General features: G+C 72.9%; 49 protein-coding genes and 1 pseudogene (2 of these 50 cut by a window edge). 33 read left to right on the forward strand and 17 right to left on the reverse strand.

Annotated elements, in window-relative coordinates:
• Nucleotides 1-87: the beginning of a hypothetical protein gene (locus AB0B39_RS30185; RefSeq protein WP_357576001.1), read on the reverse strand. Its footprint begins 729 nt before the window's first position; 87 of the gene's 816 nt are visible here — the first part of the coding sequence; its start codon is at nt 85-87; its stop codon lies beyond the left edge, outside the window.
• A gap of 279 nt (nt 88-366) precedes the next feature.
• On the opposite strand from AB0B39_RS30185, the gene AB0B39_RS30190 reads away from it, so the two are divergent.
• A complete protein-coding gene (locus AB0B39_RS30190) occupies nt 367-1386 on the forward strand; it encodes a hypothetical protein (RefSeq protein WP_234582436.1) in 1020 nt (339 codons plus the stop codon).
• A gap of 41 nt (nt 1387-1427) precedes the next feature.
• Nucleotides 1428-2369 carry a threonine/serine dehydratase gene (locus tag AB0B39_RS30195; protein WP_357576002.1) on the forward strand — a complete coding sequence of 314 codons (942 nt, stop codon included), beginning with the start codon at nt 1428-1430 and terminating at the stop codon, nt 2367-2369.
• 93 nt (nt 2370-2462) lie between these two features.
• Here AB0B39_RS30195 and AB0B39_RS30200 read toward each other — a convergent pair whose 3' ends face one another.
• A complete protein-coding gene (locus AB0B39_RS30200) occupies nt 2463-4883 on the reverse strand; it encodes a M28 family peptidase (protein ID WP_357576003.1) in 2421 nt (806 codons plus the stop codon).
• A 283-nt stretch (nt 4884-5166) separates the two neighbouring features.
• On the opposite strand from AB0B39_RS30200, the gene AB0B39_RS30205 reads away from it, so the two are divergent.
• The 7 genes from AB0B39_RS30205 (at nt 5167) to AB0B39_RS30235 (ending at nt 13910) form a co-directional block, all read left to right on the forward strand.
• Entirely contained in the window at nt 5167-6411 is a 1245-nt protein-coding gene (locus tag AB0B39_RS30205) for a fused response regulator/phosphatase (protein ID WP_357576004.1), read from the forward strand.
• Nucleotides 6408-8141, forward strand: coding sequence for an ATP-binding protein (locus AB0B39_RS30210; RefSeq protein WP_357576005.1), 1734 nt, complete (start codon nt 6408-6410; stop codon nt 8139-8141). The genes AB0B39_RS30205 and AB0B39_RS30210 overlap by 4 nt, the downstream gene beginning before the upstream one ends.
• Nucleotides 8138-8590 carry a response regulator gene (locus AB0B39_RS30215; RefSeq protein ID WP_234582416.1) on the forward strand — a complete coding sequence of 151 codons (453 nt, stop codon included), beginning with the start codon at nt 8138-8140 and terminating at the stop codon, nt 8588-8590. The genes AB0B39_RS30210 and AB0B39_RS30215 overlap by 4 nt, the downstream gene beginning before the upstream one ends.
• Nucleotides 8583-9392, forward strand: a complete 810-nt coding sequence (locus AB0B39_RS30220) for an inositol monophosphatase (RefSeq protein ID WP_357576006.1) — start codon at nt 8583-8585, stop codon at nt 9390-9392. Before AB0B39_RS30215 ends, AB0B39_RS30220 begins: the two co-directional genes overlap by 8 nt.
• 190 nt (nt 9393-9582) lie before the next feature.
• Nucleotides 9583-10596, forward strand: coding sequence for a hypothetical protein (locus tag AB0B39_RS30225; protein WP_357576007.1), 1014 nt, complete (start codon nt 9583-9585; stop codon nt 10594-10596).
• 36 nt (nt 10597-10632) lie between these two features.
• Complete coding sequence (locus tag AB0B39_RS30230; protein ID WP_357576008.1) at nt 10633-12195, forward strand: fused MFS/spermidine synthase; 1563 nt, start codon at nt 10633-10635, stop codon at nt 12193-12195.
• Nucleotides 12196-12266: 71 nt separating this feature from the next.
• Nucleotides 12267-13910, forward strand: coding sequence for a serine/threonine-protein kinase (locus AB0B39_RS30235; RefSeq protein WP_357576009.1), 1644 nt, complete (start codon nt 12267-12269; stop codon nt 13908-13910).
• Between the two features lie 39 nt (nt 13911-13949).
• Here the strand turns inward: AB0B39_RS30235 and AB0B39_RS30240 are convergent, their stop codons facing one another.
• Together AB0B39_RS30240 and AB0B39_RS30245 are read right to left on the reverse strand one after the other, a co-directional pair.
• Nucleotides 13950-14618 (reverse strand): TrkA family potassium uptake protein, encoded by a 669-nt coding sequence (locus tag AB0B39_RS30240; RefSeq protein ID WP_357494600.1) that lies wholly within the window; start codon nt 14616-14618, stop codon nt 13950-13952.
• 17 nt (nt 14619-14635) lie between these two features.
• Nucleotides 14636-15970, reverse strand: coding sequence for a potassium transporter TrkG (locus tag AB0B39_RS30245; RefSeq protein WP_357576010.1), 1335 nt, complete (start codon nt 15968-15970; stop codon nt 14636-14638).
• A 142-nt stretch (nt 15971-16112) separates the two neighbouring features.
• Between AB0B39_RS30245 and AB0B39_RS30250 the strand changes: the two genes are divergently transcribed.
• From AB0B39_RS30250 to AB0B39_RS30280, 7 genes are all read left to right on the forward strand, one after another.
• On the forward strand, nt 16113-17225 hold the full coding sequence (locus tag AB0B39_RS30250) for a glycerophosphodiester phosphodiesterase (protein WP_357494596.1): 1113 nt from the start codon (nt 16113-16115) through the stop codon (nt 17223-17225).
• Between the two features lie 468 nt (nt 17226-17693).
• Entirely contained in the window at nt 17694-18893 is a 1200-nt protein-coding gene (locus AB0B39_RS30255; protein ID WP_234582424.1) for a substrate-binding domain-containing protein, read from the forward strand.
• Nucleotides 18894-18896: 3 nt separating this feature from the next.
• Nucleotides 18897-19640: an ABC transporter ATP-binding protein gene (locus AB0B39_RS30260; RefSeq protein WP_139586386.1), complete on the forward strand. Its 744-nt coding sequence runs from the start codon at nt 18897-18899 to the stop codon at nt 19638-19640.
• A 56-nt stretch (nt 19641-19696) separates the two neighbouring features.
• On the forward strand, nt 19697-20419 hold the full coding sequence (locus tag AB0B39_RS30265; protein ID WP_234582437.1) for an ABC transporter ATP-binding protein: 723 nt from the start codon (nt 19697-19699) through the stop codon (nt 20417-20419).
• Nucleotides 20416-21306, forward strand: coding sequence for a branched-chain amino acid ABC transporter permease (locus AB0B39_RS30270; RefSeq protein WP_234582425.1), 891 nt, complete (start codon nt 20416-20418; stop codon nt 21304-21306). The genes AB0B39_RS30265 and AB0B39_RS30270 overlap by 4 nt, the downstream gene beginning before the upstream one ends.
• Nucleotides 21303-22412 carry a branched-chain amino acid ABC transporter permease gene (locus AB0B39_RS30275; protein WP_357576011.1) on the forward strand — a complete coding sequence of 370 codons (1110 nt, stop codon included), beginning with the start codon at nt 21303-21305 and terminating at the stop codon, nt 22410-22412. The genes AB0B39_RS30270 and AB0B39_RS30275 overlap by 4 nt, the downstream gene beginning before the upstream one ends.
• A gap of 98 nt (nt 22413-22510) precedes the next feature.
• Nucleotides 22511-23257: an SDR family oxidoreductase gene (locus AB0B39_RS30280; protein ID WP_357494591.1), complete on the forward strand. Its 747-nt coding sequence runs from the start codon at nt 22511-22513 to the stop codon at nt 23255-23257.
• Between the two features lie 99 nt (nt 23258-23356).
• Here the strand turns inward: AB0B39_RS30280 and AB0B39_RS30285 are convergent, their stop codons facing one another.
• A complete protein-coding gene (locus tag AB0B39_RS30285; protein ID WP_357494589.1) occupies nt 23357-24175 on the reverse strand; it encodes a hypothetical protein in 819 nt (272 codons plus the stop codon).
• A gap of 142 nt (nt 24176-24317) precedes the next feature.
• On the opposite strand from AB0B39_RS30285, the gene AB0B39_RS30290 reads away from it, so the two are divergent.
• The 4 genes from AB0B39_RS30290 to AB0B39_RS30305 all read left to right on the forward strand — a co-directional run bounded on the left by AB0B39_RS30290 (nt 24318) and on the right by AB0B39_RS30305 (nt 29529).
• Nucleotides 24318-26051 carry a BTAD domain-containing putative transcriptional regulator gene (locus AB0B39_RS30290; protein ID WP_357576012.1) on the forward strand — a complete coding sequence of 578 codons (1734 nt, stop codon included), beginning with the start codon at nt 24318-24320 and terminating at the stop codon, nt 26049-26051.
• Nucleotides 26052-26107: 56 nt separating this feature from the next.
• Nucleotides 26108-28237 carry a DEAD/DEAH box helicase gene (locus AB0B39_RS30295; RefSeq protein ID WP_357576013.1) on the forward strand — a complete coding sequence of 710 codons (2130 nt, stop codon included), beginning with the start codon at nt 26108-26110 and terminating at the stop codon, nt 28235-28237.
• A gap of 133 nt (nt 28238-28370) precedes the next feature.
• Entirely contained in the window at nt 28371-28601 is a 231-nt protein-coding gene (locus AB0B39_RS30300) for a heavy metal-associated domain-containing protein (RefSeq protein WP_234591564.1), read from the forward strand.
• Nucleotides 28594-29529, forward strand: a complete 936-nt coding sequence (locus AB0B39_RS30305) for a hypothetical protein (protein WP_357576014.1) — start codon at nt 28594-28596, stop codon at nt 29527-29529. Before AB0B39_RS30300 ends, AB0B39_RS30305 begins: the two co-directional genes overlap by 8 nt.
• A gap of 141 nt (nt 29530-29670) precedes the next feature.
• Here AB0B39_RS30305 and AB0B39_RS30310 read toward each other — a convergent pair whose 3' ends face one another.
• Nucleotides 29671-30087: a helix-turn-helix domain-containing protein gene (locus tag AB0B39_RS30310; protein WP_357494581.1), complete on the reverse strand. Its 417-nt coding sequence runs from the start codon at nt 30085-30087 to the stop codon at nt 29671-29673.
• Between the two features lie 240 nt (nt 30088-30327).
• On the opposite strand from AB0B39_RS30310, the gene AB0B39_RS30315 reads away from it, so the two are divergent.
• Nucleotides 30328-30768 (forward strand): hypothetical protein, encoded by a 441-nt coding sequence (locus AB0B39_RS30315; protein WP_234591561.1) that lies wholly within the window; start codon nt 30328-30330, stop codon nt 30766-30768.
• A gap of 137 nt (nt 30769-30905) precedes the next feature.
• Here AB0B39_RS30315 and AB0B39_RS30320 read toward each other — a convergent pair whose 3' ends face one another.
• Together AB0B39_RS30320 and AB0B39_RS30325 are read right to left on the reverse strand one after the other, a co-directional pair.
• Nucleotides 30906-32060, reverse strand: coding sequence for an SAM-dependent methyltransferase (locus AB0B39_RS30320; RefSeq protein WP_357576015.1), 1155 nt, complete (start codon nt 32058-32060; stop codon nt 30906-30908).
• Between the two features lie 90 nt (nt 32061-32150).
• Nucleotides 32151-33836, reverse strand: coding sequence for a DEAD/DEAH box helicase (locus AB0B39_RS30325; RefSeq protein WP_357576016.1), 1686 nt, complete (start codon nt 33834-33836; stop codon nt 32151-32153).
• A 317-nt stretch (nt 33837-34153) separates the two neighbouring features.
• Between AB0B39_RS30325 and AB0B39_RS30330 the strand changes: the two genes are divergently transcribed.
• Nucleotides 34154-34804, forward strand: coding sequence for a ferritin-like fold-containing protein (locus AB0B39_RS30330; RefSeq protein WP_357576017.1), 651 nt, complete (start codon nt 34154-34156; stop codon nt 34802-34804).
• A 76-nt stretch (nt 34805-34880) separates the two neighbouring features.
• On the opposite strand, the gene AB0B39_RS30335 is transcribed toward AB0B39_RS30330, so the two are convergent.
• Both AB0B39_RS30335 and AB0B39_RS30340 read right to left on the reverse strand, forming a co-directional pair.
• Complete coding sequence (locus AB0B39_RS30335; protein WP_030329796.1) at nt 34881-35108, reverse strand: DUF3107 domain-containing protein; 228 nt, start codon at nt 35106-35108, stop codon at nt 34881-34883.
• Nucleotides 35109-35170: 62 nt separating this feature from the next.
• On the reverse strand, nt 35171-35809 hold the full coding sequence (locus tag AB0B39_RS30340) for a TetR/AcrR family transcriptional regulator (RefSeq protein ID WP_039909051.1): 639 nt from the start codon (nt 35807-35809) through the stop codon (nt 35171-35173).
• Between the two features lie 1527 nt (nt 35810-37336).
• Here AB0B39_RS30340 and AB0B39_RS30345 point away from each other — a divergent pair.
• The 6 genes and pseudogenes from AB0B39_RS30345 (at nt 37337) to AB0B39_RS30370 (ending at nt 44730) form a co-directional block, all read left to right on the forward strand.
• Nucleotides 37337-39619 (forward strand): hypothetical protein, encoded by a 2283-nt coding sequence (locus AB0B39_RS30345; protein ID WP_357576025.1) that lies wholly within the window; start codon nt 37337-37339, stop codon nt 39617-39619.
• 23 nt (nt 39620-39642) lie between these two features.
• Nucleotides 39643-40617: an alpha/beta hydrolase gene (locus AB0B39_RS30350; protein WP_357494573.1), complete on the forward strand. Its 975-nt coding sequence runs from the start codon at nt 39643-39645 to the stop codon at nt 40615-40617.
• A 5-nt stretch (nt 40618-40622) separates the two neighbouring features.
• The gene (locus AB0B39_RS30355) at nt 40623-41474 is read left to right on the forward strand and encodes a DUF3152 domain-containing protein (RefSeq protein ID WP_357576018.1); all 852 of its coding nucleotides are present in this window, start codon (nt 40623-40625) and stop codon (nt 41472-41474) included.
• Between the two features lie 172 nt (nt 41475-41646).
• Nucleotides 41647-42387: a DUF3152 domain-containing protein gene (locus AB0B39_RS30360; protein WP_357494569.1), complete on the forward strand. Its 741-nt coding sequence runs from the start codon at nt 41647-41649 to the stop codon at nt 42385-42387.
• A 53-nt stretch (nt 42388-42440) separates the two neighbouring features.
• Nucleotides 42441-43689 (forward strand): annotated as a pseudogene (gene moeZ, locus AB0B39_RS30365) (adenylyltransferase/sulfurtransferase MoeZ).
• A 135-nt stretch (nt 43690-43824) separates the two neighbouring features.
• Nucleotides 43825-44730: a prenyltransferase/squalene oxidase repeat-containing protein gene (locus AB0B39_RS30370; RefSeq protein WP_357494958.1), complete on the forward strand. Its 906-nt coding sequence runs from the start codon at nt 43825-43827 to the stop codon at nt 44728-44730.
• Nucleotides 44731-44753: 23 nt separating this feature from the next.
• Here the strand turns inward: AB0B39_RS30370 and AB0B39_RS30375 are convergent, their stop codons facing one another.
• Both AB0B39_RS30375 and proB read right to left on the reverse strand, forming a co-directional pair.
• Nucleotides 44754-45995 (reverse strand): glutamate-5-semialdehyde dehydrogenase, encoded by a 1242-nt coding sequence (locus AB0B39_RS30375; RefSeq protein WP_234590239.1) that lies wholly within the window; start codon nt 45993-45995, stop codon nt 44754-44756.
• 107 nt (nt 45996-46102) lie between these two features.
• Nucleotides 46103-47260: a glutamate 5-kinase gene (gene proB, locus AB0B39_RS30380; RefSeq protein WP_357494565.1), complete on the reverse strand. Its 1158-nt coding sequence runs from the start codon at nt 47258-47260 to the stop codon at nt 46103-46105.
• Nucleotides 47261-47273: 13 nt separating this feature from the next.
• Between proB and AB0B39_RS30385 the strand changes: the two genes are divergently transcribed.
• From AB0B39_RS30385 to AB0B39_RS30395, 3 genes are read left to right on the forward strand one after another with little or no spacing between them, the layout of a single operon-like run.
• A complete protein-coding gene (locus tag AB0B39_RS30385) occupies nt 47274-47588 on the forward strand; it encodes an MGMT family protein (protein WP_357494563.1) in 315 nt (104 codons plus the stop codon).
• Nucleotides 47589-47620: 32 nt separating this feature from the next.
• The gene (locus AB0B39_RS30390) at nt 47621-49066 is read left to right on the forward strand and encodes an MFS transporter (protein ID WP_357576019.1); all 1446 of its coding nucleotides are present in this window, start codon (nt 47621-47623) and stop codon (nt 49064-49066) included.
• Between the two features lie 21 nt (nt 49067-49087).
• A complete protein-coding gene (locus AB0B39_RS30395; RefSeq protein WP_357576020.1) occupies nt 49088-50602 on the forward strand; it encodes an aminotransferase class V-fold PLP-dependent enzyme in 1515 nt (504 codons plus the stop codon).
• 45 nt (nt 50603-50647) lie between these two features.
• Here AB0B39_RS30395 and AB0B39_RS30400 read toward each other — a convergent pair whose 3' ends face one another.
• From AB0B39_RS30400 to AB0B39_RS30415, 4 genes are all read right to left on the reverse strand, one after another.
• Nucleotides 50648-51856 carry a hypothetical protein gene (locus AB0B39_RS30400; RefSeq protein WP_357576021.1) on the reverse strand — a complete coding sequence of 403 codons (1209 nt, stop codon included), beginning with the start codon at nt 51854-51856 and terminating at the stop codon, nt 50648-50650.
• Nucleotides 51849-52412 (reverse strand): SigE family RNA polymerase sigma factor, encoded by a 564-nt coding sequence (locus tag AB0B39_RS30405; protein ID WP_234590253.1) that lies wholly within the window; start codon nt 52410-52412, stop codon nt 51849-51851. The genes AB0B39_RS30400 and AB0B39_RS30405 overlap by 8 nt, the downstream gene beginning before the upstream one ends.
• 179 nt (nt 52413-52591) lie before the next feature.
• Nucleotides 52592-53797 (reverse strand): hypothetical protein, encoded by a 1206-nt coding sequence (locus AB0B39_RS30410; RefSeq protein ID WP_357576022.1) that lies wholly within the window; start codon nt 53795-53797, stop codon nt 52592-52594.
• A complete protein-coding gene (locus tag AB0B39_RS30415) occupies nt 53790-54326 on the reverse strand; it encodes a SigE family RNA polymerase sigma factor (RefSeq protein ID WP_357576023.1) in 537 nt (178 codons plus the stop codon). Before AB0B39_RS30415 ends, AB0B39_RS30410 begins: the two co-directional genes overlap by 8 nt.
• A 177-nt stretch (nt 54327-54503) precedes the next feature.
• On the opposite strand from AB0B39_RS30415, the gene AB0B39_RS30420 reads away from it, so the two are divergent.
• Together AB0B39_RS30420 and AB0B39_RS30425 are read left to right on the forward strand one after the other, a co-directional pair.
• On the forward strand, nt 54504-55085 hold the full coding sequence (locus AB0B39_RS30420) for an NADH-quinone oxidoreductase subunit B family protein (RefSeq protein WP_357494550.1): 582 nt from the start codon (nt 54504-54506) through the stop codon (nt 55083-55085).
• Between the two features lie 35 nt (nt 55086-55120).
• Nucleotides 55121-56437, forward strand: coding sequence for a DUF2252 domain-containing protein (locus AB0B39_RS30425; protein ID WP_357494548.1), 1317 nt, complete (start codon nt 55121-55123; stop codon nt 56435-56437).
• Nucleotides 56438-56442: 5 nt separating this feature from the next.
• Here the strand turns inward: AB0B39_RS30425 and AB0B39_RS30430 are convergent, their stop codons facing one another.
• On the reverse strand, nt 56443-57183 hold the 3' portion of the coding sequence (locus tag AB0B39_RS30430) for a glucose 1-dehydrogenase (RefSeq protein WP_357576024.1). The gene runs 306 nt beyond the window's last position; only the last 741 of its 1047 coding nucleotides appear in the window; its start codon lies off the right edge, out of view; the stop codon is at nt 56443-56445.

The following is a 57183-nucleotide window of genomic DNA, read 5'->3' on the forward strand; positions in this document are numbered from 1 at the left end:
TCCGGGCCGTGTCTGCGGCGTCGCGCAGGCAGCCACTCCCGGCACCACAGCAGTCAGCAGGCAGAGAACGGTCGCAAGCCGGCGCATGGGTGGCATTCTGCCCGGCCGTGCCACGTCCCGCTGCCCCGGTTGAGCGATCGACTCCAGGTCGGCGAGCTGGCGCCGATCACCTCGTGACGAGGAGGGCGCACGCGGCCAGCGGCGCCACCGCGGACAGCGTGCCCACGACGAGGGACGAACGGATCCGTGCTGGCATCGCCGGCTCGACCGGACCACGTCCGCACGGAGTGGGTGGCTACTAGGTTTCGAAACATGTCATCTGGACCTTCGCGCCACCGCCCCGGAGTTGGTTGGCTGGTCCGCCGGCTGCCGACCCGGGCGGTCGAGGCGGCGTCCCACCTCCAGGCCTTCGTGCTCTCCGGTGTGGTCACCGTGCTGGCCCTGCGGGCGTACCTGGAGGCCACCGACTATCCGCAGCTCGGCGGCGGCGGGCTGCACATCGCGCATGTGCTCTGGGGCGGCCTGCTGCTCGCGGTCGGCCTGGGAATCCCGCTGATCTTCCTGGGCGAAGGGCCACGCACGGCTGGGGCGATCGTCGGCGGCGTCGGGTTCGGCCTGTTCATCGACGAGGTGGGCAAGTTCGTCACCACCGGCACCGACTACTTCTACGCCCCGGCTGCCGCCATCATCTACGTCGCGTTCGCCCTGCTCGTCCTGCTCACCCAGGCGGTACGTGGGCGTACCGGTCGATCCGAGTTGACCCCGGCCGAGCGTACGGCCAACGCGCTGGACGTGGTGCTCAGCGGTCAGCCCGGCGGGCTGACCGACCGGCGCCGATCGGACGTGCGGCGTCTCGTGCGGGGCGCCGGGCCGGCCGCCGAGGCGGCCGTGGAGCAGTTGCTGGACACGATGCCCCGACGTGAGCCGCCGCCGGTCCGGTTCTGGCAGCGGGCTGCGGACCGGGCCCGGCGTCTCGCCACCTGGGCGACCCGGCAGCGTTGGCTGGTCTGGCTGGTGGTGGTCTACCTGGTGGTGGAGCCGGTGCTGGTCGTGGTGGCGGTGCTGCTGGACGGTGTGACCGGAGAACTGGACCAGGAGCGCGAGTGGGGCGCGGTAGTAGGTGTCACCGCCACCGCGCTGGTCACGGCGGTGCTCAGTCTGCGGGCGGCGTGGCTGCTGCGCTCGAACCGGATCGAGGCGTTCCGGTTCTTCAAGCTCGCGCTGCTGGTCAACCTGCTGTTCGGGCAGGTCTTCAACTTCACGGTCAACCAGTTCAACGCGGTAGCCGTGGTCGCGATCGACCTGGCCCTGCTGGGGGTGGTGACCGCCGAGCACCGCCGGTTGCGGCGCGCAGCCGACAGGGGCGACCCCGTTGACGCTCCATAGGATGGCTCACCGACCACGGTCCCAGTGAGAGGGCGTTTCCGATGGTGAACAGAAGCGACGTCGAGGCCGCTGCCGCGCTGGTTGCCGGGCGGGTCCGCGAAACTCCGGTCATCGCTGTCGACGGTGCTGACCTGGGCGTGCCCGGCCAGCTCAGCCTCAAGTTGGAGCTGCACCAGCACACCGGCTCGTTCAAGCCGCGTGGCGCGTTCAACCGGATGCTCCAGGGGCCGCTGCCGTCGGCCGGGGTGATCGCCGCCTCCGGTGGCAACCACGGGCTCGCGGTGGCGTACGCGGCCCGGTCGCTGGGCGTGACGGCGGAGGTTTTCGTGCCGGTGACCTCGTCGCCGGTGAAGGTGCAGCGACTGGCCGGGCTGGGCGCGCAGGTGCGGCAGGTGGGCCAGCACTACGCCGAGGCCCTGGCGGCGAGCACCGAGCGGGCGCGGGAGACCGGCGCGTTGGTCGTGCACGCGTACGACCAACCGGAGGTGGTGGCCGGTCAGGGCACCGTCGGGCGGGAGTTGGAGGCGCAGCTCGACGGGGTCGACACGGTGCTGGTGGCGGTCGGCGGTGGTGGACTGGTGTCCGGCATTGCGAGCTGGTTCGACGGGTCGGTGCGGATAGTCGCCGTCGAACCCGAGCAGATCCCCACCCTGCACTCCGCGCTCAAGGCGGGCCGGCCGGTGGACATCGAGGTCGGCGGCGTCGCCACGGACTCGCTGGGCGCCCGCCGGATCGGCGACATCGCGTTCGACACCGCCCGCCGGACCGGTGTGGTCTCCGTGCTGGTCAGCGACGAGGACCTGGTGCGGGCGCGTCGACTGCTCTGGTCGGAGCTGCGGGTCGCCGCCGAGTTCGGTGGTGCCGCGGCGCTGGCCGCGCTGGTCGGTGGCGCGTACGTGCCGCAGGCGGGGGAGCGGGTGGCGGTGATCGTCTGCGGCGGCAACACCGACCCGAGTGACCTGGGTCCGGCCGCGCCGCACTGACCGGGCACCGTAGGTGGGTGGTGCGTCCGCGGGTGCAGAGCAAGGGCCGCGGGTCCGGCGGGGAGCACCCCCGCCGGACCATGACCCGTCTCGTCAGAGGGGATACGTGCGGGCGACCGCCAGCATCTCGGAGCTGTGCGATCCGACGACGCCGACGGCCGGTGGCCGGGGCCGGAAGCCGGGCAGCGCGTCCAGCCCGTCACTGGCGTCCATCGCCCGCAGCGCCACCTGCGCGGCGATCGGCCGCAGCGTCAACGTGACCTCGACGCCCTCCGCCGGCGGGGCGTGGAAGACAAGTCCGAAGCCCCACCTGCCCGCGCGGGGCTCCACCGGCACCTGACGGCCGGCCACCTCGGCGCGCAACACGGTGGCGGTCGCCGTGTCGACGTGCAGGGTGGCGAGCCGGACCGCCCGCTGCGGGGTGAGCCGCAGCCGCAGCGTGCGCTCACCGCCGGCGCTGGTGTCGGCGAGCACATCGAGCTTCGGCGCCGGCAGGTTCGCCGCCTGCGCCGGGCCGGCCCGCAGCTCACCGTCGCCCAGGCCGGGGAAGTCGTCCGCAACGCTGGCCACCCCGTCCACGTAGCCGTCCGTCCACGGCTGCGGGTCGCTCTCGCGGCTCAGCCAGCGGGCCTGCCCGGTTCCCGCGTCCAGGGCGTACATCAGGTGGGTGGGCGCGGGGTGGGCGGCGTCGAAGCGGTCCACGGCCAGCCCGACCCCGGCGAGCACCACCGCCGCCAGGGCGGCGGCCCCGGCCGGCAGCACCGCGAGTCGTCGGGCCCGCAGTGCCACCAGGCCGCGCTGCCCGCCGGCCTGCGGGTGCAGCAGGTCGACCACCGGCAGCGCGGTCAGGCCGAGCAGCACCGCGACCAGCGCGGCCACCCCACCCATCGCCATGCCCAACGCGGGGAAGAGCAGCACCACCGTCGGCAGCAGGATCACCACGCCGACCGCGGCGGCGGCCGTCACCGCCACCACCGGCCACGGCCCGGTCTGCCGGGTCCGCAGCGCGACCAGCCCGCCGAGGGCGCCGGCCAGGGCCGGCAGAGTGGTGAGGTACGCCCCGCCGGGCACCGCCACGGCGAGCAGCACCCCGAGCAGCGCCAGCCAGGCCAGCCCGCCGACGGCGAGCGCGGCCGGACCGATCCGGCGGCGGACGAGCGCGTACCAGGTGAACAGGATGGCGGCGGCGAGCGCCAGCACGGCCAACCGGTACCAGATCGGCCGGTACGGGTCGAGCAGTTCCGCGTACCCCGGACGGATCGCCGTGATCGCCAGCCAGAGCAGTTGGGCGGCGACGGGCGCGACCACGATCGGCACGAGAGCCAGGCCGAAACCGGCGGCCAACCGTCCGGTGCTGGCCCGGCCGCTGCGGCGGGTCAGCCAGCCCAGCGCCGCGACCGCGAGCACCGCGAGCACTGCCAGCGGCAGGACGAGCCAGCCGGGGTAGCGGACCAGCCCGCCCGGAACGGGAAAGTAGGTGGCGTCGTACCCGGAGCGCAGGTCGGTGAGGTCGGTGCGGCCGAACTCCCGGGCCAGGCCCAGCGCGTTGTCCCCGTGCTGCTGAAGGCTGCTCCGGTCCATCGCGGCCGGGGTGTCCAGCGGCGTGTGGTAGATCGCGCCGCCGTCGATGTAAGCCGAGTTCAGCCCGACGAACTTCTGGTCCAGAAAGGCGGTGAAGTCGGTGTCGTTGGGCAGCGCCCGGTAGATCTCCACCGCGAACGAGGTGCCGACCGGGTGCGGGGCGGCCCGGCCGAAGACGTCCACCAGCTTCGCGTTGTTCTTCGACGTCTCGAACATGATCACCGGACCGGTGGAGCCACGCGCCTCGAGGTTGAGCACCACGCCGCCGTCGGCGGCGAGCGGGTGGCTCGCGGCGAACGCCGCCGCGCCGCAGAGACACGCCTCCTCGGCGTCGGTCAGCACGAAGACGATGTCGTTGCGGGGTCGGGGGCCGGTGCTCAGCGCGCGGGCCACCTCCAGGATGGCCGAGGTGCCGGCCGCGTCGTCGTTGCCGCCGGGCCCGGTCTGCACCGAGTCGTAGTGGGCGACCAGGAACACCCGTCCCGTCGGGTCGGTGCCGGGCAGTCGGGCCACGACGTTGCGCACCCGGGCCACCGTCGCCCCGCCGGCCGCCCCACTGAGCTGACCGGCCTCCGGCGCGACCGTGTCCTGCACCGCCGTCTCCAGGCCCAGGCCGCGCAACTGCTGCTCGACGTGCGCGCGAACCTGGTCGTTGGCCGGGCTCCCGGCGACGTGCGACCGGGCCGCGATCACCTGGACGTCCTCGTACGCCCGGGTGGCGCTGAACTCGCCGGCCGGCGCGTCCGCCGGCCTCGGCGTCGGGGTGCGCAGGTCGAGCAGACTGCCGGCGCCGACGGCCGCCAGCGCGACAAGCGCCGCCGCGGCGGCCAGCAGCCGCCGGCGCGGTCGGGTCAGCGCACGGCCGGCCGGGGGTACGCCCGGATTCGGCCGGAGCGGTACGCCCGCCGTGACGGGGGTGGGGGGTGCGCCCATCCGAACTCCTCGAAGGTGGTGGGGCCTGGGGTGGCACTATCCTGCCCTCCGGTGGCCGGGGACGGGATGGCCGGGCGTCCACCGATCTCCCGCCCGTCGGCGGGGTCGCTCGGCCACCCGGGCACCGACCGGCTGCCCGGTTTGTCCCACGGCGGGCAGTGATCCGGCCCATCCCCGCCCGTGCCGCGCCCATCGTGTTGTGTGCGACCGTTGTCTAATACAGGATCAGCAGGGCACTCGGAAGGAGCCCGACATCACCAGCGAACTCCCGCGTCTCGCGGCGGTGACCCGGCCGCACCGGGGAGGCGGCCTGGCCGCGTCCCCCGTTGTGCCGTACCCGCACGGTGGCCTGTCGCGGCACGGCAACGTGCCGCCCGGCGAGCGGTTGCGGGTGCTGCTGGTGGAGGACGACGAAGGCGACGCCTTCCTGGTCGGTGAGCTGCTCGCCGAGACGAACTCGATGATCGACCTGGTGGTCGCGACCAGCCTCAGCGAGGCGCGGCAGCGGATCACCGGCGTGGACTGCGTGCTGCTCGACCTGGGTCTGCCCGACGCGCAGGGGCTCGACGGGCTGCGCCAGGTGCTGGAGATGTCCAGTGGGGCCGCCGTCTGCGTGCTGACCGGCCGCTCGGACGAGCACCTGGGCATCGTGGCGGTCGCCGAGGGCGCACAGGACTACCTGGTCAAGGGTCAGGTCGACGGGGTGCTGCTGACGCGGGCCCTGCGTTACGCGGTCGAGCGTAAGCGCGCCGACGTGAACGCCCGCCGGCTCCGTGAGGTCGAGTTGCGCCAGGCCGAGTCGGCGCGACTCGAACGCGGCCTGCTGCCCCAACCGCTGATGACCACCGACCAGGTGGCGGTGCACACCTTCTACCGGCCGGGTCGGCACGCCGCGCTGATCGGCGGGGACTTCTTCGACGTGGTGCAGACCCGTCCGGACCGTCTCGACCTGATCGTCGGGGACGTCTGCGGGCACGGGGTGGACGAGGCCGCGCTCGGTGTGGAACTGCGGGTGGCGTGGCGGGCCCTGGTGCTCGCCGGGGTGCCGGACGACGAGGTGCTGCCCGCACTGGAGCAGGTGCTGATGAGTGAGCGCCGACTTCAGGAGATCTTCGCGACGGTGGCCACCACCCGACTCGACCTGGACGCCAATCGGGCCACCGTCCGACTCGCCGGGCATCCGCCGCCGCTGCTGCTCTCCGGTGGCCGGGTCGTCCCGGTGCCCGCGCCCGGCGGCCTGCTGCTGGGCGTACGACCTCGCCGGCCGATCGCTTACGACCTGGAGTTCGACACCGATGACTGGTCCCTGTTGATGTACACCGATGGCCTGATCGAGGGGCGGGTGGGCGCCGGCAACGAACGGCTCGACGTGCCGGGCCTGAGTGGGCTGCTCGACGAGCCGGCCAACCGGGAGGTGTCGCTGCCCGAGCTGCCGGCCTGGCTGGTCGGTCGGGCCGAGCAGATCAACGGCGGCCCGCTCGCCGACGACGTGGCCATGCTGCTGGTCAGCCGGGGTGGTGGCCGGTGAAGCCGGTGAGCGGCGGCTGGAGTCTGCGCCGCCGGGTCATCACGCTGCTCACCATCGTGGGCGTGCTGCTGATCGGCCTGGCCACCGCGGAGGCGGCGATGGCCGCCCGCAACCGCACCCAGATCGACGCCATCCTGAACCAGACCGGCCCGCTGCGGGTGCAGTCGCAGGAACTGCTGAACGCGGTGCTCGACCAGGAGACGGCGGTTCGCGGGTACGCGGTCAGCGGTGACCCGGCCGACCTGGGTCCGTACCAGGCGGGGCTCGACCAGGAGAAGGCCACCATCGCCGCGATGCGAGGGCTGCTCGACGACTACCCGCAGATCGGCCAGGAGCTGCGGGTCGTCGAGGAGACGGCCGAGCAGTGGCGCGAGAGCGTGGCCGAGCCGGTCATCGCCACTACCGAACAGGATGGCACCCGCGCCGGCCAGGCGTTGGTCACCGAGCAGGCACGGCAGCGGTTCGACGAGGTGCGTTCGGCGGTCGGCGACCTCCAGGAGGAGATCCTGGCCGCCCGCGAGAAGTCCGCCGCGAACGTCCGCAACAGCAGCAACCTGCTGGTCCTCCTGCTGATCATCGCGGCCCTGGTGGTGGTCGTGGCCGGCGCGGTGCTGCTGCTCTCGCTGGACCGGATGGTGATCCGGCCGCTGACCGGGCTGGCCACCCAGGTCCGCGAGGTCGCCGAGGGTGACTACCAGCACCGCATCGCCACCGTCGGCCCACCGGAGTTCATCCGGCTCGGCGACGACGTGGACGCGATGCGCCAGAAGATCGCCTCCGACCTGGCCGAGGTGCGCGAGGCCCGCGAGCGCATCGAGTGGGTCAACAGCCAGCTCCAGAAGCAGGCCGAGGAGCTCACCCGGTCCAACCGTGACCTGGAGCAGTTCGCGTACGTGGCCTCGCACGACCTGCAGGAGCCGCTGCGCAAGGTGGCCAGCTTCTGCCAGCTGCTCCAGCGCCGCTACGCCGGGCAGCTCGACGAGCGGGCCGACCAGTACATCGCCTTCGCGGTGGACGGCGCGCAGCGGATGCAGCGCCTGATCAACGACCTGCTCGCGTTCTCCCGGATCGGCCGGCTCACCACAGGCTTCGTCGACGTCGACCTCAACAAGGTGATGGGCGACGTGGCCGGCCAGACCGAGGCGGCCCGGCAGTACGCCGACGCCGAGCTGACCTGGACCGAGCTGCCGGTGATCCGTGGCGAGGAGCCGCTGCTCACCAACCTGCTGGCCAACCTGGTCAGCAACTCGATCAAGTTCCGCCGTCCCGACGCGCCGGCGAAGGTGCACATCTCGGCTCGGCTGGTCGGGGCCGAGTGGGAGATCAGCTGCCAGGACAACGGCATCGGCATCGAGCCGGAGTTCGCCGACAAGATCTTCGTGATCTTCCAGCGGTTGCACTCGAAGGACGCGTACCCGGGCACCGGCATCGGGTTGGCGATCGTCAAGAAGATCGTGGAATATCACGGCGGCCGGGTCTGGGTGGACACCGACGTACCGGAGGGCACTGCCATCCGGTTCACCCTCCCGGCACGCCCCGAGGACGTGGAGGCGGCTGCCGCCGCCGACCCCGCCGAGCAGCCGCAGCCGGCGACGGCGGAGGGCACGACGCCCGCGGACGAGGCGTCGTCCGCGCTGCCGGAGCATTCCGCCGGGGCGGACCAGCCGGACCGGGCCGACGGGCCGCCGGAAAGCGGTAGAACGGGTGACATGAGGGAGACGGTGGGATGACCGCGCCGGCGGATGGCAAGAGCCCGATCGAGGTCCTGCTCGTGGAGGACGATCCGGGTGACGTGTTGATGACCCAGGAGGCGTTCGAGGAGCACAAGCTGCGCAACCGGCTGACCGTCGTCTCCGACGGCGCCGAGGCGCTCGCCTACCTGCGCCGGGAGGGGCAGTACGCCGACGCGGTGGCGCCCGACCTGATCCTGCTCGACCTCAACCTGCCCCGCCGCGACGGCCGGGAGGTGCTTGAGGAGATCAAGAAGGACGACGAGCTGCGCCGGATCCCGGTGGTCGTGCTCACCACCTCCCAGGCCGACGAGGACATCCTGCGCAGTTACCAGCTGCACGCCAACGCCTACGTGACCAAGCCGGTGGACTTCGAGCGCTTCATCTCCGTGGTCCGGCAGATCGACGAGTTCTTCGTCAGCGTGGTCAAGCTGCCGCCTCGTGGCTGACACCCTGCTCGACGACGTCGGTGACCTGCTCGCGGAGGCCGCCGACCAGGTCGTGCTGCCGCTGTTCCGCAAGCTCGACGACGCCGACGTGTCGGAGAAGGCGCCCGGCGAGGTGGTCACCGTCGCCGACCGCCGCGCCGAAGAGTTGATCTCCGCCGGGTTGCGCAGGCTGCGGCCGGGCTCGACTGTCGTGGGTGAGGAGGGCGTCGCCGACGATCCGGGGCTGCTGCGGCACCTGCGCGACAGCGGGGACGTGTGGCTGGTCGACCCGGTCGACGGCACCGCCAACTTCGCCGCCGGCCGCAGGCCGTTCGCCCTGATGGTGGCACTGCTGACCGACGGCCGCCCGACCGCCGGGTGGATTCTCGACCCGCTGGCCGGGACGCTGGCCGCCGGTCGGGTCGACGAGGGCACCCTGCTCAACGGCCAGCCGGTCGACGCCGCCGACGCGGTGCCGCCACTGGGCGAGCTGCGCGGCGCGGCGATGACGCGGTTCCTGCCGGCGGAGGCCCGCGACCGGGTCCGCGCCGGCGGTCGGCGGCTCGGCGAGCTGCTGCCCGGCCAGCACTGTGCCGGCCGGGAATACCTGGACATCCTCACCGGCGAGCAGCAGTTCACCCTCTTCTGGCGCACCCTGCCGTGGGACCACGCGCCGGGCGTCCTGCTGGTCCGCGCCGCGGGTGGTGTGGCCCGCCGGTTCGACGGCGTCGACTACCACCCGGCCGACGAGGGCCGAGGGCTGCTCGTCGCTGCCAACGAACAGGTCTGGACCGAGGTGCACGACGCCCTGCTCGGCTCCTGATCCGCCCTGCGCTACGAGGGCAGCACGCTGCGTCGACACTGGGGCCGGCGGGCGGTCACGGGGCTGGTCACCGGCGCGCGTTCCGGTATCGTGACCGGCGGTCTCCGCCAGCAGGCCGCCGACCGGCGCCGGCGGGGACGCCGCCGCGCAGAGTTCACCGGGGGCCGGCGGTCGACGGAAGGACGCTGTCGTGCCCAGGACCAGGCTCAGTCAGCGGCGCGTTCGCCGCGTACTGCTCCCTCTGCTCGCCGCCGTGGCGCTGGTGCTCGCGGGCGGGTTGCCCGCGTACGCGGAGCCCGGTGAGGGCGGCACCAAGAAGTTGCAGGACGCGCTGGAGCTGACCGCCAAGGGCCACATCGAGGCCAAGGCCAAGCTGGACAACTCCAAGCGCCGGCAGACGGCGTTGACCGGCGAGCTGAAGGCCGTCGAGGTTCGGCTGGTCGGGCTCACCGCCCAGGTCGGCGAGGTGGCCGCGCAGTCGTACCGGGCGGGTCGGCTCACCCCGACGGCGATGCTGCTCAACACCGCCACGCCGCAGGCGTTCCTGCAACGCGCCGCCGACCTCGACCTGATGGCCCAGCGGGACAGCAAGCGGCTGCGTGATCTCACCGAGGCGAAGCAGCAGGCCCAGCAGGCCAAGATCGCCATCGACACCGAGGTCCGCGAGCAGCAGAAGCAGCTCGCCGTGATGGCGAAGAAGAAGAAGGAGGCCGAGACGGCGCTCGCCGAGGTCAGCTCGGGCAGCAGCAACGGTTTCAGCGGCGGCAGCTCCACGTCGGCGAAGCCCGCGCCGCGCAACTCCGACGGGTCCTGGCCGTCGGAGTCCTGCTCGGTGAAGGACCCGACGACCTCGGGTTGCATCACCCCGCGCACCCTCAACGCCCTGAAGCAGACCCAGGCCGCCGGCTACAAGCGGTACGTCTCCTGCAAGCGTGAGGGCGGCGGCGGCGAACACCCGAAGGGGCGGGCCTGCGACTTCTCGGCCGCCGCGGGCGGCTTCCAGGACAAGAACGCGACAGGCGGCGACAAGGCGTACGGGGACAGCCTGGCCGCCTGGCACGTGCGCAACGCCGACCGACTGGGTGTGCTCTACGTGATCTGGTATCGGCAGATCTGGCATCCGGGCACCGGGTGGCGGTCGTACAGCGGTAGCGGCAGCCCGGCCGCCAGCCACACGAACCATGTTCATCTCTCGATGTACTGACCCGGGACGCCCGCTTCGCTGCGTACCATCGCGACGATGAGCTCCCCATCGTCCGACGTCGCGACCACGCCGGTTTCCTCGGACCCGTCCGTGCCGGTCACCGGCCGGGCGCTGCCGGGCGGCCTGGCCGCCTTCCTGGTCTTCTTCGCAAGCGGCGCCGTTCTGGTGCTGGAGACTGTCGCGCTGCGACTGGTCGGCCCGTACGTCGGGGTGACCCTCCAGGTGACCAGCTCGGTCATCGGCATCGCGCTGGCCGCGATCGCGTACGGGGCGTGGGCCGGCGGCTGGCTCGCCGACCGGCGTGACCCGCGCGGACTGCTGGCGCCCGCGCTGGTGCTGGCCGGCATCGCCACCGCCGTGACCCTGCCCGTGGTGCGCTACGCCGGGGAGGTCCTGCGGGGCGGGGCGGCCAGCGCCATCCTGCTGCTGGTGGCGCTCGCCGTGTTCGTGCCGGCGGCGCTGTTGGCCGCGGTCACCCCGCTGGTGGTCAAGCTCCAACTCGCCGACCTGCGTCGTACCGGTCAGGTGGTCGGCCGGCTCTCCGGCATCGGCACCCTGGGCGGCATCACCGCCACCCTGCTCACCGGGTTCGTGCTGGTCGCCGCCCTGCCCAGCACTGTCATCCTGCTGTCGTTGGCGGTGGCGCTCGGGCTGGCCGGCATCGGCCTGGGGTGGTATCTGCGGCGGCAGGCGGGCACCGACCTGCCCGGTCCGGCCCGTACCCGGGCCGCGCTGGCCGTGCTCGGCCTGCTCGGGGCGGGGCTGTCCACCGTCGCGCCGAACCCGTGCGACATCGAGACCGCGTACCACTGCGCCCGGGTCACCACGGACCCGCACCGGCCCAGCGGACGGACGCTGCTGCTCAACTCGGCCCAGCACTCGTACGTCGACCTGGCCGACCCGAAGCACCTGGAGTACGCGTACACCAAGTGGATCGGCTCGGTCGCCGACGTGGTCGCGCCGGCCGGGCAGCGGTTGGACGCGCTGCACCTGGGCGGCGGCGGGTTCACCGTGCCGACGTACCTGAGCGCCACCCGACCGGGCACCGACAACGTGGTGTTCGAGATCGACGGCGGGCTCGTCGAGCTGGGCGAGCGGGAACTGGGCGTACGCCCGGGGCCGGGCCTGCGGACGGTGGTGGGCGACGCCCGGATGCTTGTCGCCGGCGAACCGGCGGACAGCCGCGACCTGGTCGTCGGCGACGCGTTCGGCCACCTGGTGGTGCCCTGGCACCTGTCGACCCGGGAGATGGCCGCCGAGATCCGGCGGGTGACCCGCCCCGGCGGCGTGTACGTGCAGAACGTCATCGACTACCCGCCGCTGCGGTTCATCCGCGCCGAACTGGCCACGGTGGCCGCCGAGTTCACCCACGTCGCGTTGATCGCCCCGCCGGAGGCGCTCGCCGAGGAGCGGGGCAGCAACTTCCTCATCGTCGGCTCCGACGCGCCACTGCCGCTGGCCGCCGTCCGCGCCCGCCTCGACGAGGTCGACCCGAGCGTCAGCCTGCTCTCCGGCACGGACCTCACGGATTTCGTCGGCGAGGCGATGGTGCTGACCGACGACTACGCCCCGGTGGACCAACTGCTGGCGACCGCCTGAACGGGTGATATTCCTGACCGATTCCGATCCTTCAGGTGTAGCCCGTTCTCCTGCGGGCAACATCGGCCACCATGGGCGGTGGGGACCGGAACGGTGCGCAACTCCTCGATGAGCGGTACCGGCTCATCGAGCAGCTCGGCGCGGGCGGCATGTCCGTGGTCTGGCGCGGTTACGACGAGGTGCTGGGTCGCCAGGTCGCGGTGAAGGTGCTGGCCTCGCGGCTGGCCAGCGACCGGGCCTTCCGGCACCGGATCCGCGTCGAGGCGCAGGCCGCCGCGCGGCTCTGCCACCCCAACATCACCAACGTGTACGACTACGGCGAGTCCCACCAGGTCGGCCTCACCGTGCCGTACGTGGTGATGGAGCTTGTCGACGGCGGTTCGCTGGCCGGCCGACTGGGTCGGGAGATGCGGCTGCCGTGGCGGGAGGCGGTGACCATCGGCGCGGAGGTCAGCTCGGCGCTGGCCACCGCGCACGCTCGTGGGGTCGTGCACCGCGACGTCACCCCGGGCAACGTCATGCTCACCTCGACCGGGGTGAAGGTGGTCGACTTCGGTATCTCCGCGCTGGTCGGGGAGAGTGAGAAGGGGCCGGACGGCGCGCTCCTCGGCACGCCCGCCTACCTCGCGCCGGAGCGGCTGGACAACGGCCAGGTCTCCCCGGCCACCGACGTGTACGCCGTGGGGCTGCTGCTCTACCGGATGCTCACCGGCCGGCTGCCGTGGGAGGCGAACACGACCACGCAGATGCTGCGTGCGCACATGTACAGCGACCCGGACCCGATGCCGGCGGTGCCCGGGCTGCCCGACGCGGTGACCGACCTGGTGCGGCGCTGCCTGGCCAAGCGCCCCGCCGACCGGCCGAGCACCGCCGAGCTGGCCCGCACCCTGGCCGAGGCGGCCGGCATGCTGGCGGCGGTGCCGGTGTCACCGGCCGGTGGTCCGCTGGATCCCGCCGCGCTGGCCAACGCCGGCACCACGATCCTGCCCTGGTCGGCCGAGACGGACGCGCTGCCGCTGTCGCGTACCCGGCGCAGCCGCAACCGACGGGTGAGCCGGCGGCGGCGGGTGGAGGCCGGGGTGGCAGCCGTCGGGCTCATCGCGGTCACCGGGGCGATGTGGGGGTTCACCTCCCGCAGCCCGGCCAGCGGCGAGGACCGACCCACCACCGAGGCGCGGATGGGCCTGCCCGAGCCGGCGCCCTGCGAGGTGGCGTACGCGCTGCGCACCGACTCCGGCAAGGACTTCACCGCCGAGCTGACCCTGACCAACACCGGTGACCACGAGCTGCGGGACTGGACGATGAACTTCACGTTCCCCGGGCAGCAGACGGTGACGAAGGCGGAGCCCGCCCCGGTGCAGCAGCAGGGCGGCACTGTGCAGATCCGACCCGCGGCACAACGGACGACTCTGGCGCCGGGCGCGGCCGAGAAGCTCACCCTCGCCGGGACGTACAGCGGGGCCAATCCGCTGCCGGTGGAGTTCCGGCTCGGTGACGCCACCTGCGGCGTCCGCGTCTCCGGGGTGGCCGGGACGACCCCGTCCACGGCCCCGCCGGCCAAGCCGGCCCCGACGAAGGCGCCGACCAGGAAGACGACGAAGACCACCACGAAGGTCGCTCCCAAGGCGCCGGCGCCGAAGGCACCGGAGAAGGAGAAGGCGAAGCCGCCGAAGCCCGCGACCGCGAAGGGGCCGGGTGGTCCGGGAAAAGGGTGAAGGTGCCTAAGGGGCACGCTCGTCACCCGCGGTGAGGCGTCAGCGTCGCCCCGCGAACCGCTGCACCTGGTCGATCCCACCCTCCACGACCAGCACCCCGCCCTGCGGCAGTTCGGTGTCGTCCGAGGCGTACCGGAAGCGTTCACCCGGCACCTTCGCGCCGATCACCCGGACCCCGTAGCGCTCCTCCGGGCGCAGGTCGAGCAGGGTGCGACCGGCCAGCGACTGCGGCACGCGGACGGTGGCGATCGCGAAGTCGTCGTCGAACTCGATGAAGTCGAGCAGCCGGCTGACGATCAGGTGGGCCACCCGGTCCCCGGTCTCGGCCTCCGGAAAGATCACGTGGTGCGCGCCCACCGACGACAGGATCTTGGCGTGCTTCTGCGAGGTGGCGCGGGCCCAGATCTGCGGCAGACCCAGCTCGACCAGCGCCAGCACGGTGAGCACGCTCGCCTCCACCGAGGCCCCGATGGCCACCACGGCCCGGTCGAAGCTGGTGACGCCGAGCTGCCGCAGGGCGCCCTCCTCGGTCGCGTCCGCCTGGACCACCCGGTCAAGTTGGGTCGAGAAGCGCTGCACCTGATCCGGGTCGCGGTCGATGGCCAGCACCTCACGGTCCATCCGGGTGAGAGCGCCGGCCAGGTGGCACCCGAACCGGCCCAGCCCGATCACCACGATGCCGCTGCCGTCCGATCGTCTCGCCGACACCTCGACCCTCCTTCTCGTCAGCCGACAATTGGTTGTTCCTGGGGATAGCGGTAGAGCCTGCGGCGGGTGTTCAGCGCGATCGCCGACCCGAGGGTGAGCGGCCCGACTCGGCCGATGAACATCAGCACCGTCAACACCACCTGGCCGCTGGCCGGCAGCTCGCTGGCCAGGCCGATGGTCAGCCCGGTGGTGCTGAACGCGGAGGTGACCTCGAACAGGGCGGCGATGAACCGCACGCCCTCGGTGAGCAGCAACAGCAGCATCGTTCCGGCGGTGACCAGCGCGACGCTGATCAGGGCCACGGTGACGGCCTGCCGCTGGCTGGCGGTGGCCACCCGGCGGTGCCCGACCGTCACGTCGGGCTCGCCGCGCAGCTCCGCCCAGATGGTGAACGCCAGCAGGAAGAACGTGGACACCTTGATGCCACCGGCCGTGCTGGCGCTACCGCCGCCGATGAACATCAACACGATCAGCAGCGGGTAGCTCTCCTCCTGCAGGTCCTGGATGTTCAGCACGCTGAAACCACCGGTGCGGCTCAACGCGATCTGGGTGAACGACGCGAGCACCTTGCCCTCGGCGTCGTACAGGCCGATGGTGCTGACGTTGGTCCACTCGGCGGCGAGCAGGCCGGCGAAGCCGAGCAGCAGCAGTGCCACGCTGCCCCAGATGGTCAGCTTGGTGGCCACCGCCCAGCGCGTCGGCCGGCGCCACTCGCGTACGGCCTCGAACAGGGCCGGGAACCCGAGCCCGCCGACGATGGCACCGAACGCCAGCGGCAGCGACACCCACGGATCGCGGTCGAACGCCAGCAGCCCGTCCGAGTAGAGCGCGAATCCGCCGTTGTTGAACGCCTGAATGGCATGGAACACGCCGGACCAGAGGGCCCGACCGGGTGTGTAGTCGTACGCCCACCAGAGCCGGCCGGCGACCAGCGCGGTCATCACCGCCTCACACGCGAAGACGGTCACCGCGATCCGGCGCAGCAGCCGGGCCACGTCACCGACCCCGAACTCCGCCGTCTCGGCCTGCACCAGCAGCCGGTTGCGCAGCCCGAGCTGGCGCGAGACGACGAGGATGACAAGCGCCGCGACGGTGAGGATGCCCAGGCCGCCGAGCTGGGTGAGCAGGGTGATCACCACCAGACCCCCGCCGGACCAGTAGTTGGGGGTGTCGGTGACGGCCATGCCGGTGACGGACACCGCCGAGGTGGCGGTGAACAGGGCGGTGACCAGGGGCGGACGTTGGTGCTGGACGGTCGACCAGCGCGTCAGCAGCAGCGCGGTGCCGAGCAGGATCGGCACCAGGAACCCCAGCGGCACCAGCCGCACGGGGTTGCGGAGTAACCGGCGCACCAGACAATCTTCCTTTTCCGGGTGGCCGCCCGAGTGGGAACGCCCATTCCGGAGATTCACCTGCCGGCCAGTCATCGACCAACTCCCGGTCAATCGCGGGCGGTCTGCTGTCTGCGACAACCCTCGATGACAGGAGACGGCGTTGCGACGTACCCTCTCGATCTTCGGCGTGGCCGGCGCGCTGCTCGCCGCCGCCGTGGCCGTGCCCACCATGGCCGCCGCCGACCCCTCGACCGGGGCGGACCGCGTTCGAGGCACCGACCGGCCGATCGTCATCGGTCACCGGGGCGCCAGCGGCTACCGGCCGGAGCACACCCTGGAGGCGTACCGGCTGGCGATCCGGATGGGCGCCGACTACGTCGAGCCGGACCTGGTGTCCACCTCCGACGGTGTCCTGGTCGCCCGGCACGAGAACGAGATCTCCGGCACCACCGACGTGTCGACGCACCCGGAGTTCGCCGCCCGCAAGGCGACGAAGACCATCGACGGTGTCGCCGTGACCGGCTGGTTCACCGAGGACTTCACCCTGGCCGAGCTCAAGACGCTGCGGGCCAAGGAGCGGCTGCCGCAGGTCCGCGTGGCGAACACCGCCTTCGACGGCCGCTTCGAGGTGCCCACCCTCCAGGAGGTCATCGACCTCGCTCGCACCGAGGGGCGGGCACGGGGCCGCACCATCGGCATCTACCCGGAGACCAAGCACCCGAGCTACTTCACGTCGATCGGCCTGCCGCTGGAGGAGCCGCTGCTCGCGGTGCTGCGGCGGAACAAGCTGGACCGGAAGAACTCGCCGGTCTTCATCCAGTCGTTCGAGACGGCCAACCTGCGCCGGCTGAGCCGGATGACCGACGTGAAGCTCGTCCAGCTGCTCGACGCGACAGGCCGCCCGTACGACTTCACCGTCGCCGGCGACACCCGCAGCTACCAGGACCTCGCCACGGCGGCCGGCCTGAAGTGGATCGCCGGCTATGCCGACGGCATCGGGGCGAACAAGAACCTGATCGTGCCCCGCGACGCCGCCGGCAAGCTGCTCGCCCCGACGAACGTGGTGCGCGACGCGCACCGCGAGCGGCTGCTCGTGCACGCCTGGACGTTCCGCGCGGAGAACCAGTTCCTCCCCGTGGACTTCCGGATCGGCACCGACCCGAACGCGCGCGGCGACATCACGTCCGAGTACGAACTCTTCCTCGGCCTGGGTCTGGACGGCGTCTTCAGCGACCACCCGGACACCGCCGTCGCCGCCCGCGCCGGCCTCTGACCCAGTCCGAGCCGCGAGACCACCCGCAAGATCGTGCTGGATCCAGGAAGTAGTGGCCTCGCCGCGCCCCGGAGGCCACTACATCCATGATCGAGCACGATCTCGACGGGGCGAAGCGCGGCACGAGACGGCAACATCAGGGAAATTGCTGTCTCGGGGCCGGCGGAGGCAGCAACATCAGGGAAGTTGCGACGATCTTCGCCTGCTCGACCATCGAGGGGCGGCGGGTCGGCGGCGGACCACGACGGCCTGCGGCTGACGGCGGATGGCTCAGGGCGACACACCCGTCGATCCATCTGCGGCGCTTGCGGCCATCGGGAGGCCGGCGCGGAGGGTGGTAGTGCGGTCCGCTGTAACCCCGGGCCACCCCCTTCCGGTTACTTGTGTGTTTCCGCCACATAGCCCGTGGGTGACGTCACTTCTAGCGTGAGCCGACAACACAGCATCCTGTCCTCACCTGGAGTCGCGATGACGGTCCGGCACACGCGGCGGGCGTTCCTCTCCGCCGCCACGATGATGGCTGCGGCGCTCGCCGCAACGGCCTGCGGTAGCCCGCAGGACACCGCCACCGGCGGCGGCGACAACGCCGCCCCGGTCAAGGTCGGCCTGGTGTACTCCCAGTCGGGAGCCCTGGCCAGCTACGGAAAGCAGTACGTCGAGGGGTTCAAGGCGGGGCTGGACTTCGCCACCAAGGGCACCGGCAAGGTGGGTGACCGGAAGATCGAGCTGACCGAGGTCGACGACGCCGGTGACCCGGCCAAGGCGGTCTCCGCCGCGAAGGACCTGATCGGCAAGGGTACGAAGATCATTGCCGGCTCGACCGCGTCCGGTGTGGCGCTTCAGGTCGCGCCGATCGCGGCGCAGAACAAGGTTCTTTTCATCTCCGGCCCGGCCGCGACCGACGCGGTGACCGGGGCCAACAAGTACACGTTCCGTTCGGGCCGGCAGTCCTACCAGGACGTGGTGACCGCCAAGTCGTTCATCGGCGACCCGGCCGGCAAGAAGGTGGTGGTCTTCGCCCAGGACGGCGCGTTCGGCGACGCCAACGAGGCGGCCGTCAAGGCGGTCATCGGTAGCGCGGGCGCCACCGTCAGCAGCGTCCGGGCACCGGCCAGCGCCACCGAGTTCACGCCGTTCGCCAGCCAGATCAAGGCCGCCAAGCCGGACCTGCTCTTCGTGGCCTGGGCCGGCACGACCGCACCGGCCATGTGGCAGACGCTCGACCAGCAGGGAGTGCTCTCCTCCACCACTGTCGTCACCGGGCTGGACATCCGGGCCTCCTGGCCGACCTTCGGCGCGGCCGGCGCGAAGATCTCCTTCCTGTCGCACTACTTCGACGGTGCGTCCGACACCGAGGCCAGCAAGGCCCTCAAGGCGAAGGTCAGCACCATCGACCTGTTCCACCCGGACGGCTTCGCCGCCGCCCAGATGGTGGTCCGCGCCGCGCAGGAGGGTGGGGACGACGTCGACAAGATGGTCACCGCGCTGGAGGGCTGGAGCTTCGACGGGGTCAAGGGCAAGATGACCATCCGGGCCGCCGACCACGCGCTGCTCCAGCCGATGTTCCAGGCCAAGCTGACCGGCAGCGGCACCGCCTTCACGGCGACCGCGCAGAAGAGCCTCACCGGTGACGAGACCGCGCCGCCGGCCGTGGCGATGAAGGGCTGAGAAATGCTCGCCACCCGCGGTCTGACCTGGCGGATCGGTGAGGTCGCCATCGTCGACAGCGTCTACCTCGACCTGGCGCCCGGGGAGTTCCTGGGCGTGATCGGGCCGAACGGCGCCGGCAAGACGTCACTGTTCAACCTGATCACCGGCCTGCGCCGGGCCACTGAGGGTCGGATCACCCTGGACGGGCAGGACATCGGTGGGCTTGCGCCGCACCGGCGGGCCCGCCTCGGTTTGGGCCGTACCTTCCAGGCGTCGTCGGTCTTCGGCTCGCTCAGCGTGCGGGAGAACGTCCGGCTCGCCGTGCAGGCGCACCGCGGGGGCTCGATGGCGCTGTGGCGGCGGGCGGCGGCCGACCGGGAGGTCGCCGCCGCCGCCGACGCGGCGCTCGACCGGGTCGGCCTCGCCCACCGGGGTACGGCGCTGGCCGGCACCCTGGCGCACGGCGAGAAGCGCAAGCTGGAGATCGCTCTGCTGCTCGCCGGTGAACCGCGGGTGATGCTGCTCGACGAGCCGATGGCCGGGGTCAGCGCCGAGGACGTGCCCGAGCTGGTCGCCGTCATCAAGTCGTTGACCGGGGACAGCGGTCGGGCGGTGCTGATGGTCGAACACCACATGGACGTGATCCTGGAGCTGGCCGACCGGATCGCCGTCATGCACCACGGCGCGCTGCTGGCCTGCGACACCCCGGAGACGGTGATGGCGAACCCCACAGTGCAAGAGGCCTACCTGGGGGAGTCGCTGTGAGCGCGAGGAGTGAGCCGGGTTTGCGAGCCCCGCAGTCGCGAACGGAAGCGGCTCAGCTGGAACCGATTCTCACCGTGGAGGACCTGTCGGTCCGGATCTCCGGGCTGCACATCCTCCAGGGCGTGTCCTTCACCGTCGCCCCGACCGGGGTGACAGTCCTGCTCGGCCGCAACGGGGTCGGCAAGACCACCACGTTGCGCGCGATCGTCGGTCTCACCCCGCCCGCCGGCGAGGTCCGCGGCACGATCCGGATGGGCGCGCAGAGTCTGCTGGCCCGGCCCACGCACCGGCTGGTCCGCGGTGGGCTCGGCTACGTGCCCGAGGACCGCTGCGTGTTCGCCGGCCTCACCGTCGCCGAGAACCTGCGGCTCGCCGAGCGGCGGGGCACCACTCCGGCGTACGACAAGGTCTTCGCGCTCTTTCCGGAGCTGGACCGGCGCGGACGCCAACGGGCGGGTTCGCTCTCCGGCGGGCAGCAGCAGATGCTCGCGATCGGGCGGGTGCTGCTCAACGACAACCGGCTGCTGCTGGTCGACGAGCCGACCAAGGGGTTGGCGCCGAAGGTGGTGACCGAGGTGGCCGAGGTGTTGGAACGGGTCGCGGAGTCGGTGCCGGTGCTGCTCGTGGAGCAGAACCTGGCGGTCGTACGCCGGCTGGCCCGCGACGCGGTGGTGCTCTCCGCCGGCCGGGTCGCCTGGACCGGCAACGCGCAGGACCTGCTGCTGGAGACCGCGCTGACGAAGTCGCTGCTGGGTGTGGGCGCGGAGGTCAGGGCATGAGCACGGTGATCCTGTTGACGTTGACCGGGCTGGGCCTGGCGGCGCTGTACTTCCTGGTCGCGTCCGGCCTGTCCCTGGTCTTCGGCCTGGCCGACGTGCTCAACTTCGCGCACGGGCTGTTCCTGGGCGTCGGCGCGTACGGCACCTGGTGGGCGGCGGGCAACCTGCCGGGCGCCGGCCCGGACGGGTTCGGCTTCGTGTTCGCTGTCGCCTTCGGGGTGGCCGCCGGCACACTGGTGGCGATCCTGGTCGAGCTGGTGCTGATCCGCCCGCTCTACTCGCGCACCATCGAGCAGGTGCTGGTCACCGTCGGGCTGTCGCTGGCCGGGGTGGCGCTGCTCCAGGCCACCTGGGGTGCGGACGCCCGACCGTTCCCGCGCCCCGACTGGACCCGGCAGGTGACCGGGATCCTCGGCGCGCAGGTGCCCAACGGTGGCCTGCTGCTGATCGTCGCGGCGGTGCTGGTGCTCGGCGCGATCCTGGCGTTCCTGCGCTGGACCCGCTATGGCCTGGTGATCCGGGCCGGAGTGGAGAACCGGGAGATGGTCACCGCGCTCGGCATCGACGTGCGCAAGGCGTTCACCCTGGTCTTCGCGATCGGCGGGGCCGCTGCCGCGCTCGCCGGCGCGCTCGGCGGCGTCTACTTCGGCACCGTCTCGCCCGGACAGGGCGGCTCGCTGCTGATCTTCGCGTTCATCGTGGTGGTGATCGGCGGGATGGGCTCGGTGGTCGGCTCCGCGTACGCGGCGGTCGTGGTCGGGCTGGTGCAGCAGTTCGTCAACTACTACGGCACGTCCGGGCTGGGCGACATCTGCGTGGTCGGCCTGCTGGCCGTGGTGCTGCTGCTGCGCCCGCAGGGCATCGCCGGAAAGGTGGCAACGGCATGACGGTGATCGACGCGCCTCCCGCGCAGGTACCCGACGAACTGACCCCGCAGCGAGGGCGGTGGCACCGGGTCCTCCCGTTCCTGCCACTGGTCGCGCTGGTCGTGATGGCGATCCTGCCGTACTCGACGATCTCCCTGCCGGGGATCTTCGAGGGGCCGGTCAACTCGCCCGGCACCCTGCAACTGCTCGCCATCTGCCTGATCTTCGGCGGGCTGGCGGCCGGGTACGACCTGCTCTTCGGCCGGACCGGGATGCTCTCCTTCGGGCACGCGCTGTACTTCGCCGCAGGTGTCTACGGCACCGACATCCTCGTCACCCGGGCCGGACTGCCGCTGTGGCAGGCGGCGCTGCTGACCGTCACCGGCGGCACGATCCTCGCGGCGCTGCTCGGCGCTGTGGCGCTGCGGACCGTGGGCATCGCGTTCGCCATGGTCACCCTGGCCTTCGCGCAGGTCGGCGCGATCCTGGTGGCCCGGGACTTCGGTGGGCTGACCGGCGGCGAGGAGGGTCTGCCGCTGGACGTGTCCGGGCTGCCCGCCGGGCTGGTGGGGGTGACCAACACGGTCAACCTGTACTGGTTGGCGTTGGCGTACCTGACCCTTGTGGTGTTCGTCGTGCACCGGGTCAGCGGGTCGCCGACCGGGCGGGTGCTCGCCGGGCTGCGCGACGACGAGCGGCGGATCGGTGTGCTCGGGCTGGACCCGTACCGCTACAAGCTGGTGGCGTTCACCCTGGCCGGCGGGCTGGCCTCGGCGGGTGGGGTGGTCTACGTCCTGATCGTCGGCGGTGCGTCACCGCACATCACGTCCTCCGAGCTGACCCTGTCGCTGCTGGTCATGGTGGTGCTCGGTGGGCCGGGCACCCGGTGGGGGCCGGTGCTCGGCGGCGTCCTCTACATGTACCTGGACCACCGGCTCACCGCGTTCGGCACGAGCGACGCGGTCGACAACCTGCCGGCCGTCCTCAGCCACCCGCTGAGCCAGCCCCTGTTCGTCCTGGGCACGGTCTTCATCCTGGCCGTGTACTTCTTCCCCGGAGGCATGACCAGCCTCGCCCCCCGCCTCACCGCCCTGACCAGATCCCTCCGCCCGTCCCCCCGCAGGTGAACCCACCCCGTTGATCATGAAGTTATTGCCACGACACGCCGTCGCGGGTGGCGATAACTTCATGATCGACGGGGTTCTGCGGATGGGGAGGCAGTCAGGTGGGACAGCGGGTTGCGGTTGTCAGTGGGGGTGGGACCGGGATCGGGGCGGCCGTCGCGGGGGCGCTTGCCCGGGATGGGTACGACGTGCTGATCGTCGGGCGGCGGGTGGACGTGTTGACTGCTGCCGCCGACCGGATCTCCGCCGACTGCGGTCGGCCGGACGCCGTCACCGCCGTGACGGCGGACCTGACCGATCCTGGGCAGCTCGACGCGGTCCTCGCGGCGCTCGGTGACCGGCCGGTCGACGTGGTGGTCAACAACGCGGGCGGTTACCTGGCCGGGGACACCGACACGCTGGCCGGCACCGCCGCGCACTGGCGGGCCAACCTCGACGCCAACGTGCTCACCGCAGTGCTGCTGACCGAGGCGCTGCGGCCGGCGCTGCGTCGGCCCGGCGGTCGGGTGATCATGGTCAGTTCGATCGCCGCGCAGCGGGGCGGCGCTGACGCGTACGCGGCGGCGAAGGCGGCCCTGCACGGTTGGGCGTACACCCTGGCGGCGCAGCTCGGCCCGGAGCAGATCACGGTCAACGTGGTGAGCCCCGGCTACGTCGCCGAGACCGAGTTCTTCGGCGACCGGATGACACCCGAGGGGTACGCGAAGCGGGTCGCGGAGACCCTCGTCAAGCGTCCCGGACTGCCGGACGACATCGCCGAGGCGGTCCGCTATCTCGCCAGCCCGGCTGCCGGCTACGTGACCGGCCAGGTCCTCGGCGTCAACGGCGGCTCGGTCCTCGGCCGCTGAGCACGCCACGCCGATCCGCAGCGCACCGAGCACGCCACCGTCCGCGCACGACGACAGGGCGGCGGCCCCCCGTGTGGCCGCCGCCCTCTGTGTCGTTGATCAGCCGTTCAGCAGCTCGTACGCCCCCGCCGGCGCCTTCGTGGCGGCGGCGCCGGTCGGCGCGCTGATCTTCGGCGCGCTGCCGTAGTCGGCGTACTTCACGACGTAGTCGTACGCCTTCGCCTTGCCGGCTGCCGGCATCTTCAACGTCAGCGAGGCCAGGTGCTTGTCCGCGCCGACGACAGCGGTGAACGGCACCTTCTTGGCGGCCTCCCCGAGGGCCGCCGCCTCGCCCTCCTCCAGCGCCTTCGCCGCCTCCGTGTCGCTCACGTCGATGAACCCGGCGTACTGACCGGGGCTCTTCTCCTCGACCGAGGTGGCGGCCTGGATCAGCGGACCGGCGTTGCCCTGGTCCACGCCGTCGTACGTCGGGATGCTCGCGGCGTCGGTCAGCTTCGTGGGGTCGAGCTTCATCCACTTGTCGGGGAACTTCGGCAGTCCGGGACGGCCGCTGAACTTCGCCTTCACCCAGTTCTGGTCCTCGATCACCAGGAACGACATCTTCACCACGATGCCGTCGTCGGGCGGCATGACCATGTTGAGTTCGAATGCCTTCGCCGCCGGGTCGATCCGGCCGTCGATAGTGCTCGACGCGTCCTTGCCGCTGAACCGGAACGCCCCCTCGGTGCCGTCCGGGACGGCGTCGAGGAGCGCCTCCTTCGGGCTGACGCTCGGGCTGGCGGACGGGCTGCTCGGTGGCGCCGCGGCCGGTTCGCTCTTCGACCCGCAACCCGCGAGCAGGGTGGTCGAGGCCAGCACGGCGGCGGCCGTGAAGACCGTCCGTCGGATGGTGCCGGCGGTGCCCGTTGCCTGTGTCATCGCACTTCTCTTTCTCGCTGCCTGGCTTCTGCCGACGACGATGCTGCCGGCCGGCACGGCGGTTCGGCTGCCGATATGCTGCCGTCCGGCTGCCGGGCACTGCCGTCCGGCTGTCCCGGGGGTGTCAGGAGCGGAAACTCGCATGTCAGGCCAACTGCGTTTCGAGATTCTCGGGCCTCAGCGGGCCTGGTACGCCGACCGGGAGATCGACCTCGGTCCGGGCAAGCAGCGCGCGGTGCTCGCCGTACTGCTGCTCTCCGCCGGTCGCCCGGTGTCCACGGGGCAGATCGTCGACGCGGTCTGGCCGGAGGAGCCACCCGCGAACGGCCCCAACGTCGTGCAGAAGTACGTGGCCGGACTGCGTCGGGTGCTGGAACCGGACCGGTCGCCGCGTACGCCGGGACAGGTGCTCAGCCTGACCGACGCCGGCTATCTGCTGCGGGTGAACCCCGAGGCGGTGGACGCGGTCCGCTTCGAACGGGGCGTGCAGGCGGCCCGGCAGCGGCATGCGGCCGGGAGTACCGAGCAGGCGCTGAGTGAGCTGGCCACCGCCCTGGACCTGTGGCAGGGGGAGCCGTTCACCGGCTTCACCGGACCGATCTTCGAGGCGGCCCGGCAGCGGCTGGTGGAGTTGCGGGCCGTCGCGTTGGAGACCCGGGCTGAGCTGACGCTGGACCTCGGCCGGCACCGCGAGACGGTCGGCGAGCTGGTGGAGCTGGTGGCCGAGTTCCCGGTCCGGGAACGGCTGCGACACCAGCTCATGCTCGCGCTCTATCGCAGCGGGCGGCAGGCGGAGGCGCTCGCCGCCTACCGGGAGTTCGGCGACCTGCTCCGCGAGGAGTACGGCATCGAGCCGGGCGAGGTGTTGCAGGAACTCCACCGGCGCATCCTGCGCTCCGATCCGACCCTGTCGGTGGCGAAGCCCTCCACCGAACCGGAGACACCGCCGCCGGTGGCCGCCACGACGCCCGACCCGGAGACACCGCGGCCGGTGGTCGCCACGGCGCCCGAACCGGAGACACCGCGGCCGGTGGTCGCACCCGCCGGTCTCATCCCCACCCAACCGGGACCGGCGGCGCCGGCCGTCGTGTCAGCGCCGCCCCCGTTCTCGCCGCCGCCGCCCCTGCCGCCGCCTCCGTACTCGCCGCCCCCGGCGAGCGGCACGAAACCTCCGCGGCGGCAGGCGCCGCGCTGGGCGAGCAGGACCGTCACGATCCTCGGTACGGTGCTCGTCCTGCTCTCGTTCGGTTGCCTGACCTGGCTGGTGATCCTGGCCTACGCGGGTTGGCGCCGGAGCTGGCGCCTCGCGGTCGCGGGCGTGGGCTACCTCGCGCTGCTCGTCGTCGAGGTGACGATGCTCGACATCGAGAATCCGGACGCCGAGGTGCCCGGGCCGGAGGCGGTGACCTTCCTCGGCCTGGCCCTCATCACCTGGCTCGCCGGGGCGGTGCATGTGGTCCTGCTCAGCCGTGGACTCTGGGAGGCGATCACCGGCAGACCGGACAGCGCCCGGGGTCGCGCCGACGAGGAGCGGCGCATCCGGCGGGAGCACGCCCGCTACCTGCTCTACCACTACCCGGCCGCCCGGGCCGAGCTGGGACTTGGCCGGCCCGACCTACCCGGCACCTTCGACGACGGTGGACTGGTCGACGTCAACGCGGTCCCGGAGCAGGTGCTCACGGCCCTGCCCGGCCTGACGAGCGAGCAGGGCCGGCAGATCGTGGTGGACCGCTGGCTGCGCGGCCCGTACGCCTCGATGGAAGAGCTTGCGGCGCGCTGCCTGCTGCCTCCGAGTGCGACCGAGCCCCTGCGCGACCTGTTGCTCTTCCTGCCCCCGGCGTCCCGACCCGACGAGGCGCGAACGCGCGGATCGTGACCGGCGCCTCCCGCGCGGCCCGGGGTTCTGACGGACGGCGCTGGTAGAAATGCCGGATGGGCGACGAACGGGCGGCGGTACGGGAGCGGGCCGAGGCGGTGCTGCGCCGGCTGGCCGGTGAGCACGCCCGACTGCGCGAGGATCAGTGGCGGGCCATCGAGGCGTTGGTCGTCGACCGGCGGCGGGTGCTCTGCGTGCAGCGCACCGGTTGGGGCAAGTCCGCCGTCTACTTCGTGGCCACCGCCCTGCTGCGCGACAGTGGGCAGGGCGACCAGGCCGGCCCCACCGTCATCGTGTCGCCGCTGCTGGCGCTCATGCGCAACCAGGTGGAGGCCGCCGCGCGGGCCGGCATCCGGGCTCGCACGATCAACTCGGCCAACCTCGACGAGTGGGACGAGATCACCGCCGAGATCCAGGCCGGTGCCGTGGATGTGCTGTTGATCAGCCCGGAGCGGCTCAACAACCCGGACTTCCGCGACGGCGTGCTGCCGAAGCTGGCCGCGACCACCGGGCTGCTGGTGGTCGACGAGGCGCACTGCGTCTCCGACTGGGGGCACGACTTCCGGCCGGACTACCGGCGGCTGCGCACCTTCCTCGCCAACCTGCCGGAGCGCACGCCCGTGCTGGCCACCACCGCCACCGCCAACGCCCGGGTCACCCAGGACGTGGCCGAGCAGTTGGGTGACGCGCTCGTCCTGCGCGGCACGCTGGACCGCGAGTCGCTGCGGCTCGGCGTCCTCGATCTGCCCAGCCCGTCGCACCGGCTGGCCTGGCTCGCCGACCACCTGGACGAGCTGCCCGGGTCCGGCATCGTCTACACGCTCACCGTCGCGGCAGCGGGGGAGACGGCCGAGTTCCTGCGCTCCCGGGGCTATCCGGTCGCCTCGTACAGCGGGCAGTCCGACGACGCCGACCGGCGGGCCGCCGAACAGGACCTGCTCGACAACAAGATCAAGGCGTTGGTCGCCACCAGCGCCCTCGGCATGGGCTTCGACAAGCCCGACCTGGGCTTCGTCGTTCACCTCGGCGCACCACCCTCGCCGATCGCGTACTACCAGCAGGTCGGCCGCGCCGGCCGCGCCGTCGAGCACGCCGAGGTGCTGCTGCTGCCCGGCGTCGAGGACGCCGCGATCTGGCGGTACTTCGCCTCGTTGGCGTTCCCGCCCGACCAGCAGGTCCGGGCCGTGCTGGCCGCCCTGCACACCGACCGTCCGCTCTCCACCCAGGCCCTCGAACCCCTCGTCGACCTGCGCCGGGCCCGCCTGGAGTTGATGCTCAAGGTCCTCGACGTGGACGGCGCGGTCCGTCGGGTGCGCGGTGGCTGGCTCGCCACCGGCGAGCCGTGGGTCTATGACGAGGCCCGGTTGCGCCGCGTCGCCGAGGCGCGCACCGTCGAGCAACAGGCCATGCGGGAGTACGCGACCACGTCCGACTGCCGGATGCGGTATCTACGGGAACGCCTGGACGACACCGAGGCGACCGACTGCGGCCGGTGCGACAGGTGCGCTGACCCGCTCTTCGCCGCCGACGTGTCGACGGCGGCGCTCGCCGCAGCGCAGACCTTCCTGGGTCGCCCCGGCGTGGAGATCGCCCCGAAGAAGCTCTGGCCGACCGGGCTGGACGCGGTGGGCGTACCGCTCAAGGGCCGGATCGCCCCCGCGGAGCAGGCGCTGCCCGGCCGTGCCGTCGGGCGCCTCTCCGACCTGGGCTGGGGTGGCCGGCTGCGGGAGTTGGTCGGCCCGGAGGCGCCCGACGTGCCGGTGCCCGACGACGTCGCCGGCGCTGTGGTCGAGGTGCTCAAGGCGTGGGCGCACGGCGACGACCCGTGGCCCCGCCGCCCGGTCGGCGTGGTCGCGGTGGGCTCCCGCCGGCGGCCCCGGCTGGTCGGCTCGCTGGCCGAGCGGATCGCCGCCGTGGGCCGGCTGCCACTGCTCGGCGCGGTCACCCCGACCGGTCCGGACGGCCCCGGCGGGCCGCGTGGCAACAGCGCCCAGCGGGTACGCGCCCTGCACGACGCCTTCGCCGTGCCGGCCGACCTGGCCGACGCCCTGGCCGCGCTGGAGGGGCCGGTGCTGCTCGTCGACGACCTGGTCGACTCCGGTTGGACGATGACCATGGTGACCCGCGCGCTGCGGCGGGCCGGTGCTCCCGACGTGCTCCCGCTCGCTCTGGCCGTGGCCGGCTGAGCCGCCGTTCGCGATCGCGGAGGTCCGTGGACGGCTGCGGGGCGGAAAGTTCCCGGGTCGCGCGGATTGCGACGGTCGCCACGCCGCCCCGGCGTCGGCCAGGGCTGGCCGGGCGCGGCGGTACGGTGGCGGCATGACCGATCAGCAGCACGTGACCCGCGCGTACGCCGTCACCGGCATGACCTGCGAGCACTGCGTGCGTGCGGTCACCGACGAGCTGTCGGCGCTGCCCGGTGTGCGGCAGGTCCAGGTCGACCTGGCCTCCGGCACCGCCACGGTGACCAGCGACAGCCCGCTGCCCGACGAGTCGGTGCGGGCGGCCGTCGACGAGGCCGGTTACGTGCTGGACGCTGGCGGTGCCTGAGCAGGCCCCCGCCGCGCCGGACCGGAGCACGGTCCGGCTGGCGCTCGTGGTCGGCGGGCTGGTGCTCGCCGTGCTGCTCGGGTTCGGCCTCGGTCGCATGAACGGCACCGCCACCGCCACCGGTGGCGGCAGCCCCGCGGCGCTGACCGCCGACCACACCCACCCGCCGGGCACCGGGGCCCACGACCACGGGTCCATGACCGGCGCCGACCAGGGCGCGGCCGCCGAGCCCGGCGGTCTGTCGGTCAGCTCGGCCGGATACACGCTCGTCCCCCTGGCCACCGAGTTTCCGGCCGGCCGCCCCGGGCAGTTGCGCTTTCAGGTGCGCGACGCGCAACGCCGTCCGGTCACCCGCTTCGCCGTCGTGCACGACAAGCCGATGCACCTCATCGTGGTCCGTCGGGACCTGACGGGCTACCAGCACCTGCACCCGACCATGGCGGCGGACGGCACCTGGACGGTGCCGGTGACCCTCGCGCAGCCCGGCGTCTGGCGGGCGTATGCCGACTTCACCGTGGTTGCCGACAACGGCGGCCAGAGCGCGCTGACCCTCGGCGTGGACCTGGTCGTGCCGGGCACGTACGAGCCGCGTCCGCTGCCCGCCCCGGCGACCTCGACGACTGTGGACGGGTTCACCGTCGTCTACCAGGGCAGCCCGCAGGTCGGTGTCACGGTGCCGCTGACCTTCCGGATCGACGGTGTGGACGGCGACGCGGTGCTGGAGCGCTACCTCGGGGCGTACGGTCACCTGGTGGCGCTGCGCGAGGGCGACCTGGGCTACCTGCACGTGCACCCCGAACCGGAGCTGGCCGACGGCCAGGTGAAGTTCTGGCTGACCACCCCGGGCCCGGGCCGTTACCGCCTCTACCTCGACTTCCAGGTAGCCGACAAGGTCCACACCGCCGAGTTCACCGTAACGGTCCCCTGACCCCGGCCCGCGCCCCGGCCCGCGCCCCCCGGCCCCCACCCGGCCCGCCCACCCGGGTTGATCATGAAGTTATTGCCACTCGCGCGGGCGTGTCGCGGCAATAACTTCATGATCAACCCGTGGTTGGGGTTGGGGTTGGGGTTAGCCGGCTCGGCGGGTTGGGCGGCGGGCCAGGTAGCGGAGGAGGTCGCGGATGTGGTGCTTCTCCTCGGCTGGGACGGTGGGATCGGCCAGGCGATCGAGGATGGCCCGGACGTCGGCCTCGACCGGGCCGTCATCGCTGCGGCGCCGCGGCGCCGACCCCGCGTCCGGCAGCCCGAGCGCGCGGAACGCGGCAGCCACCGGCAGATCCAGTGCGGCGCAGAAGCCGCGCACCTTGGCCAACTCGGGGTAATCCTGCCAGTCACCGGCGAGCCAACGGAACACGGTGGAACGGCCCACGCCCGTGTGCGAGGCAAGATCGGTCACTGTCCATCCGCGCTCGTCGCGAGCGTCGTCGATGGCACGCCGGACGAAGCGGGCGAACGCCATCTGCGGTGACACGTCTGCGGAACCCATCCGGTATGTCTTTCCCTCCCGGCCGAGCACTGGGAAGATGCGCCTTCCGAGCGTAGTACGCCCGGGACCGGAAACCACTGACTGACCGCACAAACTGTCCCACCGATGAGACTCCGCGTCGGGCAGTATTCGTGCCGGCACCCAGCGATCATCGTCGCTCTTCCACTAAGCTCGGTGCCCGTCCCGGCACGGCGCATGCGCGCGTGCCGCCGATCGCCCGGACCACCGCCGAGGAGCACCATGGCCGAATCGAGCCGTCCGCTGCCGTACCAGCCCGGTGCGGTGAGCCTCTTCTTCGTCGCCAAGGCCGGCGTCTTCGCCGCCGGGTTCTGGATCTGGCTGCTGGTCCTGGTGCTCCGCACCAACGCGGCGACCGGTCTCGACGTGCTGGCCGCCACCGGCGCGATCACCACCACGCTGGCCGCGGTGGTGCTGGGTGCCCGGATGGCGCTGCAACGCAACGCCGCCATCCGGCACGCCGAGACGAAGAAGCTGCTCGTCGACATCTCCTGGAACGCGTTCACGGCCGCCGGCAACGCCGAGAGTTCGGGAAAGGTGGTGCCCTTCCCGAGCAGCGCCGGTGAGGACGACCGCTCGGCCCTGCGCCACAGCGGGGACCGGGTGTCGGTCTTCGACCGCTCCGGCGGGCGAGACCGCGGCAACGGCGACCGCCGACGCTGAGACCGGGTCAACGGCGACCGCCGACGCTGAGATCGCGGCAACGGCGGTCGCCGACGCTGAGACCGGACCGGCGGCGACCGCAGGCGCCGGCGCGGCGGTGACTGTGTCGGCGTACCGCCGGTCAGGCGTCGGGTCCCCTAGACGGCGGGCGGTTCGTCGGCGGCGAGCAGGGTCTCCAGCCGGGGTGTGACCCGCCACTGGTCGACGAGTTCGCGGTACTCCGCCGCTCGGGGGTCGCCGCTGCCGCTACGACGGGCTCGGATCAGCAGGTTGCGGGGCGTGTGCTGGGAGTCGACGAACTCGACCACCTCGGCCCGGTACCCGTGCACCCGCAACAGCCCCGCGCGCAGCGCATCGGTGAGCACGTCGGCGAAGCGTTCGCGCAGGATGCCCTGCCGGGTCAGCAGCTCGTACGGTGCGGGGGTCGGCTGGGCGCGTAGCTGCTTGGCCAGGTCGTGGTGACAGCACGGCGCGGCGAGCACCCAGCGGGCCTCCCAGCGCACCGCGCGGGCCAGCGCCTCGTCGGTGGCGGTGTCGCAGGCGTGCAGCGCCAGCACCAGATCCGGGGCGGGGTCGACAACCGCCTCGGCGATCGTGCCCGCGACGAAGCTGACCTTGTCGGCCCAGCCCAGTCGTTGCGCCAGCTCGGTGTTACGTCGTCGCTGGTCCTCCCGGACGTCCACGCCGATCAGCTCGACGTCGAGACCACGGTTGGCGAGGTAGCGGTACGCGGCGAAGGTCAGGTAGGCGTTGCCACAGCCCAGATCGACCACCCGCAGCGGGCCGGTCAGATCGGCGGGCAGGGTCGCGGCCAGGGCGCGCAGGAACGCGTCGACCTGGCGGCGCTTGGCCGCCGAGCCGCCGATCTCCGCGAAGATCGGGTCGCCCGGGTCGAGCAGGTACTCCTTGGCCCGGTCGTTGCCACTCGGCGTCGCCGCCGGTCGCGTCGCCGCGGCCCGGTGCACCTGCGCCTCACCGGACTTGGTCACCCGCAGTTGGAGGGTCGCGTCGGCCGTCTCCACGTGCCAGTTGCCGAAGGGCTCGGCCAGGAGTTCGTCGACCGCTACGGCGGCCTCGGGACCGGGGGCGACGTTGCGGGTGTGCGGGCGCGCGCCGTCGGACGTGGCGATCTGCAACCGCGGGCCGGCCTTGAGCGTCACCGGACGCAGTTCGGCCCGCACGACAGTGGGTCGGTGTCCCCGACGGCGCCCGGCGGCCACCGCACGGGTCAGCGCGGGGTCGAGCAGCAGTGCACGAACCTCGGTCAGGGCGGCATCCAGTGGTTCCGGCATCGTTCCATCTTCGGCAGGTGGGGTGGGAAGGCGACATCCCCCGTACCGCGCTGAGGCGGTGCCGGGGGATGTCGGGTGAATCTCGCTGCGTCAGTCCGCGGTCGCCTCGGCCGGCGTACCCGCGCCGGAACCGCCACCACGGCGGCGCCGGCGGCGGCGCGGCTTCGATGCCTCGCCCTCGACGGCGGCGGCCGGCTCTGCCGGTGCCGCCTCGGCCGAGATCACCGCGGTCGGCTCGCCCGCAACCGTCTCGCCTGCACGGCGGCGACGCCGGCGACGCGGGGTGCGGCCGGCTTCGTCGCCGGCGGTGTCAGTGGGTGCCTCGGCAGCCGGCGTGCCGGCGTCGGTGCGGTCCCGGCGGCCGTCGCCGCGGCCACGGCGCTCACCCCGGCCGTCGCCGCGGCTCTCACCGCGTCGCGGGCCCCGGCCGCCGCTGTCGCCCCGGCGGGAGCGGGTCGTCCCACCCAGGTCCTCTTCGATCTCGGCGGACAGCCCGGCCCGGGTGCGCTCGGCAGTGGGCAGAGTGCCGCTGACCTCGGTGGAGATGTGCAGGTCGGTGTAGAGGTGCGGCGACGTGTGGTACGTCTCCGGCGGCTCGGGCATCTCCAGACCGAGGGTCTTGTCGATGATCCGCCAGCGGGGCATGTCGTCCCAGTCGACGAAGGTCACCGCGACGCCGGTCGCCCCGGCCCGGCCGGTACGGCCGATGCGGTGGGTGTAGGTGTCCTGGTCTTCCGGGCAGTCGTAGTTGATCACGTGGGTGACGCCTGTGACGTCGAGTCCACGGGCCGCCACGTCGGTGGCGACCAGGATGTCGATCTTGCCGGCGCGGAACGCCCGCAGCGCCCGCTCACGGGCGCCCTGGCCGAGGTCACCGTGCACCGCGGCGACGGCGAACCCGCGGAAGTCGAGATCCTCGGCGACCCGGTCGGCGGCCCGCTTGGTGCGGGTGAAGATCATGGTCAGCCCGCGCCCCTCGGCCTGGAGGATGCGCGCCACCACCTCGACCTTGTTCATCGAGTGGGTGCGGTAGACCAGCTGCTGGGTCTGCGGCGACGGCCCGGTCTCGGCGGTGTGCCCGGCGTGGATCGTCATCGGCTGGCGCAGGAACCGCCGGGACAGGGTGACGATCGGGTCCGGCATGGTCGCCGAGAACAGCATCGTCTGCCGGTCCTCCGGAAGCATCGCCAGGATCTTCTCGACGTCGTCGAGGAAGCCCAGGTCGAGCATCCGGTCTGCCTCGTCGAGGACGAGCGCGTGCACCCGGTCCAGGCGGAGGTGCTTCTGCTTCTGCAGGTCCATCAGTCGGCCCGGGGTGCCGACCAGGATCTCGACGCCCTTGCGCAGCGCGTCGATCTGCGGCTCGTACGCCACGCCACCGTAGATCGGCAGCACCCGGACGCCGCGCGTCCGGCCGGCGGCGGCCAGATCCTTGGCGACCTGGATGCCCAGCTCACGGGTGGGGACGACGACCAGCGCCTGGGGGACGCCGTCGCTGCCCTCGCTCGGTGCGAAGACCCGCTCCAGCAGCGGTACGCCGAAGCCGAGGGTCTTGCCGGTGCCGGTGGGTGCCTGGCCGATCAGGTCGACGCCGCGCAGCGCGATCGGGATCGCGTACTCCTGGATGGCGAACGCGCGGGTGATGCCGGCGGCGGCCAGCGCCTCGACGGTTTCCTCGCGGGCGCCGAGGGCCGCGAAGGTGGGAGCCTCGGGTCGGACCGGGGCGGTGGGGGCCAGTTCCTGGCCGTCCATCAGATCTTGAGTCAGCTCGCTCATGTGGGTGTGGGGGTGCCCTCTCGTGGGTGCGCCCCGTCTCGTCCTCAGGGCGCGTTCGGTATGACGCGGGCCACACGGTCGGCGGCAGAATGCCGAGCCGGACCGGGCCGCACGCGCGCCGCGGGCTGAGCTTCGATCAGATCGGCGCCCACGGCAACTGCTCTATGCTACCTGAACAGGCAAGCTCACGTCCCGATTCCCGGTCGGCCAGCCGCCACGCGGGGCGGTCGAATGTGACCTGCACCACACTTGCTCGGGTGCTCGTTCGTGCCCCGCACGGGCCACCCGGCGCCGGCCCCGCACGGTAGCCTGCGCTCGTGTCCGCGCCGACCACCCCCGGTCCCGCCGTCGCCGACCTGCTGGGCCTGGTCGCCTTCGGTGAGCTGCTCGCCTTCGAACGCATGGCCGGCGACGCGCGACTCGCCCCCGACCTGCATCGACGCGCCGCGCTGAGCCAGATGGCTGCGGCCGAGATCGGCAACTACCGCCGGCTCGCCGACCGGCTCACCGCGCTGGGTGTGCCGCCGGAGGAGGCGATGACGCCGTACGTGCGGCCGTTGCAGGCGTACCACGACTCCACCGAGCCGCGGGACTGGGCGGAGGTGGTCACCAAGGCGTACGTGGGGGACGCGATCACCGACGACTTCATCCGGGAGATCGCCGACGCGCTGGACGAGCCCGACCGGGCGCTGGTGCTGGACGTGCTGCACGACTCCCGGTACGCGGAGTTCGCCGTCGCCGAGATCCGGGTGGCCGTCGCCGCCGATCCCCGGGTTGCCGGTCGGCTCTCCATGTGGGCCCGGCGGCTGGTCGGCGAGGCGTTGTCGCAGGCCGGCCACGTCGCCGCCGAACGGGCCGCACTCACCGCGCTGATCGCGCGGGGCGACCGGGTCGACGTGCCGGGATTGTTCTCCAGGCTCACCGCCGCCCACACCGCGCGGATGGCGGTCGCCGGACTGAACAACTGACCGTCACCCGTCGGGTGCGGCACCGGCCCGCGGCAGGTGGCCTGCAAACGCCGACCTGCCGCGACGGCCGGACCGGTCAGCGAACGGTGAAACCGACCGCTCGCGGGGACGCCTCGGCGATCTCGACGTAGGCGACCTTCTCGACCGGAACGATGACCCGCCGGCCCTTCTCGTCGGTCAGGGAGAGCGTGCCGCCGTTGCCGGCGAAGGCGTCGGTCACGATCTGCTCGATCTCGGCCGGCGACTGCGCGCTGTCCAGAACCAGCTCGCGCGGCGCGTACTGCACGCCGATCTTGACCTCCACTGTGCCTCCTCAACTGGGGCGATAACCGCCCTGCGAAGGCTATCCGATCACGGGGTCGACGGTCAGGCTGACTCACCTTGCAGCGGGAAGCTCGCGATGCCCCGCCAGGACAACGCCGCCACCAGAGCCTCGGCCTCCGCCTTCGGCACCTGCCGGCCACCGGCCAGCCAGAACTGCGCGGCGGTCTCCGCCGCGCCGACCAGCCCGGAGGCGAGCAGCTCGGCGTGCGACCGGCTCACGCCGGTGTCGGAGATGATGGTGTCGGTGATCGCCGCGATGCAGCCCTGCTCGACCCGCTCCACCCGCTGCCGCACCGCCGGGTCGTTGCGCAGGTCCGATTCGAAGACGAGGCGGAACGCCTCGCTCTCGTGATCAACGAAGTCGAAGTACGCGCGCACCGACGCGCTGACCCGCTCCTTGTTGTCGCTGGTGCCGCGCATCGCCTCGTGCACCTGAGCGACGATGGCGTCACAGTGCGTGTCCAACAGGGCCAGGTAGAGGTCCATCTTTCCCGGGAAGTGTTGGTAGAGCACCGGCTTGGAAACCCCGGCCCGCTCGGCGATGTCGTCCATCGCCGCGGCGTGGTAGCCCTGGGCGACGAATACCTCCTGCGCCGCCGCGAGCAGCTGCTTACGGCGCGCGGAGCGGGGCAGGCGGGTGGGCCTGCCAGCGGTTTGTGCGCCGTTCCCCACAGCGGTCATGGGATCCTCCGAGTTCTCCGTACGGGCCGGCATTTTCCCCCCAGACCGGGGCGGCCCTCGACCGCGTCGTGGAAATGGCCCGCCGCTGTAACTTATCGCCACTCTCCCCACACGGTAGCCTCAGCGAGGGCGACCAAGGAGCGCGCGGTGAGTGAAACAGGGCAACCCGGAGCCGCCACCCCGGGAGAGCACGGTGACGGAACGGGTCAGCACGACGACCCGGGCCGCTCCGGCAGCGGGTGGGCGCCCTCGACGGGCGGGTGGTCCCCGTCTGCCGAGCGCGAGGCGGCCGGGGAGCAGGCACCACCGTGGCAGCGGCCCCCCGCGTCCGGTTGGCGTGCCTCCTCCACGAGGCACGGCGACCTGCCGGCGCCTCTGCCCGGGCTGACCGGTGACCCCGAGCGCCCCGCCCGGGTCAACGGTCACCACACCAACGGTGTCCACCACGACGAGGCCGAGATCGACAGCGACAGCAGCGGCGACAGCGAGACCAACGGCGCCCGCCACGGCGATGCGGAGATCAACGGCGTCGCGCACCTCGGCGGCGGGGCCCCATCGGGCCGCCAGACACCGGTGAGCGCGCCGCCCGGGCGGGCCGCCGACGACCGGCCCGACGTGGGCGGAGGCCGGCTGGTGGTGCCCGCCCAGCGTCCCGCGCCGGTCGGGGAGCAGGGAACGGCAGAGGCCGACACCGGCCCGGCCCGGCACTCCACCACCGACCCTGCCGCGCCGCGCGGCGTCCGCTGGGCCGACCCCGGTCTGCCCAGCACGGCGCCGGCCTCCATCCAGGTGCCGCCCGTCGGCACGGCCGCCTCGGGTTTCGAGGTGCCGCCCGGTCTGCGCGCGCCCACCGGCGAACGGCCCGCCGTCGACGATCAACCTGCCGTTCCGCGTGGTTGGCAGGCCCCGCCCCCGGCCGAGGCGTCGGCCGAGTCGGGGCGTGCCTCCGGGCGCGGCGACGACGCGGAACCGGAGCGCCCCAGCGGGGACACGCACCGGGCGGGTGAGTCGCCCTCCATCGAGCCGGACTGGTCCGGGCCCAGCTGGAACCGCCCGAGCTGGGGCAGTGGGTGGGCACCGCCCTGGTCCCGCCAGGACGGCGAGTCGACCGGCCGACCGGCGCGGGACGAGTCCGCGCCGGGCTGGGTCGCCGAGCCCCACCAGCCGTACGAGCCGGTGCGCGCCGAGCCGACCCGTCCGTACGAGCCGGTGCCGGCCGAGCCGCCCCGCGCGTACGACGTCACCCGGGACGCGCCCCGGGCCGAGGCGGACGCCGACCCCGGCACGCCCACGCGCCCGTCCTGGGCGGGTGAGCGGCCGGCCCCGATTCCGACCAGCGTGCCGCCGGCCGTCTCCCGGCCCGAGCCGACCGAGCGGCCCTCCTGGGCCGGTGGGCCGGCGCCCGAGCCGACCAGCGGGCTCCCCGCCGACCGCCCGTCCTGGGCCGCGCCGGCCCCGGTCAGCGCGGCGGCCGACCCGTCGCCTCGCGCGGCCGGCACCGACCCCACCCCGACCAGCGGCCCTCCCGTGCCCCCGCGCACCGCGTCGCCCGCCGTCGACCGCCCGTCCTGGTCCGGTGGCCCCGCTCCCACGAGTGGCCCGCCGGCCGTCGAGCGTCCGTCGTGGGCCGGGGGGTCCGCATCGGGCGACGCCGTCCGTACCGAGCCGACCAGTGGTCCGCCGGCCGTTGACCGTCCCTCCTGGGCTGGGGGGTCCGCCCCCACAAGTGGCCCGCCGGCCGTCGAGCGTCCATCGTGGGCCGGGGGGTCCGCGTCGGGCGGTGCCGCCGCCCGTGCCGAGCCGACGAGTGGCCCGCCGGCCGCTGACCACGCCTCCTGGGCCGGCGGTTCGGACCCGACGCCGGCCAGTGCCCCGCCGTCGCGCCCGTCCTGGGCCGGCCCCGCATCGCCGCTCCCACCGCCGCCGCCCCGCCCCTCCTGGGCCGGCGGCCCGGACCCGAGGCCGACAAGCGTCCCGCCGTCGCGCCCGTCCTGGGCCGGCGATCCGACGCCCGTCGGCGCACCGGCGAGCACGCGCCCGTCCTGGGCGGGCCCGGCGCCCGTCGATCCGCCCGTGCCGGCCGATCCGCCGCCGGCGCCCGCCGGCCCGCCGCCGACCGTGACCGACGCGCCGCCACCAGCGGCACCGGTCCGTCCGGTGACCGAGCGGCCCTCCTGGGCCGGTGGATCGCCGACACCCGTGGCGGCCGAGCGACCCGACTGGTCCGAGGGACGCATTCCGGCAGCTCCGGCCGAGCGTCCCTCCTGGCCGGCCACCCGGCCGGCGGCCGCTCCCCGGGCGAGCGACGCGGGCGAGTCGACGGGCCCGGTTCGGCCGACCGGGCCGTTCCGACTCCGACCGGCGACCCCCGAGCCGCCCGCGCCGTCGCCCGCCGAGCCGGCCGCTGCCGCCCCGCCGGCGACCGGTCCTTCCCTCGCCGGCCCCCCGCCCTCGGCCGGTGCCGGTCCGGCCTCCGCCACCGGCGGCCCCGGACGTCACGACAGGCCGTCACCCGCGTCCGCCCCTCCCTACGCGGCTCGCCGATCCGCCCCCGACCCGGCGTCGCCGGTCGAGCCCGCCGACGGCGGGCGACGGCCCGACACGTCGGCGGTGCTGCCGCAGCGCGTCCCCGCGGAACCGGACGTGCCCGTTGTGCCGGAGCCGCCAGCCGTGGAGCCACCCGCCGAAACCCCCGAACTCGCTCGCATCGCCACCCACCTGCGCCGCGACGACGAGCCCGCTCCGTTGCGGGAACGTCCCGAGGGGTTCGACGTCAACGCCATCCTGGACGCGGTGCGGGAGGTGGCCGGTGTTCGGGACGCCGCCCTGCGTCGTACGCCGGCCGGCGCGCACAGCCTCCGACTGGACCTGGCCGACGGTGCCGATCCGGCCGAGGTGAGTCGACAGGTGGCCCGGCTGCTCCAGGAACGGATGGGGCTGGCCGCCGCCCCGCAGAACGTGCCCGGCCTGCCCACCACGCCAGCCCCGCCGGTCCGCCGTCGCGCAGCCGAGCCGCGGCCGGCCGAGTCGCGCGCCACCGATCGACGAGCTGCCGAGCCGCGTCCCCTCGAGCCGCGATCTGTCGAGGCGCGGCCCGCCGAGCCGCGCGACACCGGCGCGGAACCGCGTACCGCGGAGTCGTCCTCGGTCGCTCGGTCCTCGGGTGGTCGGGCCGAGGCCACGCCGACGGGCCCGGAGCAGTGGGTCGGGCCGGACGCCGCGCGTCGACGGCGGGCAGGCGCCCCGCACCGGGGCCGCGCCACAGTCGAGGAACCCGGATCGGTCTCGGCCGCGCCCACCGGCGGAGCCACCGGTAGCCCGGCGACGGTCGGTACGTCGTACTCCGGCGGTCAGGTGACCACGACGGAGTCGGCGCCCTCCCGGCCTCTGGACACCGGCGGCGTGCCGGGGCCGCGCGTGGTCATCGACCACGTGCAGGTCAGCACCTTCGGTCTGGACGCCAACGTGGAGGTGCGGCTGCTGGCCGGCGACGACAGCGCGGCCGGGTACGCGACCGGGCCGGCGGTGGACGGTTACGTGCTGCGTCTCTGCGCGGTGGCCGCGGCCGCCGCAGTGGACGAGTTGCTGCGCGGGGCCGAGAACGCCGAACGTGGCCGCTGCTTCGTCGAGCACGCGGCGGTGGTGCCGTTCGGCAACTGCGAGGTGGCCACGGTGGTGGTGCTGCTGGTCTGCGAGGGCTGGGTCGAGCAGCTCGCCGGTTCGGCGCTGGTGGCCGGCGATCCGCGCCAGGCGGTGGTCCGGGCGACGCTGGCGGCGGTCAACCGTCGGCTGGAGGCGCTGCTGTCCTGAGTGGTCCGAGGCAGACTGGGAGGATGAAGCGCGCCTCCCTCTGGCCGGACCATCTCCTCCCCGAGGTGGGTGTACCGCCGCCGTGGCCGGGCCGGGAGGTCCGCCTCGACGGCGTCGCCACCTATGTGCGGGACACTCCGGCGACGACCGTCGACGCGGAACCGGCGTTGTACGTGCACGGGCTGGGCGGCTCGTCGCAGAACTGGACCGACCTGGCCGGGCTGCTCGCCGACCGGCTGGACGGCCAGGCCATCGACCTGCCCGGGTTCGGCCGCAGCGAGCCGGGCCGGCGGTACACGATTTCGGCTTTCGCCGACCTGGTCATCCGGTGGATCGAGCACTCCGGTCGGGGGCCGGTGCACCTGTTCGGCAACTCGCTGGGCGGCGCGGTCTCGGTCCAGGTGGCGGGGCTTCGGCCGGACCTGGTGCGCACCCTCACCCTGATCTCTCCGGCGTTGCCGTTTCTGGACTTCCGGCGGTCGTTGCAGGGCCGGATGTTGCCGGTGCTGGCCATTCCCGGCGGTGAGCGCCTGGTCGCCCGGCATCTCACCCAGCTCGCGCCCGAGGTGATGGCCGAGCAGGTGCTCCAGGCGTGCGTCGCCGACCTCAGCCGGATCTGCGATCAGCGCCGGGCCGAGGCGTTGGAGGAGATCCGGGTGCGGTACGAGGCGGCGCACTATGCGGCCGCGTACGTCCGGACGTTCCGGGGGCTGGTCTCGTCCTTCCTGCGGGCGTACCTGCCGGGGGCGGGCTCGCTGTGGCGGCTCGCCGGGGCGGTGCGCGCGCCGACGCTTGTGGTGGGCGGCCGGCAGGACAGGCTGGTCGACGTTCGCGTCGCACCCCAGACCGCCCGGGTCATTCCGGACAGCCGCCTGCTGATGCTCGACGGCGTCGGTCACGTGGCGCAGCTGGAGGTTCCCCGGCTGGTCGCCCGGGCGGTGGTCGGCCTGCTCGCCGAAACGGAGGACGCCGCCCGGCCGTCCGATCTGGCAGGCTGACCGGGATGTTCAGGTCCGCTCGTCGCCGCCGTCGCCTCGCACTGATCGCCCAGTTGGTGGCGTTGGTGCTGGCGGTCGGCGCGGCGGTGACCGTGATCGCCGAGGGTCCGGGCGTGCCACCGGATCGGCTGACCGCCGACGAGATCGGGCCGCCGCTGGTGGCCGGGCCGTTGCCGCCGTCGGCCTATCCGTCGCCGACCGCAACCGCAACCGCTGCGTCGCCGAGTCCGTCGCCGAGCCCGTCGCCCGTCCTGCGGATGCCCGGCGCGGTGCCGACCGCGGGCACCGGCCGGTTCGGCCACGACGACCGCACCGGCCCGGTGCTGGGCCGCTCGGGCGAGCTGCGCCGCTACCGGGTGGCTGTCGAGTCGGGCAGCAACGAGGACATCGCCGCGTTCGCTCAGGCCGTCGAGGTGGCGCTCGCCGGGCCGGGCAGCTGGGTCGACAGCGGCCGGCTGCGGTTGCAGCAGGTGCCGGGGACCGCTCCCCGGGACTTCACCGTCTACCTGGCGACCGCCCGAACGGCGGGCCGGATGTGTTCCGAGGGTGGCGTGGACATCCGGATCGGCGGGCGGCCGTACACCTCCTGCCGCGCGCCCGGCCAGGTGATCATCAACCTGGATCGGTGGCGGTTGTCGGTGCCGCACTTCGTGTCGGCGGGCGTGCCGTTGGCGGTCTACCGGACGTACGTGGTCAACCACGAGGTGGGTCACCAGCTCGGGCACCGGCACGAGCGTTGCCCGGGCGCGGGGCGTCCGGCGCCGGTGATGATGCAGCAGACGCTCTTTCTCAACGGGTGCCGGGTCAACCCGTGGCCGTACGTCGACGGTCGGCGTTACGCCGGCCCGGCTCTCTGACCCATCCGGTCCGCCACCCCCCAGAAGACCTATTGCGGCAATAGAAGCCAAAAGCGGAGAATTGCCCGAATAATCTGGCAGGCTGGACGCCATGACGCCGTCGTCCCCTTACGGCCCGCCCGAGCCGCCTGACCGGTCCGCGTACGAGGACGCGCGTCCCACGCTCGTGCGCATGCGCCGCCGCCGACGCCGCAGCCTGCTGCTCGGCCTGCTCGTGGCCGCCACCGCCACCGCCGTCGGTGTGACCGCGACGCGGGGCGACGAGCCGCCGGCCGACGTACCGCCCGCCCCGACCCAGGGGATGGGGCTGGGCGGCGGGGAGGTCCACCCGGTGCCCAGCGCCTACCCGTCGGTCGGCGCGGGACGGTTCACCGTCGCCGACGGGGGGACGTCAGTACACGGTACGGACGGACCGCTGCGCCGCTACCGGGTGGTTGTCGAACGGGGCAGCGGCCAGGACGCCGACGCGTTCGCCACGCGGGTGGACGAGGTGCTGGCCGACCCGCGCAGCTGGATCGCCTCCCGCGAGCTGCGGGTGCAGCGGGTGGCCGACGTCGACCAGGCCGACTTCACGATCTATCTCGCCACCCCGGTCACGTCCGAGCGGATGTGCGCCGAGGGCGGGTTGACCACCGAGCGCTACACCTCGTGCCGGCTGCCCGGTCAGGTCATCATCAACCTGGCCCGCTGGCAGGAGGCGGTGCCCGACTACGGGGCCCCGCTGGAGACGTACCGCACGTACGTCATCAACCACGAGGTCGGCCACGAGTTCGGCGAGGAGCACGAGGCATGCCCCGGTCCGGGGGAGCCCGCTCCGGTGATGCAGCAGCAGACGTACGGGCTGAAGGGCTGCGTGGCCAACGCCTGGCCCTACCTCGACGGCCGTCGCTACGCCGGCGACATGGTCCCCTGACCGACCGGCGCGAGTTATTCCCCTCCCGCATCGCGGGCCACGTGTCCTCCCTCATGGCCGAGTGCGGCCCGGGCGAGCAACAATGGCGCGGTTCACACCGCCGATCCCGGGGAGTCCACCGTGTCGTTGCCCCCGCTCGTCGAGCCCGCCGCCGAGCTGACAGTTGACGAGATCCGCCGCTACTCGCGCCACCTGATCATCCCGGACGTCGGGGTGGCCGGGCAGAAGCGGCTGAAGAACGCCCGGGTGCTCTGTGTCGGCGCCGGTGGCCTCGGGTCGCCCGCCCTGCTGTACCTCGCCGCGGCGGGGGTCGGCACCCTCGGCATCATCGACTTCGACACCGTCGACGAGTCCAACCTCCAGCGCCAGGTCATCCACGGCGTGTCCGACGTCGGCCGATCCAAGGCCGAGTCCGCCGCCGCGTCGATCCGCGAGATCAACCCGCTGGTCACCGTGGAGATCCACAACACCGCGTTGGACCGCGAGAACGTCCGCGAGATCTTCGCCCAGTACGACCTGATCGTCGACGGCACCGACAACTTCGCCACCCGGTACATGGTCAACGATGCGGCGGTGCTGCTCGGCAAGCCGTACGTCTGGGGCTCGATCTACCGCTTCGACGGCCAGGCGTCGGTGTTCTGGGCCGAGCACGGCCCCTGCTACCGGTGCCTCTACCCGGAGCCGCCGCCGCCCGGCATGGTCCCGTCCTGCGCCGAGGGAGGCGTGCTCGGCGTGCTCTGCGCGTCGATCGGCTCGATCCAGGTGAACGAGGCCATCAAGCTGCTCACCGGCATCGGTGAGCCGCTGGTCGGCCGCCTGATGGTCTACGACGCCCTGGAGATGGAGTATCGCAAGATCAAGGTCCGGAAGGACCCGAACTGCGTGCTCTGCGGCGAGAACCCGACCGTCACCGACCTGCTGGAAGACTACGAGGACTTCTGCGGCGCGGTCTCCGAGGAGGCCCAGGAGGCGACGCTCGACTCGACCATCACCGCCCTGGAGCTCAAGGAGTGGCAGGACGCCGGCAAGGACATCTTCCTCGTCGACGTACGGGAGCCGGCCGAGTACGAGATCGTGCGGATCCCCGGGGCGACCCTGATCCCCAAGGGCGACATCATCTCCGGCGAGGCGCTGGCGAAGCTCCCGCAGGACAAGCAGATCGTCCTGCACTGCAAGTCGGGCGTCCGCTCGGCGGAGGCGCTCGCCGCGCTCAAGGCGGCCGGGTTCCGCGACGCCGTCCACGTGCAGGGCGGCGTGCTGTCGTGGATCAAGCAGATCGACCCGTCACTGCCCGCGTACTGACCGGCCCGCCGGGGCGACGCCACACAGCGCCGCCCCGGCGCCGGCCCGCTGTGGCGGCGTACGCCGCCGCCGACGGTAAATCGACGCAAGTGGCTCCGTGTGGCGCTGCGACCGGAGCGACGCAGCCATTTCCAGCTGGCCGATTCCCCGAGGCGGGATCGTGTCTGCGCAGGTAGCGTCTCCGCCGTGGTCGACTTGGAAGCCGCGATCGGGTTCGTCGTGGCGCATGGGGACGCGGTGGAACGCGCCCGCCTCTCCTGGCTGCGCAACGGCACGCAGGTGCCGCCGGAGCTGTTGGAGGTGGCCGAGGTCGGTCAGTCGCCCGATGGCGGCTGGCCGGCGAGCTGGGGTGGCGAGGTCGCCTCGGTCGACGCCACCTGTTTCCGGCTCGCCGAGCTGGACGACCTGGGCGCGCTCGGCCGTCCCGCCGCCCGCCGGGCGCTGGACTGGTTGGCGTCCCGGCAGCAGGCGGACGGCGGCTGGGACGAGGACCTGTCGCTGACCGGCTCGGCCCCCGAGTGGGCCCGCCCCGGCGATCCGGAGGCCAAACTCTTCCTCACCGCCAACGCCGGCTTCTGGCTGACCGTCGCCGGTCTGGACGCCCGCGCCTCGGGTCCGCTCGATCACCGGGTCGGCGGGGCGTACGCCGGGGTGGTGCAGGCGGCGGCCCAGTCGATCGTCGCGCGGTTGCGCCCGGACGGGAGTTGGCCGTCGTTCCTCGCCGCCGGCTGGCTGAGTGCCGCCGTGCTGCACCGCCAGGAGATGTTCCAGGAGTCGGCGCGGATCCAGGTGGTGCTCGCCGAACGGATGCCCACGATGTCGCCGGGCGACGTGGCCTGGTTGGGGGCCACGCTGCGCCGGGTCGGCATCGACCTGCGCGACTGGATCATGGTGCGGGCCCTGCGGCGGCTCGCCGAGACCCAGCGCAGCGACGGTGGCTGGGAGAGCGACGACGGTCACCAGTTCGACGTGCACGCGACGCTGTCCGCGATCCGGGCCGCCCGGCCCGCGGCGGCCGGAGCCACCGCGCAGCCGGGCTGACACGGCCCTAGCTGAAACAGGCCCTAGCGCAGGTGCCCGTCCCCGGTGACGACGTACTTGGTGCTGGTCAGCTCGGGCAGACCCATCGGACCCCTTGCGTGCAGCTTCTGCGTCGAGATGCCGATCTCCGCGCCGAACCCGAACTCGCCCCCGTCGGTGAACCGGGTCGAGGCGTTCACCATGACCGCCGCCGCGTCGACCCGGGCGACGAAGTCGCGGGCGGCGCTCGCCGAGTCGGTGAGGATCGCCTCGGTGTGCCCGGTGCCGAAGCGGCGGATGTGCGCGACCGCAGCGTCCAGCGACTCGACCACGGCGACCGAGATGTCGGCCGACAGGTATTCGGTGGCGAAGTCCTCCTCGGTCGCCGGGACCACCGCGGCCGAGTGCGCGGCCACCTCGGGGGAGCCGTGCACGGTCACCCCCGCCTCGGCGAACGCGGCCAGCATCGGCGGCAGGAACGCGTCGGCCACGTCGGCGTGCACCAGCAGCGACTCGGCGGTGTTGCAGGTGGACAGGCGCTGCGTCTTGGCGTTCAGCGTCACCGCTACGGCCTTCGCCACGTCCGCGGCGGCGTCGACGTAGACGTGGCAGTTGCCCACCCCGGTCTCGATCACCGGCACTGTCGACTCCTCGACCACGGTGCGGATCAGCGACGCGCCGCCGCGCGGGATGAGCACGTCGACGAGCCCCCGGGCGCGCATCAGCTCCTTGACCGAGTCGCGGGAGCTGGCGTCGAGCAGCTGCACCGCGTCGGCCGGCAGGCCGGCCCCGGCGATCGCGTCGCGCAGCACCGCGACCAGCGCGGCGTTGGAGTGCGCGGCCGAGGACGACCCGCGCAGCAGCGCCGCGTTGCCGGACTTGAGGCAGATCCCGGCGGCGTCCACTGTCACGTTCGGGCGTGCCTCGTAGATGATGCCGACCACCCCGAACGGCACCCGGATCTGGCGTAGCTCCAGGCCGTTGGGCAGGGTCGAACCGCGGACCACCTCGCCGACCGGGTCGGGCAGCGCGGCCATCTGGCGCAGCGCGTCGGCGATGCCGGCCACCCGGCCCGCGTCGAGGGCGAGCCGGTCCAGCACGGCCGCGCTCAGCCCGGCTTCGCGGCCGGCCGCCAGGTCCGTCTCGTTCGCGGTCAGGATCTCCGGTGTACGCGCCACCAGCGCGTCCGCCATCGCGACCAGCGCGGCGTCCTTGACCGTACGGGTGGCCACGGCCAGGTCGGCGGCGGCGTCCCGCGCCCGTCGCGCCTGCTCGACGACGCTCATGCGGGCACTCCGCTTCGCTCCGTGCCGTCCTGCGGCACCGACGCCCTGAGCTGATGATTCATTCGCTGGCGCTCACTCATCGACTACTCCTCAGCTGGGCGGTTGGCTTACAGCAGCACGAGGTCGTCGCGGTGGACGACCTCCCGTTCGTACGCCGGGCCGAGCGCCGCGGCGAGTTCGGAGGTGGAGCGGCCGAGCAGCCCGGGCAGCTCCACCGCGTCGTAGTTGACCAGGCCACGGGCGACAGGTGCGCCTGCGGTGTCGACCAGGTCCACGGGGTCGCCAGCGGTGAATGTGCCGTCCACGGCGGTGATGCCGGCGGGCAGCAGCGACTTGCGTCGCCCGACGACGGCGGCCACCGCGCCCGGGTCCAGGTGCAGCCGCCCTCGGGGCGAGGTGGCGTGGGCCAGCCAGAACAGCCGGGCCGTCGGGCGCTGCCGCTGCGGGTGGAACAGCGTGCCGACGGGCTCGCCGGCCAGCGCCGGTGCGGCCAGGTCGGCGGCGGTGAGCACCACGGGGATGCCGAAGCCGGTGGCGATCCGGGCCGCCTCGACCTTCGTCACCATGCCGCCGGTGCCGACCCCGGACCGGCCGGCGCCGCCGATGGTGATCCCGGCGAGGTCCTCGTCGCTGCGGACCTCCGGGATGCGGGTCGACTGCGGGCGGGCCGGGTCGCCAGTCCAGAGCGCGTCCACGTCGGAGAGGAGCACCAGCAGGTCGGCGTGGACGAGGGCGGCCACCAGGGCGGCCAGCCGGTCGTTGTCGCCGAACCGGATCTCCTCGGTGGCCACCGTGTCGTTCTCGTTGACGATCGGCACCGCGTGCAGGTCGAGCAGTTTGCGCAGCGTGCGGTACGCGTTGCGGTAGTGCGCCCGCCGGGTCACGTCGTCGACGGTGAGCAGCACCTGCCCGACGGTGCGGCCGTGCCGGGCGAAGCTGGCCGCGTACCGGCCGATCAGGAGGCCCTGGCCGACGCTGGCGGCGGCCTGCTGGGTGGCCAGGTCGCGCGGACGTCGGATCAACCCGAGCGGGGCGAGGCCGGCGGCGATCGCGCCCGAGGAGACCAGCACGACCTCGCGTCCCTCGGCGGCGAGTCGGCCCAGGGTGTCGACCAGCGCGTCGACCCGCTCGTCGGCCAGGCCGCCGGTGGCGGTGGTCAACGAGGAGGATCCGATCTTGACGACGACCCGTCGGGCGGCCGTGACTGCGTCGCGCACCCGCCCATTCTGCGTGGTCACGCCCGCGTCGCCCGGCGGCGTTCCCATATGGTGGCCGATTGTGACTCCTGACGAGTACGTCGAGGCGGTGCTGGACCTCGTGGAGCGGATCCCGGAGGGTCGGGTGATGTCGTACGGGGCGGTCGCCGACGCCCTGGCCGAGCGCTCGGGTCGTGCCTCCGCGCGCCTGGTGGGCTCCATCATGGCCCGGCACGGCAGCTCGGTGCCCTGGCACCGGGTGGTGACCTCGTCCGGGCGGCTGCCGCCGGGGCACGAGCGGGAGGCGCGGGCCCGGCTGCGGGCCGAGGGGGCGCCGTTGCGCGGCGAGGGCGTGGACATCACGGCGGCGGGCTGGTCGCCGGAGGAGGGGATGTGACGCGCGCCATAACGTGAGTAACATTCGGCCCCATGAGCCAGCCGCCGGGTGTCGCCGGCCCGCCCGCTGTCGGCCAGTTCGCCGCCGGCCCTTCCGTCGCGGGTCCGCTGCCCCGCCCGGTGCACGCCGGATACGCGCTCGGCTCGCTGGCCACCGGCGCGTTCGGCACGGTGCCCGGTCTGCTGCTGCTGCCGTACCTGACCGACACGCTCGGCGTGGCCGCCGGGCTCGCCGCCCTGCTGGTCCTGCTGCCCAAGGCGTGGGACGTGCTGGTCAACCCGGTCGCCGGGCGGATCTCCGACCGCACCCGCTCGCGTTGGGGCGCACGCCGGCCGTACCTGCTCGTCGCCGGTCTCGCGCTCGCCGTGCTCTTCGCGGCCATCTTCGCCGCGCCGTTCGGCAACGGGCCGGCCGCCGCGGCGTACGTGGCACTCGCGTTCCTCGCCACGGCGACCGCGTTCGCCTTCTTCCAGGTGCCGTACGTGGCGATGCCCGCCGAGATGACCGACGACTACGCCGAGCGCACACGGCTGATGACCTGGCGGATCGCCGTGCTTGCGCTGGCCATCCTGGTCTCCGGCGCGGTGGCACCGCTGGTCGTGCGGGCCGGCGGCGACGGCGTGCCCGGGCACCGCTGGATGGGCCTGTTCGTGGCGTCGCTCATCGTCGTCGGCGCCCTCGGCGCGTTCCTCGGCACCCGGTCCGCGCCAGGTGGTGTGGTCGGCGCCAGCGAGCCGACACTGCGCGCCCAGCTCGCCGTGGCCGCCGCCAACCGACCGTTCCGGGCGTTGCTGGTCTGCTTCGTGGTGCAGTCCGCCGGCGTGGCGACCATCCTCGCCGGGGTCAACTACTTCGCCGGGCAGATCCTGCGCGACGAGCAGACCGGACCGACACTCCTCTTCGCCTGCTTCGTCGGACCGGCGCTGCTGGTGATGCCGCTCTGGTCCCGCGTCGGCGCCCGGTTGGGTAAGCGGGCCGCCCTGGTCGCCGCCGGGCTGATCCTCGCCGCCGGGGCGCTCGCCCTGGTCGCCGCCCCGCTGCTGCCCCCGGTCGTCGTCTACCTGGTGGTCGCGGTCCTCGGCGTCGGGTACGCCGGGCAGCAGGTGTTCGCGCTGGCCATGCTCCCGGACTGCATCGCGTACGACACGGCGCGCACCGGCCGCCGGCAGGCGGGCGTCTTCACCGGCCTGTGGACCGCCGGGGAGACCCTCGGCCTGGCCCTCGGCCCCGGGGTGTACGGGCTGGTGCTCCAGCTCTCCGGCTACGTCTCCTCCGACACCGGTACGGCGGCGACGCAGTCCGACACCGCGAGGCTCGGTGTTCTGCTCGGCTTCACAGTCCTGCCAGCCCTCCTGATAGCCCCGCCCCTCCTCCTGCTGCGCCGCTACAACCTGACCGCGACGGTCCTCGCCGCGGTCACGCCGCACGGACGCGTCGATCATGGAGTTGTGGTGGGGGACGAAAGCGGTGAACGATGACAAGAAAGGCACCACGATTTCATGATCGACGAGAGCAGGGTCTCGGGCGGGGCGCTGTCGTCCGACGGGGTGGCCGCGGATGTCGCGCTGGCGGAGGTTCGACGGCTGCGCGCCGCTGATCGGCCTACGCACGGGGGTCGGCTGTTCGCGTACGTGTACGACCCGGCGGTGCCGGGGCTCGACGACCTCGCCGCCGCCGCGCACTCCGAGAGCGCGCATGTCAACGGGCTCGACCCGACCGCGTTCCCGTCCCTGCTGGCCATGGAGAACGCGCTCGTGGGCGCTGCCGGCCGGGTCCTCGGCGGTGGGCCGGGCACGACCGCGCCGGACGTGGTCGGCAGCGTCACCAGCGGCGGCACCGAGTCGCTGATCCTCGCCGTCAAGGCGGCCCGCGACGCCCACCCGGAGATCGCCGCACCCCGGATCGTGGTGCCGGCGAGCGCCCACGCCGCGTTCGCCAAGGCGGCGCACTATCTGCGGGTGGCGCTGGACGTGGTGCCGGTCTCGCTTGACACTCTGCGCCCCGAGCCGGCCGCGATGGCCGCCGCGATCGGGCCGGAGACGGTGCTGGTCGCCTGCTCTGCGCCGTCGTACGCGCACGGGGTGGTGGACCCGGTGGCCGAGATCGCTGCCGTGGCCGCCGACGCCGGGGTGCGCTGTCACGTCGACGCCTGCTTCGGCGGCTGGACCCTGCCGTATCTGCGTCGCCTCGGCGAGCCGGTGCCGGCGTTCGACTTCACGGTGCCCGGGGTCACCTCCATCTCGGTGGACCTGCACAAGTACGCGTACGCCCCGAAGGGCGTGTCGGTGCTGCTGCACCGCAACGCCGCTCTCCGTGCGCCGCAGTACTTCGCGTACGCCGACTGGCCCGGCTACACCATGATCAATCCGGTGATCGCGTCCACCCGCTCGGGCGGGCCGATCGCCGCCGCGTACGCCACCCTGCGGCACCTGGGCGACGCCGGCTACCTGCGGCTGGCCGCCGTTACCCGGGACGCGGTCGCCGGCCTGGCCGACGCGGTCCGCGCCGTCGACAGTCTGCGGCTGCTGGCCGAGCCGGAGTCGACAGTCGTCTGCTTCACCGCCACCGAGGATGGCCCCGACCTGTTCGTCCTGGTGGACGAGCTGACCGCGCGCGGCTGGCACACCCAGCCCCAGCTGTCGTACGCCGGTCTGCCGGCAAGCGTGCACCTCACGGTGACCGCCTCGGTCGCGCCCCGGGTGGCCGAGTTCGGGCCGGATCTCGCCGCCGCTGTGGCGGCGGCCCAGGCTGTCGGCCCGGTGCGGCTGCCCGCCGAGTTGGCGTCCCTGGTCGGTGCCCTCACCCCCGAGGCCCTGACGCCGGAGGTGGTCGCCGGCCTGGCCGGCGGGCTGGGGCTGGGTGGCGGGCCCGACACCGGCGCGTCGGGGCCCCTGCCGGATCGAATGGCGCTGGTGAACACGCTGCTCGACGCCGCCCCGCCTGCGTTGCGCGAACGGCTCCTGGTCGAGTTCGTCGGTCTGCTGCAACGCCCCACCTGGGGTTCGGACGACTGAACGCCGGTGCCTCACCCCGACCGGGGTGGGGCACCGACGTCCGGCTCAGAGCGCGCCGGGGAGTTGCACCTGGTTGTCCTTGTCGGCGAGATCGCGCCACTGTCGGTCCTGGGCGTCGAAGTGCGTGACATGGAAGGCGCGCGTCATCGCGTCGGCGCCCGAACGGTCGGGCACCAGGTGCACGAAGGTGTAGCGCCGCGACTCACCGGCCGGCACCCCCGGCAGCAGGCACGAGTTGTTGTCGTTAGCTGCCGCCACCTTCGGGTCGCACCTGGACCAGTCGCCACCCGTCGGCTCACCCAGGTTGAAGCCGCGCAGCTCGACCTGTGCCGCATCGACAGGCCCCGCGTTCTTCACTGTGAAGACCGTGGTCAGCTTGCGGCCACCCGGCGCGTCGACAAGCGTGTGGGTCATTGACAACCGCAGGTCGGTGAGCCGCGGATCCTTGCCGAACTTGGTGGGACCGTCGGTCTGGGTGAACCGGCCCCCCTTGAACCGGTAGGTGCGCAGCTGTTCCTGCGGCCAGTAGCTCGGGGTGTCGCAACACGGTTGCAGGTCGGCCACCCGCACCTGGACCGCGCCTGCGGCGGTGACCTCCAGGCCGCGAATGTCCTCGACACCGTCGGTGGTCCGCACGACTCTCCCGAGCGTCACGATCCGCCCATCGTCGTCCCTGTCGAAGGCGACCACCTGCTTCGCCGACGCCTCGCCGTACCGGCAGGAGACGACGGCGACGGTCTCCTCGGCGCCGTCGTCGTCGAGGTCGGCGTGGCCCACCTCCAGGTCGCTCAGCAGCGGAACGAAGTTCTTGTTCGCGCTGGTGGCCAGCCGCACGTTCGACGTGGTGCAGGTCGACGGCAGCGCCGGCGGCCACGCCGGCAGGTCCAGGCGGGCGGCGAGCAGCTGGCTCCGGCTGATTCGGCCGTCCGGGGCCTCCGGGTCGGCAGTGGGCGTGGAAGTCGGCGACTGGCTGACCGACGGTGTGGGCGGCGGCGGTGCCGTCGTCGGCGGCAACGTCGGGTCGACGGACTGGGCCGGGACCGGCGGCGTCCGGTCGCCCTTCAGCGCTGCGTTGGCGACGACCGGCGCCAGCACCAGGACGACAGCCGCCGCGGCGACGGCCACGGCCCTCGTCCGCCGGCGCCGATGCAGGGTGCGTCGGGCCTGGTCGGGACCGGGGCCGACGGCCCGGGTGGTGACATCGACGCGGTACGCGGTGAACCGCTCGCGCAGCCGCGGTTCGAGATCAGACATTGGACACCCCCTCGGTGTTCTCGTCGAGCAGTCCGGCAAGGGCGGTCCGGCCGCGGTGCAGCCAGGACTTGACGGTTCCCTCCGCCACCCCTTCCTGAAGAGCGATCTGGTTGACCGACAGGTCGGCCAGGTAGTGCAGGATGACGGCCCGCCTGTGGTTGGCGGGCAGTTGTGCGAGCGCCGCGTCGATAGCCACCCGGTCCGGTGTCGGGCCGTCCACCTCGGCCTCGGTGCGCCGCTGCCGCAGAAGGTGATTGCGGGCCGTGCGCAGCCGACGCCAACGGCTGCGGGCCAGGTTCCAGGCGACCCGGCGAACCCAGGCCACCGGATCGTCGTACCGGACCAGACGGTCCCAGCGCGCCAGCGCCCGGCAGAACGCCTCCTGGGCGAGATCCTGAGCGTGGCCCAGATCCCCCGTGTACGCGCAAAGTTGGGCAGTCACGCTGCGGAAGTGCGCGTGGTAGAAGTCGTCGAAGCTGATCACGACCGCGTTCACCCCTGCGGCGGTCAACGCCGCCGGTGGTTCGTTGGCGCGGGCTCCCATCGTTGCTGTCACTGCCCCTCCCCGTTGGCGCCGGGGCCGGTGCCCTGGCGCCGGTAACACTCCACCGCTGTCGATCTGGTTGCGCCCCGCGGGGCCGCTAATCCGACAGTCGGCACGAGCGACGCGACTGTCGCATGCCGACACGGCCGCGCTCGGTGAGCGCGGCCGTGTCCCATCCCGGTCGGACCGGGTCAGCGGTAGGTGATCACCGCAGTGTTGTCCGGGTCGTAGACCTCCTGCACGAAGTCGAAGCTCGCATCCATCGGGCGTGCGTCCACGTCGGCCTTCCCTGTGCCGACAGTGGTGCCGGCGGCGACCCGGAAGCCCAGCGTGAGCCGGACCTCCTTGCCGCCCCCGAGATGGTTCAGGTCGCAGGTCAAGGGCTCCCGGGTCTTCTCCGGGTCGTTGCGGCAGGCCGCCCAGCCGTCCCCGTCCGGGCGGACCGCCGCCGGCAGGCCGAGCCGCAGCGCCACGTAGGCCGCAGGTCCGCCGGCCCCGTTGCGGATGCGCACGGTGATCGTGCCGGTACGGGAGCCGTCCGGCGCGTCGGCCAGCACGAGGTTCGTGGCGCTGACGACGAGGTTGACGTCGTGCGGGTTCGGCCCGAAGCTCGTCGGCCCGGAGATCTGCGCGAACGACCCGCCCTTCAAGCGGTAGCCCCGCCACTGTCGCTGTGACCATTCACCGGGCCAGCCACCACCGGGTGCGATGTCGCCGACCTGCACCCGCACGGTGCCGTCGTCCACCACGTCGAGGGCGAACAACCACTGTGGCTTGTCGATGCTCGTGGCGACCACCCGGCCCAGTGTGACGATCCTGCCCTGCTGGTCGCGGTCGAAGGCGACCACCTGCATGGGCCCGCCGCTGCCGAGCACGCACTGCACCAGCGCCACCGCCTCCACCGCGCCGTCCCCGTCGACGTCCCCCTGGTCGAACGCCAGCAGCCAGTTGGCGCCCTCACCGTCGTCACCGCTGAGCCGGATGCCCGACGTGGGGCATCCCCGCCCGGCTCGCCACGCGGGCAGGGTCACCGCCGCGCCGAGCAGTTGAGCACGGCTGATCTTCGCGCTCGGGGCGGTGGGGAGCGGGCTGCCACTCGTGGCGGACGGGCTGGGGGTCTGGCTCGCCGTGCCGCTCGGGGTGGGCGACGCGGAGATGGTCGGCGTGGGGTCGACCGGGCCCGGCTCGCGGTCCGGGCCACTCATCGCCGCGTACCCAACGGCGGCCCCGCCGAACAGCGCGAGCACCGTCGCGGTGGTGGCGGCCAGCCGGCGACGGCCGCGTCCCCGAGCCGTCCGCCGCACGGCGGCGGGCCCGGGTACCTCGACCTCCGCCAGCGCGGTACGGCGATAGGTGGCGAACTCTTCGGCGAGGCCGAGGATCTCCTGCTCAGACATCTCGCACCCCCTCGGTGGTGTCGCGTAGGTGCGTCGCGAGGGCCGCCCGGCCCCGGTGCAGCCAGGACTTGACGGTCCCCTCGGCGACCCGTTCCTGGGCGGCGATCTCGGCGACCGTCAGGTCGGCGAGGTAGTGCAGCACGACAGCCCGTCGCTGCTTCGGTGGCAGCTTGGCCAGCGCGGTGTCGAGGGCGACCCGGTCGGGGCTTGGCTCGGCGACGTGTGTCTCGCGCTGCCGCAGCAGCCAGGCCTGCGCGGTCCGCAACCGCCTCCAGCGGTTGTGGCCGAGGTTCCAGGCGACCCGGCGCACCCAGGCCAGCGGATCGTCGTACCGGGCGAGTCGGCTCCAGTGGGTGTACGCCCGACAGAAAGCCTCCTGAACCAGGTCCTGCGCCTGCCCACGATCACCGGTGTACGCCGTGAGCTGCACCACAAGCGATCGGAAGTGGGCGTGGTAGAAGTCGTCGAACGCCAGTTCGGCGGTCGCGGGGACGGGGCTTCCCGGCGGTTCGGGAGGCGGTCCGCCCACCCGTACTTCTCTCGTCACAAGCACTCGTCCTCCCCGTGGCGGGCGCAGGCGGCGTGTTCGCCAGCACCGGTCACACAATCGGCTGCGCCCACCGGTTGCGGTCGAACCGGTCGGGTTGCCTGTCCGGTCCGTGACACGCGGCTGTGATTCACTGTGGGATGAGGAGAGGGGACGTCCGTGCAGCTACCGGCAGTGCTCGGTGAGCCGATCCGGTTCGTGCTGAACTGGGGGCGCCGCTACTCGCTCTGGGTGTTCAACTTCGGCCTGGCCTGCTGCGCGATCGAGTTCATCGCCACCAGCATGGGTCGGCACGACTTCATTCGGCTGGGCGTGATCCCGTTCGCCCACGGCCCCCGGCAGGCCGACCTCATGGTGGTCTCCGGCACCGTGACCGACAAGATGGCCCCGGCCATCAAACGGCTCTACGACCAGATGCCCGAGCCGAAGTACGTCATCTCGTTCGGCGCCTGCTCCAACTGCGGCGGCCCCTACTGGGACTCGTACTCGGTGACCAAGGGCGTCGACCAGCTCATTCCGGTCGACGTCTACGTGCCCGGCTGCCCGCCCCGCCCGGAGGCGCTCCTGCACGGCATCCTGCGCCTACAGGAGAAGATCGCCGCCGAGCAGTCCGGCATCGGCGGCGTGCCGCAGCGGGATCTGCTCGCCGCACCGCTGGACGCCCCGCCCCGCGAAGCCGCCGCCCCGCGCTCGGTCGACTCCCTCACCGCCCCACCGGTACGCCCACCTGCCACGAACTGACGGCGGGCTGGCCGGGCCCGGCTAGCCTGCGCATCATGAGCAATTCCGTAGACCGGCGGTCCGCCCACATCGTCGACGTGCTCACCGAGGAGTTCGGCGCGTCGATGGCGATCGACCCGGCCGCCTTCCGCCGTAAGTTCCGCAAGATGGCCGCGTCGCCGTTCGCCTTCTACCGGGGCAGCGCCGCGTTGTTCTACGCCGATCAGCGTGGTGACTTCGCCGACGACAGCTTCCTCGACGAGCGGACCGGCCGGGTGTGGATCCACGGCGACCTGCACGCGGAGAACTTCGGCACCTACATGAACGCCTCCGGGCAGTTGGTGTTCAACGTCAACGACTTCGACGAGGCGTACGTCGGGCCGTTCACCTGGGACCTGCGCCGGTTCGCGGCCAGCGTCGCGCTGCTCGGCTACAGCAAGGCCCTCTCCGACACCGTGATCGGTGAGCTGGTGGCCGGCTTCGCCCGCTCCTACCTGACCGAGCTGCGGGCGATCGCCGCCGGCGGGGACGACGCGATCGGCTCGATCACCCTGGAGAACGCCGACGGCGTGCTGCGTCGGGTGCTCCAGCAGGCCCGCCTCAACACGCGGGTCGACCTGCTCGCCGAGCAGACCACAGTCGACAACTACGAGCGGCGGTTCTCCATCGGAGACGGGGTCTTCGAGGTCGACGGGAAGACCCGGGAGCGGGTTCTCGCCGCCTTCGAGGAGTACCTGGGCACCCTGCCCGCCGCCTCGGCGCGGCTGCGCCCGGTGGCGACGCGGATCAAGGACGTGGTGCTGCGCAAGGGCGTCGGCATCGGGTCGGCCGGCCTGCCGTCGTACAACCTGCTCCTGGAGGGGCACACGCAGGCGCTGGAGAACGACGTCGTGATCTACATGAAGCAGGCGCAGGTCCCGGCGGTGGCCCGCTACTCGACCGACGAGTCGGTGGCCGGCTACTTCCAGCACCAGGGCCACCGGACCGCCGAGTCGCAGCGGGCGTTGCAGGCGCACGCCGACCCGTGGCTGGGCTTCACCGAGTTGGACGGTGCAGGGCAGCTCGTCGCCGAGGTCTCCCCGTACGCGGCCGACCTGGACTGGTCCGACGTCAACGAGCCGGACGAGCTGACCGGGGTGCTGGCCGACCTTGGCCGGGCGGTGGCCCGGATGCACTCGGTCGCCGACGACGAGTCCAGTCACGACCTGGTGGACTACTCCACCGAGGAGGCGATCGTCGCCGCCGTGGACACCGACGCGACGGGCTTCGTCACCCACCTGGTGGACTTCGCGCACGCGTACGGGGTGCGCGCCCGCCAGGATCACCAGCTCTTCGTGGACCTGTTCCGCAACGGGCGGCTGCCGGGCATCTAGGGCCTTCAGGAGGCGAACTCCAGGACGACCTTGATGTCGTCCGGGCCGGGGGTGTACGCGTCGGCGTACCTGTTCACCGGGACCCGTCGGGTGATCAGCGAGGAGAGCCAGACCTGGTCGGCGCGGGCGAGTGCCTGCGCGGCCATGGTCCAGTGCCGCCGGTTGGCGTTCACCGAGCCGAACACCACGTTGTTCTCCAGCACCAGCGCCCGGTTGAGCGCCCCGGCGTCGAAGTCGATGCTCCGGCCGCCGCTGGACACCCCGGCCAGGCAGACGATGCCGGTCGGCGCCGCCTTGCACATGACGTCGAGGACGACAGTGGGTGCGCCGGTGCACTCGATCACCACGTCCGGCTCGAAGGACAGGTCGTTGACCGGCACCGCGTGGTAGGTGGCGCCGAGCCCGGCGACCAGCTCCGGCTTGGGTCCGTCGGTGGCCCGGTCCAGCACGTGGACGGTGAGCCCGCGTTGGGTGCCGAGCAGCGCGGCCAGCAGCCCGATCGGCCCGGCGCCGGTCACCAGGACGGTCTGTGGCTGCCACTCGGCCCGGTGGCCGATCCGCTCGATGTGGTCCCATGCCTTGGCCACCACGCTTGTCGGCTCCAACAGCACGCCGACCTGGGCCAGCACCGGGTCGAGGCGGACCGCGAACTGGGGCTCGATCCGCCAGCGGTCCCGGGCGAACCCGGGCAGCGCCTTGATGCCGTGCTCGGTGTACAGACCGTTGCGGCACATGTCCCACTCGCC

Origin of the sequence: Micromonospora sp. NPDC049114, from assembly GCF_040648635.1 — a bacterium.
In the GTDB taxonomy this organism is placed as follows: Bacteria; Actinomycetota; Actinomycetes; order Mycobacteriales; family Micromonosporaceae; genus Micromonospora.

Coding starts and splice junctions, on each gene's coding strand:
- AB0B39_RS30195 (WP_357576002.1), top strand. CDS start 1,428: ATGGTGAACAGAAGCGACGTCGAGGCCGCTGCCGCGCTGGTTGCCGGG.
- AB0B39_RS30200 (WP_357576003.1), bottom strand. CDS start 4,883: ATGGGCGCACCCCCCACCCCCGTCACGGCGGGCGTACCGCTCCGGCCG.
- AB0B39_RS30215 (WP_234582416.1), top strand. CDS start 8,138: ATGACCGCGCCGGCGGATGGCAAGAGCCCGATCGAGGTCCTGCTCGTG.
- AB0B39_RS30230 (WP_357576008.1), top strand. CDS start 10,633: ATGAGCTCCCCATCGTCCGACGTCGCGACCACGCCGGTTTCCTCGGAC.
- AB0B39_RS30235 (WP_357576009.1), top strand. CDS start 12,267: ATGGGCGGTGGGGACCGGAACGGTGCGCAACTCCTCGATGAGCGGTAC.
- AB0B39_RS30255 (WP_234582424.1), top strand. CDS start 17,694: ATGACGGTCCGGCACACGCGGCGGGCGTTCCTCTCCGCCGCCACGATG.
- AB0B39_RS30260 (WP_139586386.1), top strand. CDS start 18,897: ATGCTCGCCACCCGCGGTCTGACCTGGCGGATCGGTGAGGTCGCCATC.
- AB0B39_RS30270 (WP_234582425.1), top strand. CDS start 20,416: ATGAGCACGGTGATCCTGTTGACGTTGACCGGGCTGGGCCTGGCGGCG.
- AB0B39_RS30275 (WP_357576011.1), top strand. CDS start 21,303: ATGACGGTGATCGACGCGCCTCCCGCGCAGGTACCCGACGAACTGACC.
- AB0B39_RS30285 (WP_357494589.1), bottom strand. CDS start 24,175: ATGACACAGGCAACGGGCACCGCCGGCACCATCCGACGGACGGTCTTC.
- AB0B39_RS30290 (WP_357576012.1), top strand. CDS start 24,318: ATGTCAGGCCAACTGCGTTTCGAGATTCTCGGGCCTCAGCGGGCCTGG.
- AB0B39_RS30295 (WP_357576013.1), top strand. CDS start 26,108: ATGGGCGACGAACGGGCGGCGGTACGGGAGCGGGCCGAGGCGGTGCTG.
- AB0B39_RS30300 (WP_234591564.1), top strand. CDS start 28,371: ATGACCGATCAGCAGCACGTGACCCGCGCGTACGCCGTCACCGGCATG.
- AB0B39_RS30310 (WP_357494581.1), bottom strand. CDS start 30,087: ATGGGTTCCGCAGACGTGTCACCGCAGATGGCGTTCGCCCGCTTCGTC.
- AB0B39_RS30315 (WP_234591561.1), top strand. CDS start 30,328: ATGGCCGAATCGAGCCGTCCGCTGCCGTACCAGCCCGGTGCGGTGAGC.
- AB0B39_RS30320 (WP_357576015.1), bottom strand. CDS start 32,060: ATGCCGGAACCACTGGATGCCGCCCTGACCGAGGTTCGTGCACTGCTG.
- AB0B39_RS30325 (WP_357576016.1), bottom strand. CDS start 33,836: ATGAGCGAGCTGACTCAAGATCTGATGGACGGCCAGGAACTGGCCCCC.
- AB0B39_RS30340 (WP_039909051.1), bottom strand. CDS start 35,809: ATGACCGCTGTGGGGAACGGCGCACAAACCGCTGGCAGGCCCACCCGC.
- AB0B39_RS30350 (WP_357494573.1), top strand. CDS start 39,643: ATGAAGCGCGCCTCCCTCTGGCCGGACCATCTCCTCCCCGAGGTGGGT.
- AB0B39_RS30355 (WP_357576018.1), top strand. CDS start 40,623: ATGTTCAGGTCCGCTCGTCGCCGCCGTCGCCTCGCACTGATCGCCCAG.
- AB0B39_RS30360 (WP_357494569.1), top strand. CDS start 41,647: ATGCGCCGCCGCCGACGCCGCAGCCTGCTGCTCGGCCTGCTCGTGGCC.
- AB0B39_RS30375 (WP_234590239.1), bottom strand. CDS start 45,995: ATGAGCGTCGTCGAGCAGGCGCGACGGGCGCGGGACGCCGCCGCCGAC.
- proB (WP_357494565.1), bottom strand. CDS start 47,260: ATGGGAACGCCGCCGGGCGACGCGGGCGTGACCACGCAGAATGGGCGG.
- AB0B39_RS30390 (WP_357576019.1), top strand. CDS start 47,621: ATGAGCCAGCCGCCGGGTGTCGCCGGCCCGCCCGCTGTCGGCCAGTTC.
- AB0B39_RS30395 (WP_357576020.1), top strand. CDS start 49,088: ATGATCGACGAGAGCAGGGTCTCGGGCGGGGCGCTGTCGTCCGACGGG.
- AB0B39_RS30400 (WP_357576021.1), bottom strand. CDS start 51,856: ATGTCTGATCTCGAACCGCGGCTGCGCGAGCGGTTCACCGCGTACCGC.
- AB0B39_RS30410 (WP_357576022.1), bottom strand. CDS start 53,797: ATGTCTGAGCAGGAGATCCTCGGCCTCGCCGAAGAGTTCGCCACCTAT.
- AB0B39_RS30425 (WP_357494548.1), top strand. CDS start 55,121: ATGAGCAATTCCGTAGACCGGCGGTCCGCCCACATCGTCGACGTGCTC.